The sequence below is a fragment of the Rhizobium sp. IBUN genome (assembly GCF_000510625.1).
GTDB classification, from domain to species: Bacteria; Pseudomonadota; Alphaproteobacteria; order Rhizobiales; family Rhizobiaceae; genus Rhizobium; species Rhizobium altiplani.
The window spans coordinates 1-55867 of sequence record NZ_AZNV01000036.1 but is presented as its reverse complement, the minus strand read 5'-3'; the positions used below and the strand labels follow the sequence as shown (position 1 = coordinate 55867).

The window sequence follows — 55867 nt, the reverse complement described above, 5'->3', positions numbered from 1 at the left end:
TTGAAATACTCACCGCAATTGACGTCGACCGCTTTAGCGTTGACCAACGCCGGCAGCCCAACGCGACCGACGCGCGGCGCAACGCCGAGCCTCTTCGCGTTGGATACGGCAAGGACGGAATCGAAAGGATTGGAGTAGTTGGTGAGCCGCATGATCCGGCGGAACATCGGCTGATTCCAGTCGCTCGCAAGCGACAGGCTATCCGTGGACACATCGCCGCCGATGAACGACACCTGGCCGACGCGCCAGTCCGCCTTGAAGAGATCGCCCTGCTTGTCCGACTGCGCAAAGGCATCCATGATCACATAGCAGCCTGTAGAATGACCAAGCAGGTGCACATTGGTTTCGCAGCCGGCCTGCTGGCTCTGCTTCAGAAGTCGAATACCCTTCGTCACGAGTTCGCTTGCAACAGCCGCCGCATCCGAGCGATCCTCGAGATAGTTGAGCGTCTGGTTGTCGCTCGGCCAGTCGAAGGCAACGATCTCACCACGCCAACCCTCTGCTCGCATGTCCGCACGCAACTGCCTGATGCGCTTTAGAACGGTCGGAATGTCATTGTTGTAGCCATGCACAAAAATAAGCACATCGCCCCGCGGACCGATCGAATTCGGATTCTCGTCGCCATCCGCAAGCCCCTGCACCTCGGCGACCCAATCCTTCGCACTGGATACTGCCTGGCGCGCATCGTAGCTGTCGAGCACATCAGGCACCTTCAGGAACTTGATCGGCCCGGGTTCCGCGATCAATGCATCACCCGTTCGCTTTCTGGCACTGATGATGTAGTTGTCGCCCATCTTCCCCTCCTGCGCCAACAAGCCCTACGCCCAAGACGATCGCATCAGCTTACAGATTCAACCCAAAGACGCCAATGCAGCGCCGATGCGGGCAATATCTCGGCCGGCGTTCTTCCTGACGGCGATAGAGCCAACAACGACGCCTCAGCCCATTGGAGCCTGTACCAACGGTCGAATCACGCTTTGCGATCCCGAGGGAACGGCGAAATATGCATCATTTTTTGCGCGATCGAGAGAATTGCCAGTCAGTCCTTCAGAGGCGTTCTCAGCGAACCGTCCACCTCAAAGTCAATATTGCTCAGGTTTGCGGTCGTAACGGAGCGCCTCCGGGTAGCGATACGAATTTTATGGAAATCAGCGGTGGCGATCTGCTATAACCACAACAGTTAGGATTGTTACACGGTTCCGAAGTTCCCCTTCGGGACCTGTTTTCTTTTGTGTCTGCGGCTAAGCGGACACGGGGAGTGAAGGACAGAAAAATGGTTGATAAGGTACCGATGACGCAGGGTGGTTTCGTCAAGCTGCAGGAAGAACTGCGCTGGCGTCAGCAGGAGGAGCGCCCCCGCATCATCGAGGCAATCGCCGAGGCCCGTGCCCATGGTGACCTCTCGGAAAACGCCGAATACCATGCGGCCAAGGAAGCGCAGAGCCACAACGAAGGCCGCATCAGCGAGCTTGAAGACCTGACCGCACGCGCGGAGGTCATCGACCTGTCGAAGATGTCCGGTGACAAGATCAAGTTCGGCGCGAAGGTGAAGCTCGTCGACGAAGACACTGAAGAAGAAAAGACCTATCAGATCGTCGGCGATCAGGAAGCCGATGTTAAGGCCGGCCGGATCTCCATCTCGTCGCCGATCGCTCGCGCGCTGATCGGCAAGGAAGTCGGCGACTCGATCGAAGTCAACGCACCCGGCGGCTCCAAGGCCTACGAAGTCCTTTCCATTTCCTGGGGCTGATTGATCCGTGGAAAGTCGCGGCCAACCGGCTATCGTCAATGTCAGTGACGTCGAGATTATTGCGCCGAACTTCAAAAAACGGCTCTCCGGCGTCACCTCCACCATCATTCAGCTGATCCCGGTCCAGCGCGTACTCGGCGAGAAGATTGCGACCCTCGGACCGGGCCTTCCAGCATCTCTGCCGCACATTCGCTTTCGCGACCTGCCGAAGCTTTGGCGCGCGCCGCGCAGTCAGCCCTTCCGCATATGGCACGCCCGCCGCAACATCGAGATGCTGCCGGCCATTCTCATGCGCGATGTCCTGCGCATGCCCCTGAAGATTGTCTTCACGTCGGCCTCTCAGCGCCGCCACACCGGCTGGACGAAATGGCTTATCTCCAGAATGGACGCCGTGATCGCGACGAGCGGCAAGACGGCAAACTATCTGGAAGTGCCGAACACCGTTGTTCTGCACGGAATAGACACGGCCCGCTTCTCTCCGGCGGAAGACAAGGCAACAGCCAAACAGCTGCTTGGTCTTGACGCCACGAAGAGGATCGCCGGCTGTTTCGGTCGCGTTCGTCACCAGAAGGGCACGGATCTTTTTGTCGACAGCATGATCCGCCTGCTGCCGACCCGACCGGACTGGATCGCCGTTATTGCCGGACGCGCAACATCCCAGCACGTCGAGTTCGAGAAGGAGCTGAAGGCGCGCGCTGCAGCCGCGGGCCTGGCCGATCGCATTCTATTCGTCGGCGAGCACACCAATATCAATGACTGGTATCGGACGCTCGACCTCTTCATTGCTCCACAACGCTGGGAAGGCTTTGGTCTGACACCGCTCGAAGCGATGGCAACGGCGGTACCCGTGGTCGCTACCGACGTCGGTGCGTTTCCTGAACTGCTGGTAACGGGCGCCAACGAAACCGGCCTCATCGTCCCGCGCGACGATCTCGGTACAATGGTTCAAGCGTCCAGTCTCTTCATGGATGACGAAAGCCGCCGACAGCAGGCATCGGCCCGCTCCCGAACTCATGCGATGAATACCTTCAGTATCGAAGGCGAAGCACGGAAGCTTGGCGCCATTTATCGGTCGCTTTAAGCGACGACATCAAGGCTTGCGCTTGAAAAGCTCGAGATAGGCGTTGGCAACTGCGTCTTCGGAGAACTGCTTCATCAGCGTCTCCCGCCCCCCCGCAGCAACCTTCGCGGCCAGTACCGGATCGTTGATCAGCCGTTCGATGGCGTGCGAGAAACCATCGGCATCGCCGATGTCAACCAGTAGCCCATTGTCACAGTCACGCATGAACCACGAGGGTCCCTCGGAGCGGCTGGAGACAACAGGCTTGCCCTGCGCCCAGGCCTCTAGAATGACATTGCCAAGCGGCTCGTGCTTTGACGGCATCACGAAAATATCGGCAGCGGCGACGAACGGCCGCGTATCCTTCTGCCAACCGAGAAAACGTACGCGGTCCGTAACGCCAAGGTCGGCTGCGACCTTCTTGACGTTCTCCAATTCTTCGCCTTCGCCCGCAAGCCACAAATAGACATCAGGCAGCTTCGCCACCGCCGCCGTCAGCAAGGCAAATTCCTTGCGTGGTACGAAACGGCCCATCGACATCACGACGGGCGCATCAACCGGCGTGTTCAGCGACGCGCGATCGACGGGCGCCACTTGTTCAGTATTCGTGAAGTTCGAGATCACCTCGACGCCGCGTGTCCAGCCCAGCTTATTACGCACATGCTCGCCGATACCAGGCGTATTGCAAACGAGAATGTCGGAGTTTTTAAAGTAGCTGAGGTTTGTCGGGTAATCCCCAAGACGGGAGAGCTTGATACATCCCTTATAGTTCGGCATCAGTCGGCTGCCACGGGTCGCCCAAGAAAACAGCGCATCGGGCTTCTCCATACGCGCCATGTGTTTGACCCGCAAAGGCAATAGGATCCTGTCGGGTGAGAGATTTCGAAACTTGCTTTCGATGATGCGCGACGACTGCTCGATGTCCTTCCGCCATAGCCGGTTCGGACGGATGACCGCGGTTTGCTCGACGCCCCGGCGTGCCAGGGCGTTGACCAGATGAACAAAGAAACGCTCAGCACCGCCATCCTTGCCGAAATGATAATGCATCACTTTCATGATTGAACCTTTGGACCTTAGTGCCTTCCCGCATCATCAAAATTCGGATGCCGCTCGGCTGCCTTACGCTGATACAACTTCGCCTGCGTCAGAAAGGCGTACACAGCACCTGTCATAGCTTCTATGAAGCCCGACGGCCCGCAACGCCATAGACCGTTATGAAAATAAAGGCGCCAGAAATAGAGCACCGGGCTGAAAATCAGTCTGAGGAAGGTCGTCCCCTCGCCTAAGGCGAAGTGCTGATCGGCCTTCAGGGTCGAATACTTGTTTTCCTTGAGGATCTGATCATCGATGATCAGTGGCCGGTAATGAAGAAGGCTGCCGGACTTTGCGTCCTCGACACGCCCCGTCGGCACTATGCCTTCATGAACAGCTTGCGTGAGATCATATGCGCCCCTGCCCTTGCGGATCAGCCGCAGGTTCCTGCGCTCGTGCACGTGCACAGGGGTGTAGCCGTAACCGACCAGATAGGGGCGACGCGCCAGCCGCCACCCGACAATATCCTCGGGAGCGGCAATGAGCTCCGGCAAAAGCTTCCGCAGGGGTGCATCGAGCCGTTCATCGGAATCGATATTCAAGCGCCAAGGCTGCGTACACTGATCGAGTGCGAATTGCTTCTGCCCTGCGTAACCGCGCCAATTCTCGTGAAACACCCGGATCGGCCAGCCATTCTCGATATAGGACTCCAGCAGAGCAATCGTCCCGTCCGTCGAACCGGAGTCAACGACCACAATCTCCGCGCACTTATCCAGGCTCTCGATGCAATTGCCGAGATACGCTTCTTCGTTCAAGCAAATAATGAACGCGGAAATGGGCAATTTGGTCATTGGAATGATCTTCGTGTCTTTGTCCGCGGCAGAGCTAGCAAAGCGCCTTCACTACGGCATAAGCCGTTTCATTCATAGAGCATTGCTGCTTCTCTTTGCCGCTCAGACTTCGACCAGGCCCACCCGCTTGACCTGTCGGATCGTCAGCATCGTCCGCACGGTATCCACATGCTCATTCGCCGTCAGTACCTCGATAACGAAATCCTGGAAGCGCGTCAGGTTCTCTGCAACACAGTGCAGAAGGAAATCGCTATCCCCGGAAACCATCCAGGCCTGCCGCACGAGAGGCCACTGCGCAGTGGCGGCGGCAAAAGCCTTGAGGTTGGCTTCCGACTGATGCTTGAGGCCGACCATGCAGAAGGCGACAAGGTCGAAGCCGAGCTTCGGGCTGTTCAACATCGCGTGATAGCCTTCGATGACGCCAGTCTCTTCGAGCTTCCGCACGCGACGCAGGCACGGGGGCGCCGAAATCCCGACGCGGTCGGCGAGCTCGACATTGGTCATACGTCCGTCTGCCTGCAGCTCACGCAGTATCTTTATATCGATGGCATCGAGTTCGGCGCGAAGCACAATCCTGCCCTTCCTTTAATTCCTGATCGCCAGCTTCTATATAAAGCGACGGAATTCGCAAGAAAGTTTCAACACGGCGATGGATTGTTGCACAGCGCGCCGAGAAAGCCTTGTTGGTAACGCAGGGCTGCCCTTGAATAAAAGCACTGGACGTTCATAAATGGCGAATGGATCGCGAAACGGCCTCATTCGCCTCTTAGCCGCCGCTCTCCCGACAGTCGAAAGGAAATGCCCATGTCCGCCCGCCACACCAAGGTGCTCATTATCGGCTCCGGCCCTGCCGGCTACACGGCTGCCGTCTATGCAGCCCGTGCAATGCTGAAGCCAGTGCTGATCGCCGGCATGGAGCAAGGCGGACAGCTGATGATCACCACGGATGTGGAGAATTATCCGGGCTTTGCCGATCCCATCCAGGGACCTTGGCTGATGGATCAGATGCTGCAGCAGGCAAAGCATGTCGGCGCCGAAATCGTCAACGACATCGTCACCGAAGTCGAGATGAACCAGCGCCCGTTCGTGGCCCGCACCGACAGCGGCCAAGTCTGGACCGCCGATACCCTGATCATCGCGACCGGCGCCAAGGCAAAGTGGCTGGGCATCGAGAGCGAGCAGCATTTCCAGGGCTTCGGCGTCTCGGCCTGCGCGACCTGCGACGGTTTCTTCTACCGAAACAAGGACGTCATCGTCGTCGGCGGCGGCAACAGTGCCGTGGAGGAAGCGCTATACCTCTCCAACATCGCGAAGTCGGTGACGGTCGTTCACCGCCGCGACAGCTTCCGTTCGGAGAAAATCCTCCAGGAACGGCTGTTCTCGAAGGAGAACATCAAGGTCCTCTGGAACACCGAGGTCGCTGAAATCACCGGCACGCCGGCCAAGCCGCCGATGCCGCCGTCCGTTACGGGCGCTCGCCTGCGCGACACGCGCACGGGTGCGATCACCGAGGTTGCGGTCGACGGCGTCTTTGTTGCTATTGGCCACGCCCCGGCAACCGAGCTCTTCAAGGGCAAGCTGAAGCTGAAGGATAATGGCTATCTCTGGACCGCACCGGATTCGACGGCGACCAGCCTCGAAGGCGTTTATGCCGCCGGTGACGTGACCGACGACACGTTCCGCCAGGCGATCACCGCCGCCGGCTTGGGATGCATGGCAGCTCTCGAAGCCGAACGATATCTGACGGGCCATATGCCCGTCGCCGTGGCCGCAGAGTAGGACCGGCTATGAGGGGTGGGGGAATGCCATTGGATTGGGACAAGCTGCGTATCTTTCACGCAGCTGCCGAAGCGGGTTCGTTCACGCATGCGGCGGATAAACTGCATCTGTCCCAGTCCGCGATCAGCCGTCAGGTCAGCGCACTCGAGCAGGATGTCGGCACAAAGCTCTTTCACCGCCACGCGCGCGGTCTGATTCTGACGGAACAGGGCGAACTGCTTTATCGCACCGCCCACGACGTGCTCCTGAAGCTCGAAACCGTGAAGATGCAGCTAACCGAGACGACGGAAACGCCGACCGGAAAGCTGCGCGTAACGACGACGGTCGGCCTTGGCCAGGGTTGGCTGACCGACAAGATCCAGGAGTTCATGCAGCTCTACCCGGATGTCCAGATCCAGTTGATCCTCGACAACGAGGAAGTGGATGTGAACATGCGCTACGCGGATTGCGCCATCCGCCTGCGCCAGCCGGTGCAATCCGACTTGATCCAGCGCAAGCTGTTCACCGTTCACATGCACGTCTATGCGGCCCCCTCCTACATCAACCGCCATGGCGAGCCGCAGACGGTCGAGGACCTCGACAACCATCGCATCATTACCTTTGGCGAGCCCGCGCCGAGCTACCTGCTCGATGTCAACTGGCTTGAGGTCGCCGGACGCTCGTCCGACAACAAGCGCATCCCGCATCTGCAGATCAACAGCCAGACCTCGATCAAGCGCGCGTGCCTGCTCGGCATGGGCGTTGCCTGTATGCCCGACTACATCGTCGGACGAGATCCTGGCCTCATCCAGCTGCCGATTAACGCTGACGTTCCGTCGTTTGATACGTACTTCTGCTATCCTGACGAAATGAAAAATGCCGCCAAGCTGAAGGCTTTCCGCGACTTCATCGTCAGCAAGGCACGCAACTGGAACTTCTAGTTGCTCACCCTAGAAATACAAGCTGTGCAATATGCGCATGTCTGGCATGCATAAACTGGGGTTGCCGTTTGCTCATTAAAGCACCATATCGCACATAGCTGATGCACACGGTGGCTTTTCCTCCCAGTTCCACCGCATTAGCTGTTCCCCTCTGGAGGTTTTGACCTTCACACCTATAAGGGCCCCGATCTTTCGGCGGCCCTCTTTTTTTGCCCGATTTTTTCGCATTGCAGCAGAAAATTGTGCAGCGCATAGCAGGCATGCGCAAACATGCATTGCAATCTGCCTCTTGAAGCAGCATATCCCACTCAGCTGATGCATTTCGTGGCTTCTCTCCCAGTGCCACCGCGTTAGCTGTTCCCCTCTGGAGGTTTATTGACCTTCACACCTTTAAAGGGCCCCGATTTTTCGGCGGCCCTCTTTTTTTGCCCAGAATTTAGACAGATCCGAAAGAGCGGCAAATCACGCCGTCGTGTCTTGCATATCGAATGTTGCCGATCCATATATCGTCTACGGACGATTTATAATTCGAAGAACGACGATGGAAAAAGACGAGATCCTGAAGGCGATCGCTCATCCGACCCGGATGGAAATTCTGAACTGGCTGAAGAAACCTGAAGAGCATTTCTCCGCACAGGAACATCCGTTTGAGATGGGCGTCTGCGCCAGCCAGTTTGAGCGCTGCGGCCTGTCTCAGTCGACCGTATCAGCGCATCTCGCGACCCTGAACAGAGCAGGGCTTGTGACGACGAGACGCGTTGGCCAGTGGATCTTCTACAAGCGCAATGAGGAGACCATCGCGGCTTTCCTCAAGCAACTTTCGAAGGATCTGTAGCGTATGCGGCTGCGGCCCTAATTGGGCTCGCATCGTAACCTCCTCCCCCATCTTCGGCCTCGGCCGAGTGATCCTCCTGCACCAAGAAAGGACTCTCATGAGCAAGCTTTTCGAACCGACAAAGGTTGGCGACATTGCCATCAAGAACCATATCGTGATGGCGCCGCTGACGCGCAACCGCTCGCCGGGTGCCGTTCCGAACGACCTGAACGTCGAATACTACCGCCAGCGTGCGACGGCCGGCCTCATCATCACCGAGGCAACGGCCATCACACATCAGGGTCAGGGTTACGCGGACGTTCCCGGGCTTTACAAGAAGGAAGCGCTCGACGGCTGGAAGCGAGTGACGGATGCCGTCCACGCAGCAGGAGGCAAGATCGTCGTGCAGATGTGGCATGTCGGCCGTATCTCGCATACGACGCTGCAGCCAAACGGCGGAAAGCCCGTCTCTTCGACGAACCGCATCGCCAAGGCCAAGACGTACCTCGTCAATGACGATGGCACTGGCGCCTTTGCCGATACTTCCGAGCCGCGCGCCCTTCAAACCTCGGAAATCCCGGGCATCATCGAGGATTACCGCAAAGCCGCGCGCGCCGCGATCGACGCTGGCTTTGACGGTGTGGAAATTCACGGTGCAAATGGCTACCTGCTCGACCAGTTCCTGCGCGACGGCGTCAACGACCGCACCGATCAGTATGGTGGCTCGATCGAAAACCGGGCCCGCTTCACTTTCGAAGTGGTAGACGCCGTGACCAAGGAAATCGGCGCAGGCCGTACAGCCATTCGCATTTCGCCTGTCACGCCTTCGGGCGAGAGCTACGACTCCAACCCGCAAGCGCTCTTCACCCATGTCATCGAAGGCCTGGCGAAATATGATCTTGCCTATATTCACGTCATCGAAGGCCAGACCGGCGGCGACCGCGACTTCAAGCAGGGCACCAACGCCGCCTTCGACTATAAGGCTCTGCGCCAGGCCTATGAAAAGGCTGGCGGCAAGGCGAAGTGGATGGTCAACAACGGCTACGACCGGGACCTGGCGATTGATGCCGTCGAGAGCGGCCGCGCCGATCTCGTCGCTTTCGGAAAGCCATTCATCGCCAATCCGGATCTCGTGGGACGTCTGGAAAAGAACCTGCCACTGAATACGCCCGTGCAGGCCACCTTCTACGGCGGCGGACCAAAGGGTTACATCGACTATCCCGTGATCGAAAAGGCCGCCTGAACCATCAAGTGCCAACGGAATCCCGCCATTCGGCGGGATTTTCTTCTTCTAGCGCCTAGCTAACATGGCGCCATGTTCGAGTCGTACATCAAGCGCTGGCGACTGACCGTCGACGGCGAACCGATCATCACTCATTCCAGCCACCTCCTGCCCGTTCTCCGGGACGGCAAACCCGCCATGTTGAAAATCTCCAAGGACGAGGCCGAGCGGGCTGGCGGCGCTTTGATGCAATGGTGGGGCGGCATCGGGGCAGCGAAAGTCTACGCCCACGACAACGAGGCAGTTCTGCTCGAGCGTGCAATGGGCCATCGCTCGCTGTTGGGAATGGCAATGGACGGCGCGGACGATACGGCGACCCGCATCATGTGCCGCACCGTCGCAGAACTTCACGCCCCACGCGAACAGCCTTTGCCGGACCTCATTCCACTGGCCCGCTGGTTTCGTGACCTGGAACCGGCAGCACGTGCCCATGACGGCATTCTGGCCGAGTGCAACCACATCGCTGGAACACTGCTTGGAAATATCAGCGATCCCGTGGTCCTGCACGGCGACATTCACCACAGCAACATCCTCGATTTCGGCGAGGACGGCTGGCTGGCAATCGACCCCAAAGGCCTCATCGGCGAGCGTGGCTTCGACTACGCCAACATCTTCGCCAACCCAGATCTTCCGACAGTCGCTTCCCCGGGCCGTCTGCAGAGGCAACTCCGGATCGTCGCGACCGAAACTGGCCTAGAGCCGAAACGGCTGCTGCAATGGATAGTCGCCTATTCCGGCTTGTCGGCGGCCTGGTTTCTGGGCGGCGGATCGACGGAACTGGCCCAAAGCCCCTCGCAGTCGCGCGCATTGCGCTTGCCGAACTACAGCAGGGATAGGCACGCCGTAGGAGCCTCGCCGAGGCAGGCAAAAACAACACTAATACACCGCCTGCGCGGACGCGCGAGCCTCGAGTTCGTTCGGCTCAGCCGCCAGACACCCGAGTGCGACCAGGGAGCTACGAACAGCGTCGTCGATCGGGGTATGAGGCTCGCTGCCGAGTTCGGCAACCAATCGTTCGTTCGACATCCGCAGCGGCTCGCGCCAAAGGTACCGCATTTCCTTCAACTCGCGCATGAAGGTGACGAACGGGGCGGCCAGAGGCACGATCCACCACGGGAAGGCCCGCGTCTTTATCCTACTGCCGACAACCCGCTTGATTGCAGCGGCCATCTGGCTGCCATCGGCATCCCAGAAGCCATCCATGTGATACACGGCGAAGGGCGGAAGGCGATCACCACGCTCGACCAGACGGATCATCGTCTCAGCAACATCGGGCAGGTACGCCCACTGGTGTCCGACACCCGGCCAGGCCGGGTTCTTGACGGCCTCGACCGACTTTCCCGGCGTGACCATGCCTTGCGAAAACCAGCTGTTGGCAGCCCCCGGCCCGAAGTAGTCGCCGGCCCGAACGATGATGACGCGCGCGCCACTGCGCGAGGCAATCTCCAGTCGCCGTTCCATTTCGGCGCGGATCGCTCCCTTCATCGTCACGGGCTGCTGTGGACTATCCTCCCGAAGAACCGGAAAGGCATCCGGTCCGAAATTATAGACCGTGCCAGGCAGAACGATGCGCGCACCAACCGAATGTGCAGCGGCGATGGTGTTGTCGAGCATCGGGAGAACGAGCTTTTCCCAATCGCGGTAGCCCGGCGGATTGACAGCATGAATGATAAGGCTGACGCCGCGCGCCCCGGTCACGAGATCCTCGGCGTTCATCGCGTCGCCTTGGACCCACTCGAAGTCGGGCGCTTTCGCGCGAGCCTTCGCTGCATCGCGGTTCAGCGCCCTCACATGCCAACCGCACGCGGCGAGCTTCCGAGCGACCTCCCCTCCGATCCCGCCTGTTGCACCCAGTACCAGAGCAACCTGTCCGTTCTGCCCAGTCATGATGATCTCCGTCAATTTGAACTGAGCCAATCATGCGGGCATTTTCAGATAAACGAAATTGACGAATCTCGTGTCGCAGATATACACAAATGCATGAGGAGAGAACCGGACTGGCATTTCTACCGGACGCTATTGGCTGTGCTGGAACACGGGTCGCTTTCTGCGGCGGCACGTGACCTCGGCCTGACGCAGCCGACCGTCGGACGGCACATCGATGCGCTCGAGAATTCAATCGGCTCGCAACTCTTCGTCCGCTCGCCGAACGGTCTCTTGCCAACCGATGCAGCCCTTGAACTGAAACCCTATGCCCAAACGCTCGCAGCGACATCCGCCGCCCTGCTGCGAACGGCCTCGGGACATCGAGATCAGGTTGCCGGCACCGTCCGGATAAGCGCCAGCGAGGTCATCGGCGTCGAGGTACTGCCTCCCATCCTTGCACCGCTGATGGCTGCCCATCCCGATCTCAACATCGAGCTTTCGGCGTCCGACGCGATCGAGGACCTTCTCAATCGGGAGGCGGATATTGCCGTCCGGATGGCAGAGCCGACCCAGGATCAACTTGTCGGCCGCCGCATCGGAGAGATACCGCTCGGCTTTCACGCCCACCGGCGCTACCTGGCGCAACACGGCGCACCACTGGGGATGGCCGACCTCGCACGACATCGCCTCGTCGGCTTCGACCGGCAGACAGCCTATATCAGGACCATGATGGCGCGCTTTCCATTGCCAGACAATCTCGTCTTTGCGTTCAAGAGCGACAACCCGCTCGCGCAAATCTCGGCCATTCGTGCGGGTCTGGGGATTGGAATCTGCCAGATGGGCATCGCCGCGCAGGACCCAGATCTGTTGCCGGTTCTGCCCGAACTTTTCCGGATACCCCTCGACACGTGGGTCGTCATGCACGAAGGGATCAAAACGGCACGCCGCTACCGCGTCACGTTCGACGCGCTGGTAGACGGCCTGTTGAATTACACCAAGGGAGCTGTGCATAAACGCCGGGGTTGATCATCACATGGATGATGACCCCTGTGCTCATGCGCGCGGCGAGGCTTCGCTGGAATGGCTTTTCCAGGTGCCGTCGACAACCTCAGTCTCCGGCCGGTCTCCGCCTTCGGCATACTCCTCATGCCATTTACCTTTGTCATCCTGCCAGCTGATCTCGGCGGAATCACCGCCAACCTGCTGTTCAGCTGCAACGATACGGGCTGCCTCAAGCGCTTCGGAGTGTGTCGGGAATGCTTCGGAGTAGACACCGCCCAACCGGTAGGCCCAGCCTCCGTCGTGAGGAACGACCTCGTAGACCACCTTGACCATGCCTCTCACTCCTCTTCTTCTTGTTTCGCGCTCGAATACTGACCGGATGGCATCCAGTGCGCGGGCCGCGTTGGAGGAAACGAGAGGGCGCCGCGATATGCTTCCGGCTGACCGATGCGTTAGTATTCCATTAAATTCTCAAGACTGCAAACTTACTCCCTCCGCTCACTAGCTTGCCATGCAAAATCATCGTTTTAGACTTGTCGGATGAATCAAACTCGGAGCTTTCCGTGAAAATCGCGTCGCGGCTGAAAGACGAAACGTTCCTGGTGTTGGCGATAGGCGTCGCGGCTATCGCCTATGTGTCGGAACATGCATTTCTTGAAATGGGGCGTGAGATATCGCTGATCGCCGCTGCCGGGCTCGTCGCCACCATCGTCCTTGCCTCAATCCGTGTCGCCCACCATGCGGAGATTCTCGCGATCAAGGTCGGCGACCCCTACGGCACGATGATCCTGACGCTGTCGGCAGTTGCAGTGGAAGTGATCATCCTCGCGATCATGATGACCGGCGAAAGCTCTCCGACGCTCGTGCGCGACACGATCTATTCAGCCCTGATGCTCGACATCAACGGCATACTCGGCCTCGCCGCGCTGCTCGGCGGCTTGAAGCACGGCGAGCAGCCGTACAACGACAATTCGGGCAAGACCTACGGCGTGATGATCCTGACCGCCATGGGTATCTCGATGATCGTTCCGGAATTCGTGCCGGCGGAAAAGTGGCACTACTACTCCGCCTTCACCATCCTGGCGATGATCGCCCTCTACGCACTCTTCCTGCGCATGCAGGTCGGTCAGCACAGTTACTTCTTCAGCTACGCCTATCCTCGCAGCGAGCGGAAAGGCGATCCGGATGAGCACTCGATCGAAGACTCCACGACCGCGTCGATCACAACCATCCTGGTTGGGGTCGTCATCATCGGCCTGCTCGCGGAATTCATGTCGACCTTCATGACGGAAGGCCTGCGGGATTCTGGCGCTCCCGTTGTCCTGACCGCCATCGTTGTCGCAGCGATCTCGGCGTCGCCCGAGATCTTGACGGCCCTTCGCGCGGCGCTGCGAAACCGCATGCAAGCGACCGTGAACATCGCCATGGGCGCGTCGCTATCGACCGTCATCCTCACGGTTCCGGTCATGGAGGCCATTGCCCTTTACACCGGCCAACCGTTCATCATGGCGATGACGCCGGTGCAGACCGTGATGGTGGCGATTACGCTGATTGCGGCGGCCATCAACCTCAACGACGGTGAGACCAACGCCATCGAAGGCATGACGCACTTCATCCTTTTTGCAACGTTCCTGATGCTGTCGGCGCTGGATCTCTGACACCGCCAACTCCAATCCTGCAAACAAAAAACCCGCCGTCTCCGGCGGGCTTTTGTTTCGACGATAGTTCTGACTATTTGCAAGCGCCGCAGAAGCGCTGGATGCGCTTGCAGGCTTCCTCGAGCAACGCTTCCGACGTCGCGTAGGAGATGCGGAAGTTCGGGCCGAGGCCGAATGCCGAGCCATGAACGACGGCAACGCCTTCGCTCTCCAACAGTTCAGAAACGAAGTCTTCGTCGGTCTCGATCACCTTGCCCGACGGCGCGGTCTTGCCGATCAGGCCGGCGCAGGACGGATAGACGTAGAAGGCGCCTTCCGGCGACGGGCACGTGATGCCCTTTGCCTGGTTCAGCATCGACACGACGAGGTCGCGGCGGCCTTCGAAGATCTTCTTGTTCGCGGGAATGAAATCCTGCGTACCGTTCAGCGCTTCCACGGCAGCCCACTGGGCGATCGAGGTCGCACCTGAGGTCTGTTGGCCCTGAATCATATCCATGGCCTTGATCAGCTGGATCGGGCCTGCTGCATAGCCGATACGCCAGCCGGTCATCGCGTAGGCCTTCGAAACACCGTTCATGGTCAGCGTGCGGTCGTAGAGCTTCGGCTCGACTTCGACAGGCGTGACGAACTTGAAGTCGCCATAGGTCAGGTGCTCGTACATGTCGTCTGTCAGCACCCAGACATGCGGATGCTTCAGCAGCACGTCCGTCAGGGCCTTCAGTTCGTCATGCGTATAGGCAGCACCCGACGGGTTGGACGGCGAGTTGAAGATGAACCACTTCGTCTTCGGCGTGATCGCCTTGTCGAGGTCGGCGGCCTGGAGCTTGAAGTTGTTTTCCTGCGTCGCCGAAACGATGACGGGCGTACCGCCGCACAGCGAGACCATTTCCGGATAGGATACCCAGTACGGCGCCGGGATGACGACTTCATCACCCGGGTTCAGCGTCGCCATGAAGGCGTTGAAAAGGATCTGCTTGCCGCCGGTGCCGACGATCGTCTGCTCCCACGAATATTCCAGGCCGTTCTCGCGCTTGAACTTCGCGGCGATCGCCTTGCGGAGTTCAGGGATACCGGAGACCGGCGTGTACTTCGTCTCGCCGCGGTTGATCGCGTCGATGGCAGCCTTCTTGATATTATCAGGCGTATCGAAATCCGGCTCGCCGGCGCCGAGGCCGATCACATCGCGTCCTTTTGCTTTCAGCTCGCGCGCTTTCTGGGAAACGGCGATGGTGGCTGAAGGCTTCACACGGGAAAGAGCATCGGCAAGAAAGGCCATGATATCGGTCCTATACGGTTGATTTGGGCAGAAAAGCCGGGACCGGAATTCTGCGCTAAGCTCTATGTCCAATGTAGGCAGGCATTTCAAGCGCAAAGGCGTGATGGTGCCAATGATTCTTCGTGATCAATCGCCTGACCCAGCGTCCTGATTCGCGAGCTCGCGCGTTTGGATGGCTGAATCATTTTGCGAAGTGCTTGAATCAGTTTCTGAAGAGAGCGCGATTTACGCCCGGAAATCAAAATCCTCGGCACTTTTGCCCCTTGCCACGAATTGGTCGCAACAAATGCCGCGGCCTGCCGCAATTCGGTCGCGAGCACGCCGAGATCGAAGCCCCATTTTGTTGCATCCGGCATTGGTTATTGAGGGCATACCCATGTTTCTGGAAGACGAGTTTGTCATCAGGCGCCTTCGCGCCCGTCGCGTATCCATCTCACTACTGGTTGCAGTTGTGGCTTTCGCCGCGTCGATCCTTATGACCTTCGGGCTGGTAACGACGGTCTACGCCGAAGAAAGCCAGCAGGTGTCCGCACAGTCAGCCACATCGCACATGGCAGCCGCGCCAACGGTAAAGGCAGTGGGGTTGGGCGCACAGAATTCCGTGTCGGTAAAGCTGCCGCAAAGGGCGACAGGCGCTGACGAACGGATCACCCGCGGCAGCCTTATGCTTCTAGCCGCACTGGTCGCGACATGCGGGCTGGCCATCTGGCGCCGGCGACTACACGGCGTCTTTGCCGGAGCCAGCCAATGACGCCCGTGAATTCGGGACCCAGAGTTCGAAACCACGAGGCGGATGAATTCGGCCCGCTTCCGACCTATATCGAGCTCGCCATGGCGACGGCGGCGGCAACCGCTTACGACGCGAATACAGCGCAGGAAAACCGTATGCGCCTGCCCCGTCTCTCCGTCATCGAGAAGGCAATTGTCGTTAGCATCGCCGCTCTTGCGCTTTACGGAACGGTGCTGATCGCCGGCGGGCTCTATATCAAGGCCAAGGCCGAACTGTCGCAAATTCTCTCGCAGCACTCCTTTGCCGCCGAACTTCGTGGCGAAGACACCAGGCCTTGACCGTGGGCGGATCTCGCCACCGAAGCAGAGGTCCCCACTCGTCTACCCGCGACCGATCGTCGCCTCGCCATCGGCAAACACAAAGCCGTTATCCCACGCGAATGAGGTTGAAGCCGGTGGACGACGCTCCACGTTGACCAGACGATAGGCATTGGGACAGACCATGACGACACTTGCACGGCTTCCATTCGGCTTCTTTCTCGCAACCGCGGTATTGGCCGCCTCCCCAAGCTTTTCTGCCGACATCGTCAAGACGAAGACGGTCGAGGTTCAAGTCGACACCATTGCAACAGGCCTCGAGCACCCCTGGGCCGTGGAGGTGCTCCCTGATGGTTCCTATCTCGTTACCGAACGACCGGGACGGCTGCGCATCATACGCGACGGCAAGCTCTCTGCCCCCATCGCCGGCGTCCCTGAAGTCAGCGCCCGGGGGCAAGGTGGTCTGATGGACGTTGCGCTCGCGCCTGATTTTGCAACAAGCCGCCAGATATTCCTCACGGCCGCGACCAGGGCCAGGGGCGGCTCCGGCACCGAGGTACTCAGCGCCACGCTGTCAAATGACGGAACAAGGCTGAACGACGTCAAATCCATCTTCACGATGAAGCGCTTCACCGGCGGCAACATCCAGTACGGCTCCCGAATAGCGTTCGGCAAGGACGGCTCGCTGTTCATCAGTGTCGGTGACCGTGGTGACAGGGATCGTGCCCAGGATTGGAAGGACGATGCCGGCTCCATCATCCACATCAACGCCGATGGCAGCATTCCCACCGACAATCCCTTCAAGGACGGCGGCAAGGCGCTTCCGGAGGTCTGGTCGAAGGGCCATCGCAATCCGCAGGGCATCGCCTTCGATGCCGCCGACGGCAAGCTCTACACGGTGGAGCACGGCGCCCGCGGCGGTGACGAAATCAACTACATCGAGCCTGGCAAAAACTACGGCTGGCCGATCATAACCTACGGACGCGACTATTCGGGCGCCGAGATCGGCGAAGGCACAGCCAAGGAAGGGCTTGAGCAACCGCTTTATTATTGGGACCCGTCGATCGCGCCGGGAGCATTGGCCATTTATCGCGGCAAGATGTTTCCCGAATGGGACGGCAACTTTCTCGTTGCTGCGCTGAAGTTCCAGCTGCTGTCGCGAATGCAGCGCGATGAAGGCGGAGCTTTCGTCGCCGAGGAGCGGATTTTCGACGGCTCCTATGGCCGCATGCGTGATGTGATCGTCGCACCCGACGGCGCCCTGCTGCTCCTCACGGATGAAGACGATGGTGCCTTGCTAAGAGTGTCGCGGGCGCCGGTAAACAATGGTTGACACTAAGCCTAGAGGCCGGCGCGCAGTTCCTTTCGAAACATAAACTTCAGGGCGGACCATGTCTCATCGACAGCGCAGACTTTGACGTCAACCAGCCCCAAAGGCACGAAAATCGATCGCAGAACGTCTTCGGTGACTGTCGTCGGCACCCGCGCCGCCTTCTTGGGCCAGGAAATCCAAAGCATCCCGTCGGGCTTGAGAGCGCCCGATACAGCCTGGGCAATACCTTCCAGGACTACCCGGCGGGCTTCGAAAACATGCACGTAGTCGAAGCGACGCTCAATCATTGATGGCAAAGTTTTCGTAACGGAGGAGAAATGCTCAAAGGATTGTATTTCGGCGATCTCGGGTACACCGATCAGCAGCGCCGCCTGCCCTTCCCTCAGGCCGAGCTTTCGCGTGAGCGAGTTGCCGCAATACCCCGCTGGCGCATCATGGCGCTGTTGTCGCGGCGCAGCCTTTTCGTCCGCCGATGAAACCGTTTTCGTTGCCATCCGTTTGCTCTCAGGCGCTTACCCAGTGGCGACATTCTTCACCCTTGCCCAAACCAAAGGCAACTGCTAACGCTCGCCCATACTCTCCCGCACCGAGGACGACATGACGCGCATTCAGGCGAACCTCCTTCTATTGCTTGCAGCTGCCATCTGGGGCGGCGGCTTTGTCGCGCAGTCGACGGCAATGAAGGCAATCGGTCCGTTCTGGTTCATTGGCCTGCGCTTCGTGATTGCCGCAGTCGCGGTCCTGCCGTTCATGCTTTTCGAAGCCCGCAAGGCGCGGGTAAAGACCGCGCCGCGCCATCTCAAGCTCTATCTGCTGACGGGTCTTGCGCTATTCGGTGGCGCCGCCACCCAGCAGATCGGCCTGCAGACGACGACCGTGACGAATTCGAGCTTCATCACCGGCCTCTACGTCGTGATCGTCCCCCTGATCGCTGTCGTCTTCCTGCGCCGCTCCCCGCACTGGATCATCTGGCCCGGCGCGATCATGGCCGTTTCCGGCATCTACATGTTGTCCGGTGGCCAACTCTCGGCACTGACGACCGGTGATCTGCTCACGGTCGTCTGCGCGGTCTTCTGGGCCGGGCAGATCACCCTGGCCGGCATCACAGTGTCCGAAACCGGGCGCCCGCTTACCCTTTCGACCGCCCAGTTTGCGGTGACCGGGGCCTGCGCGCTCGTCGTTGCCATCGTCGCGGAACCGATCAGTTGGGCAGCGGTCTGGGCGGCAGCCCCCGAGATCCTCTACGTCGGGATATTCTCGTCCGGTGTCGCCTTCTCGCTGCAGGTCATCGGCCAGCGCTACACGACGTCGTCGCAGGCAGCGATCTTCCTGTCATCTGAAGCACTCTTCGGCGCCTCGCTCGGCGCTCTGCTGCTGGGCGAAACCATGCCGCCGCTCGGCTACGCCGGCTGCGCGCTAATGTTCACCGCCATGCTTCTGGTTGAGGTGGTGCCCGAAATTACGCGCCGTCGAGCTTCGGAGAGGTTGAAACCGAGCCCAAACTTGGGTTGAACGCCCGGAAAAGAAAAAAACTTTAGCCTTTGCGTAGTCGCGTTAGCGTTGCATTTTTGGCAAAATCTGCTCCCAAACTATATTGCCAACGATATAAAGCGTTGCTCGGCGGCGGCTAACGACCAAAATTTTGCTCTGAGCGTACAAAAATGCCTCCTATAGGTGCCTTTCAGCACAGACGCGTTAAAAAACTTTTGCTTGCCAAAATTTAATAATCGCAGCACTCTCACCGTGTTCGGGCATTTTGCGAGCATGGGAAGTCCTTGAGAATGTGCGCGCCGGAGACGCTAAAATTCCGGTCAACCAGTTCCGAGAAAGCGGGCGTCAGTCCCGTGGTGAGTTTGGTTGTGCTAGAGGGGACCTTTTTCTCACATTTCAATAATTGCCTGCTAACGTCTCCGTGAGGAGGCAATATCAGTGATGCTGCCCGTGTGGATGGCGGGCAGAGATAAAAGGACCTGACGCATGGCCGAGACTGGCACAGTAAAATTCTTCAACACCGACAAAGGTTTTGGCTTTATCAAGCCGGACAAGGGCGGCGCGGACATCTTTGTACACATTTCTGCCGTTCAGGCTTCTGGCTTGGCCGGACTGACGGAGAATCAGAAGGTTAGCTTCGACACGGAGCCGGACCGCCGCGGCAAGGGCCCCAAGGCTGTCAACCTGCAGATCGCAGGCTGAGCCTCTAGCCAACGCTGTCAATTCGAGTTGAAGCCCGGCAGCGATGCCGGGTTTTGTCATTCAGCCTGCATTCAGATCGCGGCCCTTACCTTGCCATCATCAAGGTGCAGAACCGGTATCGGTTAAAACAGGGAAATACAAATGAACAGGCTTGCGAAGACGCTCCTTATGACGGCAACCGCTGCTGCCCTCACAGTATCATCGATCGGGGTCGCGTCGGCTGGTGACTGGCACCGTCACCACCATGGCGATGATGCGCTTGTCGGTGGCGCCGTCGGCCTTGCAACGGGTCTGATTGTGGGTTCAGCCATTGCCAGCGCGCCGCGTTATGATGAGCCGCGCTACATCGACCCGCCCTACGACCCGGAATACGAAGCCGTTCCGGTCTATCGCGCTCCCCCGCCCCGCTACTATCGTCCGGTTGCCGCCGACATCGAGCCCTGGACTCCGCAGTGGGAACGCTACTGCTCCTATCGCTACCGGTCGTTTGACCCGCGCAGCGGCACATTTATCGGCAACGATGGCCGCAGCCACTTCTGCAACGCCGGCTAATCGCCTGAACGCGCAGTCAAACACGAAGCGCCGCCTCTCAGCGGCGCTTTTGTTTTGGGTGCTCAGATCCCTTGCAGGAAGGGATTGCTCCGTCGCTCGTCGCCGATCCGGCTGCCCGGCCCGTGTCCGCAAATGAAGCCGACGTCATCGCCCAGCGGCAAGACCTTGTCGCGGATCGAATCGAGCAGTTGCTGGTGATTGCCCCCGGGTAGATCCGTCCGACCGATCGAGCCGTTGAAAAGCACGTCGCCCAGATGGGCAAAATTCTGTGCGCGATTGAAGTAGATGACATGGCCGGGCGCGTGGCCTGGTGTGTGGTACACCTCGAACTCGTGCGTGCCAAACGAGACCTTGTCGCCATCCTTCAGCCAACGATCCGGAACGACATTCTGCATGCCCGACGGGATGCCATACTTTTGCGCCTGGGTCTCGATCCGCTGCAGCAAGGGAAGATCGTCCTCGTGCGGACCGACGATATCGATGTTCAGGGCTTCCTTGAGCTCCCTAGCTCCACCTGCGTGGTCGAGATGGCCATGTGTCAGCCAGATTTCCTTGATGTCGAACCCGTTCGCCGTGATTGCCTCGAGGATCGCCGGGACATCGCCGCCGGGATCGACAACGACGCCTTCCTTGGTCTCCGGGTCGAAGAGGATCGTGCAGTTCTGCTGAAATGGTGTCACCGGAATAATGCCGGCCTGGAGCATGCCCATGAGTGCCTCGCTTGTCTTTGTCCCGGGTTCCTATAGTCCGAAATCACACCGTGCGCAGCCCGCGATTTAGTGAACACAGTCTGGCTTCAGGGTTCGATCACCAGCCACGTTCGAATTTAACACGTCGATACAATCGTTTACCGGCGAAAGCGAAGGCGGCGGAACATCGTCTGCACCCCAAACGTTACTTGCCTGTATTAAGACAAGGAGAAACGAGATGACCTTGAAGCGAAATCTGTTCCTGGCTGGCGCGATCGTCGTGGGAAGCGCCGGTCTTGCCCAGGCGGACATGGTTGCCACGGCCATCAACGATCTGAACGTTCGCGCAGGCCCCGGTCCGCAATATCCCTCAATCGGAATCGCGACGCGCGGCTCGCAGGCAATGCTGGATGGTTGCATCCAGGGAAGCCGCTGGTGCCGTGTTGACGTCAACGGCGTGCGTGGCTGGGTCTATGCTCAGTATCTGCAGGTCGAACAGGGTGGCAGCCCCGTCGTCGTCGAGCAGCACCAGTCCGATCTAGGCGTTCCCGTCGTGACCTATGAGACGACGGCAAGCGTCGCTCCTGAGCCGGCACCGGGCGACGAGTTGCTTGGACCGGTTGGCTCCGTCGACGCCGTTACCCCACCTGAAACCGTCACGACCTATGTCCAGACCAATCCGGCACAGACCGTGCGCCTCGGTGGCGATGTCGTCGTGGGTGCTTCCGTGCCGGCTGATGTGACGTTCCAGGAAATTCCGGACTATCAGTATCGGTATGTCCGAATCAACGATCGACCGGTCCTTGTGGACCCCGGCACCCGCCGCATCGTTTACGTCTACAACTGATTGTAACGCACAACACGGAAAAGGCGCCCCGCGGGCGCCTTTTTTACGCAGACAGCGTGGAAAACTTTCACGCGTGGGTTGCTCTCCATTCCACTAAATATTCAATTATGATAAAATACTGAAATTCAGACGATATCCCCTGCTCCCGGTCGGAGGTCGGATCGCCTGTAGGGCTGGCTATCCTTTCGGATCGCGCAGCCGGCAGTGGCGTTTGAGGAAACGCGAAGGAGGGAAATCGTGGAAGCCTTATTGCCCATCATCACACAGGTAATAGCGGGTGCAGTCGGCGGCAACGTCGCAAGCGGCGCGTTGAAGCAGGTTGCAATCAATACCGTCGCCCGGACGATCGCCGGCGCGATCGGTGGCATCGGCGGTGGCATGCTGCTCGGCATGGTCGGCGGCGAAGCTGCAATGACCGGTTTGATTGCCGACGGTATCGGCGGCCTGATCGGCGGCGGCATCCTGTCGACGATCGTAGGAGCGGTAGCCGCCCGCGCACGATAGATAGCCCATCGAGAAGCGGCCGAGGCTCCCTGGGAACCCGGTCGCTGTCCTTTGCTGGAGGATAGTCGGCGGCAGCGGCCACGCGATCTATCTCTCTTACATAGTCGCTCATCAGTGTTTCGCTGATCGTCGCCGGCATAAACCGGTGTGGCCCGATTTCCGTCACCGCCCAGCCGTGTTCTCCCATGAACACCAGGTTGCGGAGTGAAACCCATAGGTCGACACGTGGATCTTTGCGTTTTTCCACTGAACGAACGCACCGCAGCCGTTCGCTCTCCTCCGGCGCCCGTACGCCATTGTTGTTGATTGTTATCCCCGATACGTTTTATCCACTGACACAGGGGAAAATTACGCATTGTGGTGAAGTTTGCGAAGTGGGGCCAAATTTCCGGTGGAAACGGCATCCCCTTCCGGCTTCGCGACGCGTGGGGGAAGCAAGCAACGGCGCAAAGATACGTCAAATGCTGGCATATTTTTATCTGAGCTTCCCGCGAGGTGCGCAACAAGAAAGGAAATGCCAAATTGGCACGCCAGACGAGCCCAAAGGCGGGCAAGCCCGAACTGCTGAAAATGCCGATGGAAAACACAGAAACCATCGATTTTGAGATCATCGAGCTTCTGTTCTTCTCCTATCGTGACTTCGTTTCGGATCCTGACGCCATCCTGGCAGAGATCGGCTTCGGGCGCGCGCACCACCGTGTCGTTCACTTTGTTAACCGCAACCCGGGCATGACGGTTGCCGATCTGCTGGATACGTTGAAGATAACCAAGCAGAGTCTTGCAAGAGTGCTCAAACAACTCATTGATTCGGGGTATATTCGACAGATTGCGGGGCCTGAAGACAGGCGGCAGCGCAAGCTCTATCCTACCAAGATGGGGCGCGAGCTTGCTCTTGCTCTGGCGGAGCCGCAATCGCGCCGTATTGAGAGAGCATTCGACGGGGCTTCTCCGGAGGTACGGGAAGGCATAAAGGCCTTCCTCAGAGGTATGCGGAATAGACCAAACTCGAGAGCGGATTGAATGGCGACAAAGACAGTGATTTCGGACGACGCTGCGCACTTGCTTGTTGTGGATGACGACACGCGTATCCGCGCCCTGCTCAACCGCTATTTGACCGAGAACGGCTTCCGGGTGACCGTGGCCGCGGATGGCGCGGAAGCTCAACGCAAGCTTGCCGGCTTGGATTTCGACCTCATCATCATGGACGTCATGATGCCGGGTGAGTCCGGGATCGAAGTGACCAGGGGTCTGCGCACGATCAAGAACGTGCCAATCATCATGCTCACGGCGCTGGCGGAGTCAGGCAGCCGCATTGAGGGCCTCGAGGCAGGCGCCGACGATTATCTGGCCAAGCCCTTCGACCCACGCGAGCTCGTGCTGCGCGTCAACAACATCCTGCGCCGCAATGTCTCGAACGATGCGCCGAAAATCGAACAGGTGATGTTCGGACCATATACCTTCTCGCTCACACGCAAGGAGCTGAAGAAGGCGTCCGAAGTCGTCCGGCTGACGGATCGCGAGCAGGAAATCATGCTGCTGTTCGCCAAACGCGCCGGCGATACCATTCCGCGACACGAGCTTATCGGCAACGATGTCGATGTCGGTGAGCGCACCATCGATGTGCAGATCAATCGCCTGAGACGCAAGATCGAGGACGATCCCGCAAATCCGGTCTGGCTGCAGACGGTTCGTGGTATAGGATACCGATTGAGCATCGATTGACAGTCGCAACCCCAGGACCAGCGGCCAAATGGTGACATTCGACTCTCTTCGGCGCGACGACCGCTCGCCCGCCCGCGGCTGGCGGTGGATGCTGCGCAGATTTCGGCTCTATCTGCCGACGGGCCTGTACGTCCGCTCGCTGCTGATCATCATTATCCCCATGGTGCTCCTGCAGTCTGTTGTCGCCGCCGTATTCATGGAGCGCCACTGGCAGATGGTGACCCAACGCCTTTCAGCTGCCGTCACGCGCGACATAGCGGCCATCATCCAGATCATCGAGACTTATCCGCAAGATACGGACTTTAGCGAAGTCACCCGTATCGCACGCGATCAGATGAACTTGCAGATCTCGATCGAACCGGACGGCGATCTGCCATCGCCACGCACAAAGCCCTTCTTCTCCATCCTGGACGGTATCCTGAGCGACGAGATCAGCGATCAGATCAAGCGCCCCTTCTGGATCGACACGCTCGGCGACTCCAGCCTCGTCGAGATCCGCATCAAGCTCGAAGACAAGATCCTTCGCGTATTGGCACGGCGTAGCTCGACCTATGCCTCCAACACTCACATCTTCATTGTGTGGATGGTTGGCGCCTCGCTGGTCCTGATTGGCATATCGATCCTCTTCCTGCGCGGGCAGATCCGCCCGATCCTAGCGCTGGCCAACGCCGCCGAAAACTTCGGCAAGGGGCAGAAGGCCGACAACTTCCACCCGCGTGGGGCAGATGAGGTTCGTCGTGCGGGCCTTGCCTTCATTCTGATGCGCGAGCGCATCGAGCGACAGATCGAGCAACGCACGGCGATGCTGACCGGAGTGAGCCACGATCTGCGCACGATCCTGACCCGCTTCAAGCTGCAGCTGGCACTGGCCGGCGAAAATCCGGAGCTTCACGGCCTGAACGACGACGTCAACGATATGCAGTCGATGCTCGAGGCCTACATGGCGTTTGCCCGAAGCGAGGTCGAAGAGGACGTTGGCGACCTGAAGCTCAGCGAGCTCTTCGCACGAGTGGCGGCAGACTTCGAACTTCACGACGGCAAGAGGCTTACATACTCGATCGACGGAGACGACGAGATCTTGGTGCGTCCGAACGCCTTCACGCGCCTTGTGACCAACCTCGCCTCAAATGCCCGCCGCTACGCCAACACGCTCGACATCAACGCCAGGCACAGCGCCAAGTGGCTGACGATCACCTTTGACGATGACGGCCCGGGAATTCCAGAAAGGAACCGCGAGGACGTCTTCAAGCCGTTCTTCCGGCTCGACGAAGCCCGAAATCTCGATGCCTCGGGCACCGGCCTGGGCCTCGCAATCGCGCGCGACATCGCACGAAGCCACGGCGGCAACGTCACGCTTGGCGACAGCCCTCTGGGTGGCCTTCGGGCGACCGTTCGCCTGCCCGCGTGAGGAAAAGATGACGATGGACACGAGCTCAATGACATGGCTGAACCCGCCGCCTCGCTTCGAGATGCGCGGCGGGGATTTGCATGTCTGGTCGGGACCCAAGACCGATTTCTGGCAGGGGACCTATTACGGCTTCCACCGCGACGACGGACATTTCCTGCACCGGTCGCGACAAGGCGACTTCACCGCCGAGGTTTCCTTCTCGGGACGCTACCAGGAACTCTACGATCAGGCTGGCCTCATGGTACGGGCTGATGCCACGCATTGGATGAAATGCGGGATCGAATATACCGATGGCGCCATGCATTTCAGCGTCGTCGTGACCAACGGCAATTCCGATTGGTCAGCCTTTCGGCTCGACCACACATTCGAGCGCATGGGCGTGCGGGTGACACGCAATGGCGATGCGCTGTTCATTCAATACAGAACGGACCGCATGGAAGATTGGCGCATGGCACGCCTTGCGTGGATCGATCCGGCGTATGCAGAGGTTGCCGTCGGGCCGGTATTCTGCTCGCCGCAACGCGCCGGCTTCGAAGCCGTATTCCACGATTTCTCGCTGACCGATCCGCTGTCGCGCGAGATCCACTGATCACATCAGCTTCTTGCCGTTCGGTACGGGCTTGTCGGTTCTTGCAAGAACGATCGCTCCCGCCTCATCCTCGAAGCCCAAGGTCAGGACTTCCGAGCGGACCGGGCCGATCTGCCGTGGCGGAAAGTTCACCACGCCGAGAACCTGCCGACCGACAAGGCTCTCGGGCGTATAGTGAACCGTAATCTGGGCCGACGACTTCTTGAGACCGATCTCTGGCCCGAAGTCGATCAGCAGCTTGAAGGCCGGCTTTCGCGCCTCCGGAAACGGACTTGCCTCGACGATCGTACCGACACGAATGTCGACACGCTCGAAGTCGGCATATGTGATTTCGTCAGCCATACAGGTTGTCCTCAGCCGGCAAGCTCTTCGGCGCGCTTGCGCGCTGCCGCGAGGGCCTTGTCGAAAAGAGGCTGCATCGCGTCCTCGGCCATCAGGACCGAAAGCGCGGCGGCGGTCGTGCCGCCCGGCGATGTCACGTTCTGCCGCAGCCGCGAGGCGTCGTCGGGGGACTGGTGCAAAAGCTCACCAGCCCCCGCGACCGTTTCCCGTGCAAGACGCATGGCAAGGTCCGCCTGCAAGCCAAGTTTACGGCCTGCCTCTGCCATACACTCGACGAGATAAAACACATAAGCCGGTCCGCTTCCCGACAGCGCCGTAACGGCATCGATGTCGGCTTCGGTTGGAACCCATTCTACCGGACCGGATACACGCAAGAGAGAATGGACGTGCTCACGCTGCGCATCGGTGACGCGGGCATTGGCAAACGCACCCGTAACACCACGACCGACCATGGCCGGGGTGTTCGGCATAGCGCGCACCATCGCAGCCTCACCGAGATGCTTTTCAAGAAACAACAGCGTCTTTCCGGCGGCGACCGACACAACGACGGTTTCTGATCCCACCGTTCCCTTGACCGGAGGCAGCACGGCATCCATCACCTGTGGCTTGACCGCCAGAAAGAGAACGCCTGCCGTCAGCCCGGCATGAGCCGAGGTAACGTGCGTTACGCCGGCATCGTTGATTGTTTTCATCATCTGTTCGGACGGACCGGGATCGATGACGACGATGGAAGAACCGGCCACTCCGCTCTTCAGCCAGCCAGAGAGCATTGCGCCCCCCATATTGCCGGCACCGATAAGAACGATAGGACCTGAAGATGCGGATGACATTTACGCCTCGCCGACGGTTTCGAAGAGAACCGCTTCCATGGCGCGGTTCGCCTCCATGCCCGACCAGATCACGAACTGGAACGCTTGATAGTACGCCTCACAGGTATCGAGCGCACTAGCGAGCAAAACCTCGACCTGTCGATTGGTCGGCTCCGCACCGCCGGCAAGCAGCAGCGACTGACGGAAGATGATGACATCTTCCTGGCGCCAAAGATCGAAGTGTCCCATCAGGACCTGGCCGTTGATCGCGGCCAAGAGCTTGGTGACCTCGTTAACGCGCTGTTCGGGAACCTTGACGTCGAAGGCGCAGCCAAGGTGCAGCGCCTCGAACTCTTCCATCCAGGAAAAGGAAACGTGGTAGTCGGCCCACTTCCCTTCAACCGTCATCGCAATTTCGTCGTCACCCGACCGCTCGAAAGACCAGTCGTTATTGGCGGCGACGTACTCGATCATATCGACCGGGTTCGACTGACGCTCGACTTCCAATTCCATGAGGCTCATGCAGCACCTTCTTGACCGGAGTGAATGCGAACCAACTTCGTCAACGAGACACAAGGAGAACACACGCAACAGCCGGAACCACCAACCGTGATGACCGTTGAACCACTACCAGACTTAACGCAGTCAAACCTGCCTGGAGCTTACCAACCGCTTCGAATCATCATTTAAAATCAGTGTATAACGGGCTCGGCGACACGCCAGCCCCTGAAGGCCGTTTTAGGGAACGGCACTGTGGAAAGCTTTTCGGGTTTAGATTCAGAAGGAGGTTTAAATGACTCTGCCCATTGATCTTTTTGGCAGTGTCCACAGGTGGATAACCGCACCTGGTTTTTAGGCCGCAGCCGCGGTGTGTCTCATAAAGGTCACACCACGGCCTGTCTCACAACGGGAATTACTTGCCCTTGGCCGCAAGCTTCTCTTCAAGGGCGGCGATCCGCGCAAGCAGCGCATCATTTTCATCGCGCGCCTTGATCGCCATTTCGCGTACGACCTCGAATTCCTCGCGCTTCACGATGTCGAGCGTATTGAGCCAGCGCTCCGCCTGCGCATTGAAGGCTGTCTCGATTTCCTTGCGCACACCCTGGGCAGCGCCAGCCGCATCCGTCATCAGCTTGGCGAACTCGTCCATGATGCGGTTTGCTCCAGTCGTCATGGCGATTTTCTCCCTTTGCTATAGACCAGTTAGGGCCACTTCGGCCCCTCAAGAATGAGGTAGGGCTTCGCCGCGGAGGATGCAAGCGGTTTGCTCTGGATAAGCCAGCCGGCGGCCTCTGATCGCCAACAATCGACTTGACCGCTCTTGATCGCAGCGCCATCTTCCGCCCACATCAAGCTCGGCGCGCCTTCAGAAAGTCGCAAAGGACGCCTTGAACTGAACCGCGTCAGACGCCCGATTCCATATTCCGGGCTTTGCGCCACCGAATGGGACAACCTTGCCGACAGCAGCCAATTACATGGCGATCATGCCGTTCCCCGAGATCGACCCGATCGCCTTTTCGCTCGGCCCCCTCTCAATTCACTGGTACGGACTTGCCTATGTCGCCGGCATCATGCTCGGCTGGTACTATGCGCGTCAGATCGCCGGGAACAACAAGCTGTGGCCGGGCGACGTGTCCCCGATCACCAAGGTGCAACTGGACGATTTCATCATCTGGGTCGCGCTCGGCATCGTCCTCGGCGGCCGCATCGGCTACATCCTCTTCTACGACATGCCTGCTGTCATCGAGAGCCCGATCCGGGCGATACAGATATGGAATGGCGGCATGTCCTTCCACGGCGGCCTGACGGGCACCACCATCGCGATGATCGTCTTCGCGCGGCGCAACAGCATACCGATCTGGAGCCTGTTCGATATTGTCGCAGCAGTCGTCCCGATCGGCCTGTTCTGCGGCCGCGTCGCCAACTTCATCAATGGAGAGCTTTGGGGGCGCTTGACCGATGTGCCTTGGGGCATGGTTTTCTGTAACCAATATATCGAGCGGGCCGACGGTTACTGCCCCGGCGGCGACTTTGTTCGCCACCCCAGCCAGCTCTACGAGGCAGGTCTGGAGGGCATCGTGCTCCTCCTGGTTCTCGCCATGCTGATCTACGGCTTCCGCGCACTGAAGACCCCTGGCTTCGTCACCGGCGTTTTCGTCTGCGGCTACGCGCTTTCCCGCATTTTCGTCGAATTCTTCCGCGAACCGGATGCCCAGCTGGGCTACCTGCTGGGCACCAATTGGCTCACCATGGGCATGGTGCTTTCCACGCCGATGGTATTGCTGGGAATCTGGGCCATGCTTCGCGCTCGCCGTCAGGCTGCCCTGCAGCACTGATCGCAGCCGGACAGGAGGGGCATTCATGAGCACCGCGCTCGGTGAGAAGATCAAGGCTATCATTCAGGCGAACGGCCCGATCAGCGTCACGGACTTTTTTTCGCTGTGCCTCGCCGACCCCGAACATGGCTACTACAGGACCCGCGAGCCTTTTGGCCGCACAGGTGACTTCGTGACTGCACCCGAGGTAAGCCAGCTTTTTGGCGAGATGATCGGCGTCTTCATCGTCCATGCCTGGCAGCGACACGGGACGCCCAAAGGTGTCCGTCTCGTCGAAATCGGTCCCGGTCGCGGCACGATGATGTCGGATATGCTGCGCGTCATTTCCCGTATCGCGCCGCCGCTTTTCGGAGACATGACCGTGCACCTCGTCGAGACAAGCGAGCGGCTGCGCGACATCCAGCAGGAGACGCTGGCGTCCCACGGCGACAAGGTCAGCTGGCATCAGGGCTTCGATGAAGTCCCGCCGGGATTCTCGCTCGTCGCGGCAAATGAGTTGTTCGATGCGATTCCGATCCGTCAGTTCGTGCGGACGCCGGCGGGCTTCCGCGAGCGGATGGTGGGCGTCGACGCAGCAGGCGAACTGACATTCGGCGCCGGCGTGGCCGGGATCGATTCAAGCCTCCTCCCCTGGCCGGAAGAGGACGTACTCCCGGGAACAATCTTCGAAGTCTCGCCGGCGCGCCAGTCGGTGATGCTATCGATCTGCGATCGCCTGAAAGAACATGGCGGGACGCTTGTCGCCATTGACTATGGGCACGTTGTGAGTGGCTACGGCGACACGCTACAGGCGGTGCGCATGCATGAGTATGATCCGCCGCTGGCGCATCCCGGTGAAGCGGACCTGACGAGCCACGTCGATTTCCAGGCATTGGCACAGACCGCCACTGCGGCCGGGGTCCAGGTCAACGGCATGCTTCACCAGGGCGATTTTCTCGTCGGCCTCGGCATTCTCGATCGCGCTGCCGCGCTTGGCCGGGATCGAGCACCACATACGCAGCAAATCATCCAGACCGCAGTCGACCGACTGGCCGGCGAAGGTGAAGGGCGTATGGGCGAACTCTTCAAGGTGCTGGCGGTCTCGCACCCGACGGTGGATTTGATGCCCTTCCGTTCGGTGGATTGACAGCGCGAGCGCCGCTGGGCCAACATCCGAGGCAATCGACCAGGCATTGCCATCCAGTAAGGCGCACAAGCATTCAAGCAATTTTGGAAGTTCTAATGACGCAAGCAGCATCTCCGGCACCGATCCAAAGCGCGCTGCTGAAAGAGGCAACCGGTGACGCAATTCTCCATGGCTACTTCACCCGGCAAGGCGGCGTTTCGGACGGCATTTATCGCGGCCTGAATGTCGGCCTCGGCTCGCACGATGAGCGCGAGAAGGTTCAGGAGAATCGCCGCCGCGTGGCTAGCTGGTTTGAATTGCCTGTCGAGCGTCTCGCTACTGTCCACCAGGTACACTCTCCCGATGTGGTCGTCGTCGACAGGAACTTTAACGGCTCCCGCCCCTCAGCGGATGCGTTGGTAACGGCAACTCCGGGCATAGCGCTCGGGGTGCTGGCTGCCGATTGTGGGCCAATCCTCTTCGCCGATTCGGAAAACGGTGTCATTGGCGCCGCTCATGCAGGTTGGAAGGGTGCCCTTACCGGTGTTTTGGAAAACGCGATCGACACGATGGTCCAGCTTGGCGCGAAGCGCGAAGCCATCGTTGCCTGCCTCGGCCCATCGATCAGCCAGGCGAGCTACGAGGTTGGGCCGGAATTTGTGGAACGCTTTGTCGCTCAGGATCCATCTTACGAGCGCTATTTCGTGCCATCAGGAAAGCCTGAACACGCGATGTTCGACCTCCCTGCCCTGACGATCGACCGGCTGCGCGCCGCCGGCATCCGCGCAGAAAGCCTTGGGCTCTGCACCTATCCCGATGCCGAGCGTTTCTTCTCGTACCGCCGGACCACACATAACAAAGAGCCGGACTACGGTCGGCAGATTTCTGCAATCGCAATCAGGGAGATTTGAGCGGTATGGCCTTGCACTTCGACCGACCCGAATTCGCCGTCCGCCTCGCGCGTCTGACAGACAAGATGCGCGAAGAGAAGCTGGATGCCCTGCTGCTGTTTGCGCAGGAAAGCATGTACTGGCTGACCGGCTACGACACCTTCGGCTACTGCTTCTTCCAAACGCTTGTCGTCAAGGCCGACGGGACGATGGCGCTGATCACGCGCTCTGCCGACCTGCGTCAGGCGAAACACACCTCCATTCTGGAAAACGTGCAAGTCTGGGTCGACCGCGTAAATGCCGATCCGACCGTCGACCTTCGGAACCTGCTGGTCGAGATGGATCTGCTCGGAGCCAGGATCGGCGTCGAATACGACACCCATGGCATGACGGGCCGCGTAGCCCGGATGCTCGACGCGCAGTTGACGTCGTTCGGCCAGATCGTCGACGCGTCCTATCTCGTCAGCCGCCTGAGACTGATCAAGAGCCCAGCCGAAGTCGCCTATGTTGAACGCGCTGCTGTATTGGCCGACGATGCGCTTGATGCGGCACTCGCGCTGACCAATCCCGGCGCAGACGAAGCGGATATTCTGGCCGCGATGCAGGGCGCCGTTTTTGCCGGTGGTGGCGACTATTCCGCGAACGAATTCATCATCGGCTCTGCCGAGGACGCCCTGCTTTGCCGCTACAAGGCCGGCCGCCGCAAGCTCGATACCAACGACCAGTTGACGCTCGAATGGGCAGGCGCCTACGCGCACTACCATGCGGGAATGATGCGTACCGTCGTCATCGGCGAACCGAGCTATCGCCATCGCGAACTCTTCAACGCCTGCTTCGAAACCATCCAGGCAATCGAAACGGTATTGAGGCCGGGCCACAGCTTCGGCGACGTCTTCGATATGCATGCGAAAATCATGGACGAGCGCGGCCTGTCGCGCCATCGCCTCAATGCCTGCGGCTACTCGCTGGGCGCCCGTTTCTCGCCATCCTGGATGGAGCATCAGATGTTCCATGTCGGTAATCCGCAAGCAATCGAACCGAACATGTCGCTCTTCGTGCACATGATCATCATGGATTCCGACACGGGAACTGCGATGACCCTCGGGCAGACTTATCTCACGACGGACAACACACCCCGCGCGCTTTCCCGCCACTCTCTGGATTTCATCAACGTCTGAGACAAGAATCCGGAATTGACACAGACCGGCACCGGCCTTCATAAAGTGCATGGGGCCGGCACTGGGAAGGATGTAACGAGGGATGACGCGAGTCGCGACTGCGCCAGTGCTCCTTGCCTGCTTTGCCCTAACCGCCTGCAACACCACCGACGCCTTGGTCCCGCTGGTCGACATCGGCGATTCCTCACCAAACATGCGCTCATCGCCGGTAACGCAGGGCGACGTGGAACGCATGGCAGGAACCCAGCCCCGCCAGCAGGCCTTTGCCGCCCAGCAGCGGTCGAACGGATATCATCCCGCCTACAGCCAGGCGAGCTATCGCCAAGGTTCAGGCGCACCGCCTACCACGATGGAAGCCCAGGCGATGGCCTTGGAAAGCGATATGCGCTCGCCGGCATCCTCCGTGCCAATCAAGGCGCAGACCCTGCCGGAGCCAATATCCAACGCCCAGGCCGAGGAAGAAGACATGGTGGAAGCGCCCGCTCGCGAACCGCCTAGACAGCAAACCCAGACTGCCATGCTGAATACGAGTTCGTCCTCGGCAGGTGGGACGACCGTCCGCTTCCTTCCGATCATCGGGGCACCGGTTCAGGCGGTTACACCGCTTTCGCGCCAACTCGGAGCGGAGGCCCGCTCGCACGGCCTTTCCATCAAGAGCTCGAACGACAGCTCAAGCGCCTACATTCTGAAGGGATACCTCTCCGCCTTTTCCGACAGCGGCAAGGTCACCGTGGTCTATGTCTGGGATATTCTCGATGGCAGCGGCGCGCGCCTGCACCGCATCCAGGGACAGGAAAGCGTACCCTCGGAGGCGCAGGATCCCTGGGCCGGCGTTCCCGCCTCGGTTATGCAGCAAATCGCCTCGAAAACCATCACCGACTTCTCAACGTGGCGCGATGCTCGCGGCGGTTAAGCCACAAGGTTTTTAGAAATATGAGCGCAGATGACGCCTTAGCCCTTGCATTCAGGAGCAAGCTGGCTAAAAAGCGCGGCTATCAGCAGGAAATAGGCGGACCAAGATGAAGGTTTTCGCAGGCAATTCGAACCGGCATCTCGCCGAAGCGATCTGCAGCTATCTCAATGTGCCTTTGGGCAAAGCCAGCGTCAGAAGATTTGCCGATCAGGAAATCTTCGTGGAAATTCAGGAAAACGTTCGCGGTGAAGACGTGTTCGTCGTCCAGTCCACGTCTTTTCCGACGAACGACCATCTCATGGAACTGCTCATCATGATCGATGCGATGCGCCGCTCGTCCGCGCGCCGCATAACTGCGGTTCTTCCCTATTTCGGCTATGCCCGCCAGGATCGCCGTGCCTCGGGGCGCACGCCGATCTCCGCCAAGCTCGTCGCCAACCTCATAACGGAAGCCGGCGCCGATCGCGTGCTAACCCTCGATCTGCATGCAGGCCAGATCCAGGGCTTCTTCGATATTCCGACGGACAATCTCTACGCCATCCCGGTCCTGACCCGTGATATCAAGGCCAACTACGACATCAGCAACGTCATGGTGGTTTCGCCTGATGTCGGCGGCGTTGTTCGTGCCCGCGCGCTCGCCAAACGTCTCGACTGTCTCCTGGCGATCGTGGACAAGCGCCGCGACCGCCCGGGTGAATCCGAAGTCATGAACATCATCGGCGAAGTTGAAGGCAAGGACTGCCTGCTGATCGACGACATCGTCGATTCCGGCGGCACGCTCTGCAACGCAGCCGATGCGTTGCTTGCCAAAGGGGCGGCAAGCGTCACCGCCTATATTACCCACGGCGTTCTCTCGGGGGGCGCGGTCACCCGCATCACCTCGTCGAAGCTTCGCGAGCTCGTCATCACCGATTCGATCCAGCCGACGACGGCTGTCCAGTCAGCTCACAACATCCGCGTTGTGAGCACGGCGAGCTTGATCGGTGAAGCGATCAACCGCACCAGCCAGGAAGAGTCGGTTTCCAGCCTGTTCGACTGAAGCGTTTCAAAACTTTCAACACCGCAGACGTTTGATCTTCCCCGAAAATGCAACTTGAGCTAGGATTTGAAAAGAAATCTAGCTGCAGGGGAAGAGTCATGACGCTCGCCGGTTTCCTGTTGCCTCGGAAGATCGCCCTGTTTGGGCTCATTTCGCTTCTGTCTGCCTGCACTGCCGACGTAGGACCCAATTATTGGCGCCCGCCACCTCGCGCGCCCAGTCCGCAGATATGCACTCTGGAATACAATCCCGTCTGTGGCCAACGCGGCGGACGTGTCCAGACCTTCGCCAGTGCATGCCAGGCGCGTGCCAATAACTTTACAATCATCAGCCGTGGCCAGTGCCGCCGGCCGCCTCCGATGACATCGCGTCCGACACCTCTTCCGTCGAGGCCGCAGGTGTGTACCATGGAGTACGCTCCGGTCTGCGGCCAACGCAGCGGACGTGTTCAGACCTTCTCTAACGCGTGCCAAGCTCAAGCAGCCAACTTTACGGTCATCAGCCGCGGCCAGTGCCGCCGCCAGCCCGGCATAACAGTGCGCCCTCAGCGTCCGCCACCGCCGCGGCCCGGTGGCATATGCACGCGTGAGTACCGCCCAGTCTGCGGCCAACGAGGTTCACAACTGCGCACCTTCTCGAATACCTGTGAAGCTAACAACAGCGGCTTCCGCATCATACGCCAGGGCGCATGCAGGTAATGAAGTGGCGACCCTGACAAGTCGGCTTCCGCTTATGCGGGAGCCGAACTCCGTTTTTCGAAACGAGTAAAAGCGCGACAAGCGGATCTGACTGACCGCAGTCGCTTAGGCAGCAATGTTTGACGCGGCCGACATGACCTCCTCGGGAGCAGGTACGCCGAACATACGTCGGCCATCGTCGGCCACCTCGGTAAAGCACCATCTGACGACGCCGTCGCGGTCAAGAAGGAACTCGCCGACCAGTTGGCCCTCACCCGTCGCAATCATCCGCTTGTCGTCGTCCGTGAACTCGTAACCATCGGCATTGTCGAGGTATTCAACAGCCGCCAGCGGGGCCATCGGCTCAGGCAGGTCAGGCATATCGACGCGCATCGACGTTAGCGTGTCGAGGCTAACCTTGTAGGGCCACGCTGTTTCCGATTGCGTGAACTCGATGTTGGGAAGCCCGAAGGCGCGATGCGATACCCTGTCGGGATCGGAGGCCGCCAGCAGATTGGGCAAGGGATGATACCGGAAATAGAGGCGTGCCCGATCGATAGGCGTATTGACCACCGTCAGACTTTCGATGCCCTTTTGCTGGAGGTCGCCCGCCAGGCTCGCCATCGCGGCGATTTGCCGCCTGCAGAATGGACAGTGGAGCCCGCGAAACAGGCCGACCAAAACCGGCTTCTGTCCTCGGAAGTCATCGATCGATATCTTGCCCTGACGCGTGATCGCATCGAGAATGACGTTCGGCGCGCGGTCACCGGGCTGCAGCGGTCTCTCGCTTTGATTTTCGGGCATGGCACCCTCCTTCATTTGCGCGTCGGCGAGCAAGCCGAGCAGAAGAAAAAATAGCGAAAACTCAGCACCTTACCTGCCGGCATTGATTCAATCCAGGAAGGGCAGCACGACCAGCGCGTCGGGATCCAGCCCATGCCTGACGCAAACATCCTGCGCGAGCGAAAAGTAGCGCTCCGCCTCGGCCATATCGTCCTTTTCCAGGTTCAACGTCGCAAGCCCATCATAGCATGGAAAGAGAAGCTGTGGCTCGCCGATTTCACGCGCGAGCTGAAGCGCTTCCTCGTAGTAGTTCCGAGCCAAGTCTGGTTCCCCGTGACACTGATGGATCTGTCCGAGCACGATGAGGGGCACCGCCAGGTGATCGCGCTGATCCAGCGCCCGGTCGATCTCGATCGCTCTTTCAGCCGCCGGCACTCCCTCCTTGGCACAGTTGTCGGTGAAGGTGCAGCAGGCGACCGCGAGGTTGGCGAAAAGCCGGGCTTGAAAACCGAGGTCGGAGATGCGCTTGGCAACATCGAGGCCCTGGCGACACACATCGATGGCACGCCGCGGATCGACGATCGTATAGAGAACGCCGAGATTGGAATAGGCGCGACAGGCCGCGCCGAGAAGCCCCGCCGTTTCGGCAACCTCCAGACTTCGCTCGACTTCGCGCACCGCCTCGCGGTGCCGCCCCAGCCGCGCCAGCGCCACCCCCTTTGTATTCAGCGCCTCCGCTCGCACCTGCGCAGCTTCCGAGGCCACGGAGCCTTCCCCATCCAATGTTGCAGTGTTGAGGCAGGACAGTGCATCATCGGCCCAACGCGCGGCAGCGTTCTGATCGCCCTTGCGGAAGGCCAGATGCCCACGCTCCTGAAGCAGATGGGCGAGTTCGATGGGTGCATTGCTCTCGCTCAACAGCGAGGCGGCCTGCGCATAGTCGGCGTCCGCAAGATCACTTCTGCCCGCAGCAAGATTGAGGCGGCCGAGCTTGCGCAGGATCCGCGCCGCACCCGGCTGATCACCAGCTTCCTTTAAGGTCGTCAGTGCGCGGCCATAGTGTTCGCGGGCCGTTTCCCGCTCTCCCGCCGGCCCGCAGAGATCAGCGAACCGTTCATGAAGAGCAAGCAACTCCGAACCGGCTTGCGGGTTATCCGAAATTGCCGCAAGCGCCTCGCGGTAGAGGCGCATCGCATCGTCGTTTGCGTAGGTCTTGCGGGCCAAATCGCCCGCGGCCATGAGGTATCGGACGCCCTTGCTCACCTCGTCGGCCCGGCAGTAGTGACGGCCGAGTTGTGCGATATCCTCGAGTCGAGCGGGTATGCCGTAATGTATTCTCTCGATCGCGGCCCCGATACGGGCATGCAGCTCCTTGCGGCGCTGTAGCAAGAGATTGCCATAGATGGCATCGTGCAATAGCTGCTGCGGGAAGCAATAAGAGATCGCCTTTGCCGAAGCAGCACCAGGCGTTTCCTCAACGACCTCGGCCTCGCAGAGATAATCCAGCCCACGCTCGACACGCTCTGCATCCGATGCGACGGCGCGAAGCAATGCCAGATCGAAGCGTGGACCTATAACGGCAGCTTCCTGCGCCAAACGCTTGACGTCGGGCGGCAGGCGGTCGACGCGCGCCAGCAGCATCGCCTGCAGGTTCATCGGCACCTCGGTTCCCATTTCGCCACCCGCCATGCGCCAGCATCCGTTCTCGAAATGAAGTGCCTCGGTCTCGATCAGCGCCCGTACGATCTCCTCGATAAACAGCGGATTGCCGCCCGCTCGCGCGAGAATTCGTGAGCGCGTCTTCGCAGGCACGGAACTGTCCACGCCAAAGAATTGCGTCAGCAGAGCCTCGCCATCCTTACTCGAAAGCGGCGCGAGCCGCATGACGGTGCGGTTGATCCGGCTTGACTCCAGGCCTTCGCCCTCGGCAACCGACCGCCCTGTCGTCAGCATCATCAGGCGCGTACGTTCGAGCCGGTCCAGGACGAAGCGTAGCGCCTCGATCGAAGCGGCATCCGCCCAATGGAGATCCTCTACCACCAGCAGCAGTGGGCTTAGCGACAGCCGCCGTTCAAAAATCGTACGCGTGGCGTAAAAGATCTGCCGCCGCAACTGCTCTGGCTCGACATACCGCAGCGCTCCATCCGGATCGCCGAGGCCCAAGACATGAGAAAGGAGCGGCGTCAGACCCGCGACCTCGCTCTCGCTAAAACCAAGGTCGACCAATCCCGCCGCCAGCAGTTCGGCCGTCCGGGCTGCGGTTTCCCGCTCAGCTATCCCGTAGGCGCTGCGCAGAACCGATGCTAGCGTCCCATAGGATTGCTCCCCGAGGGGTGAGCAGACGGCACGCCGTACCACCACCTGCCTGAACCGCTCGGCTTCGGCGACGTTCTGCAGAAACTCCTTGACCAATCTTGACTTGCCGATGCCAGCCTCACCGACGAGCTGGACGAGTTGCGCATTGCCGCCACTGGCGCGATCCAGGCAATTGGACATCCGCGACAGTTCCGAGTCACGCCCGATGAGTTCGGCGTGCAGGCCTAGGCTTTCCAAACCGCGCGCGGCGTGAGGCGTCTCCATCCGTCCGAGGAGACGATGTACCTGTACATTTCCCGTCTTCCCGCGAAGGGCAAGCGAACCGAGATTGTCGAACGCGAACGCGTGCCGCGTCAGACGGTAGGTTACCGGGCCTACCAGTATCTCGCCTGGACCCGCCATCGTTTGCAATCGTTGGGCCGTATTCACTGTATCGCCGGTCACCGAGTAGGATCGCGCAGCCGCCGCTCCGAAACCACCGCTGACCACCGGCCCTGTGTTGATGCCGACATGCAGCTGCAGCGGATCTCCACCGGCCAGATCCAGCCATTTGGCGCCAAGGCGGTCAGCACCCGCAATCATGTCGAGTGCTGCGCAAAGGGCACGATCGGGATCGTCCTCATGTGCTGTCGGGGCCCCGAACAGCGCAAGCAACGCGTCACCGACAAACTTGTCAACATAGCCGCCATAAGCCTCTACGGCCCGCGTCAACTCCTCGAACAGTTCGTTCTGCAGCGAGCGCATCAGTTCCGGGTCAGTTCTCTCGCTGAGCGCAGTAAAGCCGCAGAGATCGGCAAACAGAACGGTCAGCGGACGCCGGTCGGCGGCATCGTCAGGCATCGATGTAGGCGGGACTGTACGCGGCGGCGGTTCGGCAGGAACTGCACGACCTTCGGCCGGGCCAAGAGGTGTTCCACATTTTGGGCAAAACGCAAAATCGGGCTGGCATGTCTCGCCACATGAGGCGCAGACGATCGGTTGTCTTGCGCCGCACTTCGGGCAGAACGCAAAACTACTTTCGATCGCAAAACCACAGGCGGCACAATTCATCGGCCTGCCTCTCTGAGCGCACCGGCCTCACCTAGAGAGCCGACACTGGCAGCACAGCATGGACCTGCCGGGGGCGCCCCGCAAGGCCCCTCGCCTTGAGCTGCAAGGCTAACGTAGCAGGCTCAATCCGCGCCCTTGATGACCTGGCCGTTGATCGTGACGGAGCCGTTTTGCGCAACGCTGATATCCCAGCGTTGACGCCCGTCGGGATCAGTCTTCGCAAAGCCCTTGGCCATCATCAGGCCGAACGACACCTGATTGAGCTCGGCGTTGGTCTTCGCAAGCTCCTGAACGGCGGCAATCGTCTTGTCGAGATCACGCGCCAGAACCGTCGCTTCCATGGAATAATCCTTGGAAGTATCGACCCGTCCGCGGACCTTTGCGGAAATCTCGGCATCGTAAACGCTCGAGACCGCGGTGATCTTCGGGAACTCCATGACCAATTCGCCGCCCTTGAAGAGCCGCTCGACCGCCTTCTTGCCGCTGTCTTCTGACGATGCGCCGCTGAAATCGACCTTGAGAAACTCATCGCCGAACGCCGCAAAATCCATGTTGGGTATCGCCAACTGCAGCTGCAATTGCCGGGGCACGAAGTCTGAATAGGCCGCAGGAACGATCGCGCTCGCGAAACTTATTTGATCCGCCGTCACACCCACTCCAAAGCGCGTCGCGTCGGTCGCGCCGTCGAGTGCAACCTCATAATTGAGGTTCTTGGCGCCACCGTTACCCGCGGCACTCGACACTGTGAGATTGTTGAAGTCGATCGTTTCGTTGAAGCTCGTCAGCAACGGAAACGCGTCACGAAGCATTTCCTTCAACTTCTCGCCGTCCGCCACAGCAAGTTTCTTCTCGTCGGCGTGGTCGGCCACGAACATGATGATGTCGCGAACCTTGTTCACGGGCAGGCCGTTCACCGCCGCTGCGAAATCGATTGTGTCAGCGCGGATTTCGACCGGAGGCACTTCGCGACTGCTGATCTTCTCTAGGAATCCCGCGGCCGAGCCGCTGGTGGCAAAATTCGTCGTGCCGGCCGCAGCACCCTCCGACGACGTCAGTTTGTATTTCATGCTATCAAAGCCGGCGCTTACTTCCTCGGCTTCGGTCTTGGATGAGAAATTCACGGCCTTCGTAGAGAAGTCGCCCGAGCGGAGATAGCCGATCGCCGGGTCGAAAACGCCACTGAAAATGAAGGTCTCGATGATGTAGGCAAATTCCGTCTTTGGCTGTCCCGACGCCTTGAAGCTGCCAGACACATTGAGGGAATTGTTCCCCTCCACGCTCCACAGACCGGTATCCAATCGCGTTGCGAACATCGACCAGGGCGTCAAGCCGGTGACTGTAAAGCTGCCCGGATCGATGCTCTTCAGAAGCTTCGCAAAATCATAGATGATCTCGTAGCGTGTCCCAGCCGGATTGACGGTCACGAAACCGTCTTTCGCCACTCTCTTCGGCAGCAGTCTCGTCAGGCTTTCTTGAACCTGCTTGGCCCCAGCCTGGTTGATGTCAGCGGCATAGGCCGCAGATGCCAAGGCGAGCGCGATCGTACTCGTTGCCGCAATAAGATTGAGCCGCATATCCGAACTCCTCCGCCGCTTGTGTTTTGCGAGCATGTGAGGTTTCCACGCGGCGGATGTCAAGCCGTGTTGCAGTGCGGTGGTCAGTCCGCCGCATCGGCCCTCGAAGCAACGACCTGGCGATCTGTCGCGCCTGTTCCATCGCCATTGACGAGGGCCTCGATGTCTGGACGTGGCATCGGCTTTCCGAAGAGGAAGCCCTGCACCTGAAGGCAACCTTCGCGGCGAAGGAAATCGACGTGCTCTTCGCGTTCTACGCCTTCGGCGAGAACCGGAATATCAAGGCTCTGTGCAAGAATGAGCGTTGAGCGAACGATCGCTGCCGACTGCTTGTTGGTGACGACGCCATCGACAAAAGCACGGTCGATCTTGATCTTGTCGAACGGGAAGCTCTGAAGCGTGGAGAGAGACGAATAGCCGGTGCCGTAGTCGTCCATTGCCACCTTGACGCCGAGCTCCTTCAGCCGGCGGATGGCGTTCAACGCGTGCCCGTGGTCGGCAATGATGCCGGTCTCCGTAATCTCGAGTTCGAGGCGTGGCGGCACCAGACCCGTTTCGGCGAGAATCTGCTGTACAATCTGCGGCAGGCGGCTGTCTGCGAGCTGTTGGGCCGCGACATTAACCGCTATGCTCAAGGGGTTCTTCCAGCTGGCCGCTTCCACGCAGGCGTTACGCAACACCCATTCGCCGAGCTCCATGATGAAACCCGTTTTCTCGGCGATCGGGATGAATTCGACCGGCGAGATGTAGCCGCGCGTCGGGTGTTTCCAGCGCAGCAACACCTCGAAACCCAACACCGCACGTGTCATGGTATCGTTCTGCTGCTGATAAAAGAGTTCGAATTCGCCCCTCTTCAGCCCTTCGCGCATCTCGATCGCCAGCGCACTTCGTTCCCGCGCTGCTTCGTCCATCGAGGGATCGTAAAAGCAGATACTGCTCCCTGCCGTCGTCTTGGCACGATACATGGCAACGTCAGCCTGCGAAAGCAGGTCATCGACGGTGCGCGCCTTATCCGGAAAGCTGGAGATGCCGATGCTGGACCCGACGCTAAGCGACTGGCCGTTCCACTCGACCGGTCGCTCGATCTCGTCGAGCAGGCGCTGCGCAACACTTCTGGCCTCGGAGCGGCCAACGTGATCGCGCATGACGACCACAAATTCATCGCCGCCGATCCGGGCCACGAACTGTCCCTTTTGCATGACCTTCACCAGCCGCTCGCCGATCGCCCGCAGCACGGCGTCGCCAGCCGCGTGACCATGCACATCGTTGATCTCCTTGAAACGATCGAGGTCGAAGCAGAGAGCGGCGACATTCCAGCCGATTTCATGGGTCCGTTTGGTCACGGTGGCGAGATGTTCGTTCAACGCCGCGCGGTTTGCGAGGTTCGTCAGTGGATCGTGAAGCGAGAGATGACGATAGCGAGCGACGGCCGCTTCCGTCGACTGCATGTCGATAATGTAGGTGGATGCTCCGAGGAGCAGGATGATGACCATGACGGTACCGACCAAGCTGGTCATCACGCCCACCGAGAGAATTTCTCGAGGAACTGCGACCGTCACATCCGGGACGATCGTCATGCCCGCCATGCCGAGGAAATGCGTGGAAACGATCGCAAGGATCAGCGGCAAGGCCGCCCCAACCGGGCTGAAGCGCGCCGTCGGCCGTACAACCCGGCGCGCCATGAGCGCGCCAAAACCGGCCGCCGCAATCAGCGAAGTAACGACATAGGCAGTATTCCATTGGACCTCGCCGGCCACCTTGTAGCCGGCAATACCGACGTAATGCATCGCTGCGACACCAAGGCCGACGATTGCGCCCCCGGCCTCGACAAGCGCGTCCTGGCTTCGCATCGAGGCGACCGAAAAGCCGATCATGGCGGAGGCGATGCCGGTGAAAAGCGACAGCAGCGTCAGATCCGACTCATAACCGCTGAGCGTCGGCGCGCGGAAGCCAAGCATGGCGATGAAATGGGTCGTCCAAATTGTCGCGCCGCCGACGAACCCTGACAGGAACAGCCAATTGAATTTCTGGAACCCATGGGTGCGCCGAACCCGCGAAAAAAGCCTTACCGTGAGTAGCGAGCCAAGCAGGCAGATCACGGTTGCAAAGATCAGGTGCGGCCAGCTGTGTTCGGCTGCAATGCAGGTAAAGAGACGTGGCATCGGAGAGACCAGGTTGCGTTTTGGCCTTCATAACCGCGCCGACATTTTGTATTACTTAATCTCTGGGGGAAATCCGGCCGTATAGTTAAGCCTTCGCGATCCGCTTCAACTTCTGCAACCGTTGCCTGGTACCACTCGCCAAGTGCTTGTCCCGCACCATGATCCGCGCCACCAGTAAGGCACCAGCTTGCGTTTCCGTCACATCTATACTATAGCGCACGCGTCCGCGCAGACACCCTTGGAGGCAACGCGGATGAGGATGGGGTAACCCGCCTCCAGTTCCGCGGCAAGCATAGGCCTCCGCGGGGCTCTCCAAATAACCTCGGAAGGAAAAGTCATGAGCCACGAAAGCTACGAGCTCAAGGCCGAGGCGCGCGAACGGGTTGGTAAGGGGTCCGCCCGTGAACTTCGCCGCAACGGTTTGATTCCCGCTGTCATCTATGGTGACAAGCAGGCCCCCATTTCTATCGCTCTCAACACCAATGAGGTGACGAAGCGCATTCATGCCGGTGGTTTCATGACCACGATCGCGACCATCGAGGTCGACGGCAAGAAGTACAAGGTTCTGCCGAAGGACTACCAGCTGGATCCCGTCCGTGACTTCACGATGCACGTGGACTTCCTGCGCGTTTCCGGCAACACCCAGGTCACGGTTGAAATCCCGGTTCACTTCATCAACGAAGAGAAGTCCCAGGGTCTCAAGGCTGGCGGCGTCCTGAACATCGTTCGTCACGAAATCGAAGTTCACTGCCCGGCTGATGCGATCCCGGAATTCTTCAACGTTGACCTGAACGGCAAGAAGATCGGCGACAGCATCCACATTTCCGACCTTACCCTGCCGAAGGGTGTAACGCCGACCATTTCCGATCGCGACTTCACGATTGCGACGGTCATCGCCCCGGCTGGCGGCGTTGACGAAACGGTTGCAGAAGAAGGCGAAGCAGAAGCCTGATCGCTTCCATAATTTGTAAAGCATAGGGCCCGCTTTCTCTCGAAGGCGGGCCCTTTTCATTGGTTGCAAGGAGCCTGTTTCAGCAACATTTAATACATTTCATGGAAGCATGCCGGTACGTTTTTGAAAGACCCACGGGCGTCGAAAACCGTGAATGCAAAGTGCGGATGGGAGCAAAACGGAACAATGCACAATTCCGTTGAAAATCGTTTTTTGGCAATCATTTGCGGAGCTTTGCTGCTCTTCGTTGCTCCACTGTTCGTCCTTTTTCTTTTTCTTTCTTCCGAGCGCGCAGACAAGGAAATACGCGACCACATCTCGGTTCTTCTTGTCGCCAATTCTCAGGCCCTCGCCAAGCCGCTCTGGGACCTTGATGATGACAGCGTGACGCAGATCAGCGCGACGATCGTTTCGCAGGGCGCGATCGTCAAGGTCCAGGTTCGCGACCAGTCCGGCCAGCTGGACGTCACGCAGTCGACCATACCGAAGTCGTTCAACGGCAACCTCGTCCAGGTGTCGCGCGCGATCATATACAACACGATCGACGGCCCGAAGAACCTGGGCACGATCTCCGTGTTCTATCCAGCGCTCGGTCTCTTCTCCGGCCTCAAGCACGAAGAGATCGTCTTCATGTCGATCTTCATCTTCGCGGTGCTGGCCGTCTTCAGCGCCGCCTTGATCGGCAATCGAATCTTCATCATCCGGCCACTGATGCGCCTGACGGCAGCCGTCGAGGCAACCCGCCAGCTGGGCTCGCGTCATCACGTCAACTGGCAATCGAACGACGAGATGGGACGCCTCGCCAGCGGCTTCAATGAGATGCAGTCGAAGCTCGAAAGCGAGGAGCGCGAATTGAAGCTCGCGCATCGCCGTGCCGTCGACATTTACGACCTGACGCCGGCGATGCTGTTCTCGCTCGACGAGGATGACCGCATAACCGCGGTCAGCGACTATTGGCTCGTCGCGACCGGCTATGAGCGGCCGCAGGTGGTCGGCCGCAGGTTTGCAGACCTCGTTACACCAGATACGCGTGAGGCCTTCCTCGGGCGCAAGAATGACCTCGATGGCAGCGCCGCATTCGACGTGACGGTCAAGTTCATATGCGCCAGCGGCAGCATCATGGATGTGCTCATCCTCGAATCGACAGCAGCCACCGCGGGTCATGACCGGCTCTCGCTGTCGGTAATGACCGATGTCACCGAGCTGAAAGCTTCCGAGGCACGCAATCACGAGCAAGCAATCCGCGACCATCTGACCGGCCTGCTGAACCGTCAGGGTTTCGAGTCCGTGCTCGATACCAAAATTCAGCAGGCGGACGCGCTCGGTCAGGAACTTGCCTGCCTGTTCGTCGACCTCGACCGTTTCAAATGGATCAACGACAATCTCGGCCATGCCGAGGGTGACAGGGCTCTTCGGGAGTTTGTCGACCGATTGAGGATGCATCTGGCGCCATCGGACCAGGCGGCACGCCTGGGCGGCGACGAATTCGCAATCCTTCTGCCGGCAAAAGATGCCGCGCGGCGGGCGGGCGCGATGGCCGATCAGATCGCCTCCATCTTTGTCGAGCCGTTCGGTCCGGACCTGCACTTGAGCGCCAGCGTCGGCATTGCCATCTACCCGCGTCATGCCGCGAACGCTGCCGAGCTGTTGCAGAAGTCTGACATGGCCATGTACGCGAAGAAGCGCGACGGCAAGAACGGTGCGCAGCTCTTCGACAACCGCATGATGGACCATACTAGGGCTCGCGCCGAAATCGAGACCTACATCGAGGCAGGCCTCGCGGAGGATTGGTTCGACGCCTATTTGCAGCCGATTGTCAGCCTCAACGGCCGCGGAGTCGCCGGTTTTGAGGCGCTGATGCGCCTGAACCATCCGCAAAAGGGTTTGATGGCGCCGGCCGAGATCATCAATGTCGCGGAGGAGACGGGCAAGATCATTCGCGTCGGAAATGTCATTATGGAGAAGGCGATCGCCCACCTTGCAGCCATTTCCAGGCTGCCGGGCATGCAGGACAGCTATCTCGCCATCAACTTCTCTCCTTTGCAGTTCGAAGCCGCCCTGCCCGCGCGCCTTGCCGCATTGCTTGGCCGCCATGGCATCCTCCCGCAGCGCATCGTCGTCGAAATCACGGAGGCAGTGTTGATGCATAACAATCCGCTGATCCGCACTATCGTTACCGAGATGCGCCGCTTCGGCTGCCGGATTGCCCTCGACGACTTCGGCACGGGCTATTCGTCGCTGAGCTATCTCAATCGCTTCCCGGTCGACATCATCAAGATCGACCAGTCGTTCACCCGGTCAATAAACGACGCCAACGACGACGTTCGCCAGAAGAGCCGCACGCTGGTGGAGAGCATAACGACGCTGTCCCACAGGATGGGCTGCACCGTTATCGCCGAGGGTATCGAGACCGAGGACGAATGCCACACGCTGCGCGATATGGGCCTCGACTTCGGTCAGGGATACCTATTCCATCGTCCGCAGCATGCCGCCGCTCTGATCGAGCGCCTGTCAGCGTCGGGCCAGCTCATCGCACGAGCTTCGTGAACCGGGGAAGAAGAGCAACACGATGAAGAGACTGCTGCTTTCTATTCTGTTGAGCCTCGGTGCCTCGACACATGCCATTGCCGCCGGCGTCACACTCGCCACGGAGGAATACCCTCCCTTCAGCTACCGCGACGGAAAGACCGTAAAAGGCGCGTCGGTCGAGCAGGTCGAAAAAGTGATGAAGGACGCCGGGATCGACTACACGATCGAGATGATGCCTTGGGCCAGGGCCTACAATCTTGCCCAGACCACCCCTATGAGCTGCGTCTTTACGACCGCTCACAATGCGAAGCGCGACCCGATGTTCAAATGGGTCGAACCCTTGCTGGTCGATCGCAACATCCTCATCACCAGAACGGGCTCCGGCGTGGCAGCCAAGGATCTAGAGGAAGCCAAGAAGTATACGGTCGGTACCCAGCGCGAAGACTATACGGAGATGACACTGAAGGAGAGCGGCTTCACGAAGCTCGACGTCACCACTGACTTCAATTCGACGCTGCGCAAGCTGCTCAATGGCCGCATCGACATGATGCCTATCACCGAAATCTACTTCGAGAAGCTCAAGGCAGAACAACCCTTGGAGAAGGTCACGGTGCTTTCCACGCAACAAATGGGGATCGCCTGCGAAAAGGACTTCCCTGGCGACCTGCTGGCCAAGATGCAGGCGGCGCTGGACAAGCTGATTGCCGACGGCACGCAGAAGTCCATCTTCATCACGTATGGCCTGAGCCCCGCAGACTGATTTTTCAGCGTTTGCGGTCTCGCCGTCTTGACTTTGACGCCGTTTCGCGGTGGTGAACGCATAAAGCACATTGCAAGGAATGAACGAGCCATGCTTGTTATCGCGGGTCTCGGCAATCCCGGTGGCAAATACGCCGGAAACCGCCACAACATCGGCTTCATGGCCGTCGATGCCATCTACCGCCGCCATAGTTTTTCGCCCTGGTCGAAGAAGTTCAAGGCCGAGATCGCCGAAGGCGAAATTGCAGGCGAGAAGGTGCTGCTCATCAAGCCGCAGACCTATATGAACCTCTCGGGCGAAGCCGTCGGCGAGGCCATGCGCTTCTACAAGCTGCAGCCGGCCGACCTCGTCGCAATCTACGATGAACTCGACCTGCCGTCAGGCAAGGCACGCCTCAAGACGGGCGGCGGCCATGGCGGTCACAACGGCATCAAATCGCTCGACGCTCATTGTGGCAAGGAATATCGCCGCCTGCGGCTCGGCATCGGCCACCCTGGTGTCAAGGAATTGGTGCAGCATCACGTGCTCGGCGACTTCGCCAAGGCCGATCAGGCTTGGCTCGAGCCGTTGCTGGATGCACTTGCCGATAACGCCGACATGCTGGTTCGCAAGGAAGACTCCCAGCTGATGAACAAGCTGGCACTTGCACTCGGCGGCAAGGCCGAAGAAGAAACGCCGAAGCCAGAGAAAAAGCCGGTGGCGAAGTCTCATATCCGCGCGGCCCGCAACAACAACCAGCCGAAGTTGCCCACAACAGGACCAATGGCCGAAATGCTGAAGAAGATGTTCGGCAACAAGGGTGATTGAGTATGTCAATCGACGAACTCGTCATTCGTTCCGCCGAGGCCGCCGACCTTCCGAGCCTGCTTGCTCTCTACCATGACCTAAACCCTGCTGATCCGGTCATCGACCGCGAGCGTGCCGAAGAGCGGTTCGAAGCGATCCTCGCGCAACCGGGAATGACTGTCTTAGTCGGCATCGCGGGTCAGGCCGCCGCTTCGTCCGTGACGCTGATCGTCGTCCCCAACCTGACCAGGAATGGTGCATCCTATGCGCTGATCGAAAACGTCGTCACGGAGGCCCGCTACAGGCAGCGGGGCTACGGACGGGTGCTTCTCCAGCACGCCATCGAAACCGCATGGAAAGCAGGCTGTTACAAGGTGATGCTGCTAACCGGCTCGAAGGATCCTGCGACGCTGCGCTTCTACGAGAACTGCGGCTTCACGCAGGACAAGACAGGCTATCAGGTCCGGCGCGCCGACAACTACTCCTCCGGCTCCGCCGTCAACATCAGCGGAAAACCGGCCTCCTTGGCATAATCCATCGCCTCCTTGACCTTCGTCTCGGCGATATCCTTCGTGCAGACCACAACAACGCTTGATCCCATCTTGTGCGCCGTCATCATCACACGGTAGCCGGTCTCCTCACTCATGCGGAAGACGACCTTGAGGATCATCACCACGAATTCGCGCGGCGTGTAATCGTCATTGAAAAGGATCACCTTATAGAGCTTCGGCCGGTCCAGCTTCGGCTTCGACTTTGTCTTCGGTTTAAGGGCAATATCGTTGTCACTCATCGGAAACCCACCCGTTGATGACATGGAGAGGCGAGAACGTTCGCCGATGTCTATATTGCGCTGCAAGGGCGGGCGTTCAACCCCTCAGAATGCAAGAGACTTGCGCTAAAAGCTTGACCGCAAGGCGCGTTTTATCCCATAGCCAGCACCAACGAATTCAAGAACAGCAGGTTTTCAGGCCATGGGCTTCAAATGCGGTATCGTCGGTCTGCCGAATGTCGGCAAATCGACACTCTTCAACGCGCTCACCAAAACGGCAGCAGCGCAAGCGGCAAACTATCCCTTCTGCACGATCGAGCCGAACACCGGCGAAGTCGCCGTTCCAGATCCCCGCATGCAGAAGCTGGCGGCAATCGCCGGCTCCAAGGAAATCATCCCGACCCGCATCTCCTTCGTCGACATCGCCGGCTTGGTGCGCGGCGCGTCGAAGGGTGAAGGTCTCGGCAACAAGTTCCTCGCCAACATCCGGGAAGTCGATGCCGTCGTGCATGTGCTGCGCTGCTTCGAGGACGACGACATCACCCACGTCGAGGGCCGCATCAACCCGGTCGGCGATGCCGACACGATCGAGACCGAGCTGATGCTCGCCGACCTCGAAAGCCTTGAGCGCCGCGTCGAGCAGACCCGCAAGCGCGCCACCGGCAAAGACAAGGACTCGATGGCACAGCTGCCGGTCATGGAAGCCGTGATCAAGCTGCTGAACGAAGGCAAGCCCGCACGCCTGCTCTTGAAGACGCTGGCGGCCGAGGAGATCGAGATCCTCAAGGGCCTCAACCTCCTGACGTCGCATCCGGTCCTTTATGTCTGCAACGTCGCGGAAGCCGACGCTTCGACCGGCAACGAACACACAAAGGCAGTCGCCGCCATGGCCGAGAAGCAGGGCGCCGAATGCGTCATCATCTCGGCCGCGATCGAGTCCGAAGTGGCCCAGCTTCCCGAAGAAGAAGCAACCGAGTTCCTATCGGCGCTCGGCCTCGAGGAAGCCGGGCTGGACCGGCTGATCCGTGCCGGTTACCATCTGCTCGACCTGATCACCTATTTCACCGTCGGCCCCAAGGAAACCCGCGCCTGGACGATCGTTCGCGGCACCAAGGCGCCACAGGCTGCCGGCGTCATCCACACCGACTTCGAACGCGGCTTCATCCGCGCCTTCACCATCTCCTACGACGACTACATCAACTTCAAGGGTGAAGTCGGCGCCAAGGAAGCAGGCAAGGGCCGTGACGAAGGCAAGGAATATGTCGTCCAGGACGGCGACGTGATCCACTTCCGCTTCAACACCTAAAGCGGAACCGAGGCGACTGCCGCCTATGCCGGCGGCAGTTTCTCCTGGATCGCAACCGGCAGCCGGCGCATCACGAACCGCCGAAGCGGCATCCATCCGGTCCCAATGACGAGCACGATCACGCCAACGGTCAGAAGCGTGATGTAAATATAGGTATCGACGCGCGCGTCCCCCTGGCGGAAGATGCCGTAGACAGCAAAGCCCAGCGATACCAATCCCGATGTTACAAAGGCACGCCGGTCGATGACAAGCCCGATCAGCATGAGCGCGATGACGGTCGCGATGACCACCGGCGTGCGAAACGACACGGTCTGCAACGCGGCAAGCGTACCGCCGCTGAGCCCCGCAAGCGAAATGACGCTATAGAGCAAAGCCGGCGCGGCACCCAAATGAAGCCAGAAGGCAACGTCGGAATTGACTGTACGACGCAGCGGGTCCCGCAGGTCGAATGTCATGGCCAAGGCAAAAAGACCGACCGCACACGCGATCGCGATGATCGACAACACGTGCGGATGATTGACCTCGAACAGAGGATCGCCGGTCAGCCAGCCAAGCGCGCGCAGGACCAACTGCAGAAAGACCACAGCCGCCCCCATGATCGTCAGGGCAAGCGCGAGCGGTACGCGATAAAGCAGATAGAAGAGCCCCAGCACGACTGGAAAGGCAAGGGTGTACTGCAGCGCAACGTTGCCACCTATCGCAACGAAGGAAAGTGAGTCGTCCAGCCACTGCGCGGCCGAACTTGCCGTCCAGACGGCAAGTGCGATCGTTAGCGCAACGGCCGGCAACGCCAGCCTTTGACGCCGAACAAGGATCTCGGCAAGGACAACGATTGCCGGCAGCACGGCATAGATCGAAGCGATGCCCCAAAGGCCGGCCAAAGCTACGATGATGCCGATGGTTATCAGGACGTCGTGAAAGCCGCGCACGAAGCTCGGCGTTTCGGTATCCGAAAAAGGCGCCAACGGTCTGTGCAATTCGGGCGAAGGCTGATCGACCTTGACGCCGCGCGCAATCAGGAACGGCAGTAGCCGGTCAGCAGCCTGGCGCGCAATGATGCCTTCACGCTCAGCCTCATCGAGGATCAACTTCAGTTCTGGCATGTTCAAAATCTCGTGGGAATCGTTGAGTCGCGTCGAATGCTATTGTAGTCGTTCTGAAACTCCTACGAGGTGAAGAAGAATTTGTCCGATCAGAAACTCGCCTTTGAAGATTTTCAGCCGGGTCGGCGTTTTGCGCTCGGCCCGAGAGCAGTAACGGCAGAGGAGATCATCGAGTTCGCGCGCGAATTCGACCCGCAGCCGATGCATGTCGACGAGGCAGCGGGCCGCGCCAGCATTCTCGGTGGACTGGCGGCATCCGGCTGGCACACGTCCGCGCTGTTCATGCGCATGATGGCGGAGAGCTTTCTCGTCAATTCGTTCTCCCAAGGTGCGCCCGGTGTCGATTTCATGGAATGGCGAAAGCCTGTCCTTGCCGGCGATACGCTCTCCGGCCATTCGACGGTCATCGAGTCGCGCGCGCTGCGCTCGAGACCGGGCATCGGTATGGTGAAATTTCGCCACGAGGTCGAAAACCAGAAGGGCGAACTCGTCTGCCTCTCAGAGAACTCGATCATGTTCGCCCTGCGTGACATGCTGGAGAAGACCGCATGATCATGGCTGAACGCTACGCCAGTGGCGAAAAGACAGAAATCGGCAGCTACCTGTTCACGGCCGAGCGCATCGTACACTTCGCGGAGCGCTTCGACCCGCAGCGGTTCCATTTGGATGCCGAGGCAGCGAAGTCTTCGCTCTTTGGCGGCCTTTGCGCGTCGGGATGGCACACCTGCGCGGCATGGATGAAAACCTTCGTTGCCTACTGGAGCGCGGAATGCGTGCGACTGGCAAGCGAGGGTATCAAGCCGCCCAAGCTTGGCCCCTCTCCCGGCTTCACGAAACTTCAATGGCTCCGGCCGGTCTTCGCCGACGAGGAAGTGACCTATTCCGTCACGCTGCTTTCGAGCCGCCCGCTGGTGTCCCGCCCGGGGCGTCGCTTGAACACCATTTTTTGCGAGGGGGTGCTCGCTGACGGCACGCCGGTGGTCCGGTTCGAAAGCACCGTCATCGAATTTGAATAGTCGCGGGCCTCAGTGGCCCGCGAATTCCACCAGCGTGCGAACGTCCACGCCAAGCTCTTCCAGTTTTCGGCGACCGCCAAGGTCCGGCAGGTCGATGACGAAGCAGGCAGAAACAACCTCCGCCCCCATCTGCCGTAGAAGCTGCGTGGCGGCGACGGCCGTTCCTCCGGTCGCAATCAGGTCGTCGACGAGGATAACCTTCTCGCCCGGCTGAACAGCATCCAGGTGCATTTCCATCTCGTCCACGCCATATTCAAGGCTGTAAGCAACGCGCACCGTATCGCGTGGCAGTTTGCCTTTCTTCCGGATCGGCACAAACCCGGCGGAGAGCTGGTGTGCGACGGCTCCGCCCAGGATGAAGCCCCGCGCTTCGGTTCCGGCAATCTTGTCGATCTTCAGGCCCGCATAGGGTTGGACCAGTTCATCAACGGCGCGGCGGAAGGCACGCGGATTGCCGAGAAGCGTGGTAATGTCGCGAAAAATGATACCGGGCTTGGGGTAGTCCGGGATGGAGCGGATGCTGGCTGCTAGCTCCGAAATCGTATCACTCATGGAATGTCCGTATTCTGCAGGGCTTCAATTCGGCTGCACCCTATCAACTGCCAGTGCCGGAACCAACAAAAAAGGCGGCCCGAAGGCCGCCTTTCCCTAAACTCTGGGGCAAATCCCTCAGTGTTCCTTGTTTGCGTAGACGGAGCGCTTGGTCAGGTAGATCAGTCCGGAGAAGATGACCAGGAAGACCATGACCATGAAGCCGGTGCGCTTGCGCTCCTCGAGATGCGGCTCGGCGGCCCACATCAGGAAGGAAGCGACGTCCTTGGCGTACTGGTCGACCGTCGCCGGCGATCCGTCGTCATAGGTGACCTGGCCGTCGGAGAGCGGCTTTGGCATGGCGAGAGCGGCAGCACCGGCGAAGTACGGGTTGTAGTGCGTGCCCTCGGCCACCTGGACGCCGGCCGGCGGCTGCTGGTCGTAGCCGGTCAGCAGCGAGTAGATGTAGTCCGGACCGCCTTCCTGATAGCCGCCGACGAACGGGATCATGTCGATCAGGAACTGCGGGAAGCCGCGCTCGATGCCGCGCGCCTTGGCGATCAGCGAGAAGTCCGGCGGCGCCGCACCATTGTTGGCGGCAGCCGCCGCCTCGTGGTTCGGGAACGGCGACGGGAAATGGTCCGACGGAATGGCCTTGCGGGTGAACATGTCACCGCTGGCATTCGGGCCATCCTGAACCTCGTAGTTGGCGGCCAAGGCCTTCACCTGCGCGTCCGAGTAGCCGAGAGCTCCGAGCGTGCGGAACGGCACGAGGCTCATCGAGTGACAGGCGGCGCAGACTTCCGTGTAGACCTTCAGGCCGCGCTGCAGCTGGCCCTTGTCGTAATGGCCGAGCGGGCCGGCAAAGGTCCAGTGCTCATGCTTCGGATGCATGAGCGGATAGTGCGGCGTTGCGCCTTCGGCATGCTCTGCCGGCGCNGCNCCGTTCGGGGTGGNTTCCTNNGCNAGTGCCGCGCCGCTCAAACCAGCGACGACGGCCAGCGACAGGAGGCTGGTAACAAGCTTGTTCATGTGTCTCTTCCCTTCCTGTCGCACGCTCAGGCCTTGACCGGCTCGGCGGCCGCCACCTTGTTGCGCTTTTCCAGAANCAGGATCGACATCCAGGCGGCATGAGACGAGAGGCCGGCACGTCCGATCGCACCGACAGCCTCGGCATCGGTTTGAAGATCGTCAGACGGATAGCCGAATTGCACAGGGGCTCGTTTCGCCAGTCCACCTCGAAGCTGGGGCATGTCTCCGAGATAAGTTTCGCCGATCAACACCCGAAACTCGTTCCCTCCATCACGAGTTCGGACCAACTTGACAGGCCTCGGCTTCACAGCGAGAAAATCAATAAAACGTAGACTTTGGAGCCTGTCGTGTCCCTGAACATCAAAAACCCGGCCACCGTCGCGCTTGCCGACGAGCTTGCCCGCCGCCAGGGTATCAGCAAGACCGCCGCCATTCATCAGACCCTCAGCGAACGCCTGCATCGCCTGGGCTACGGCGATGGCACCCAGCAACGTCTCCTTAACGAACTGCGCCGGATCCGCGAAAGAGTGGCGCAATTGCCGGAATTGGACAATCGCAGCGACGAGGAGATCGTCGGCTTTGACGAGCACGGAATTCCGGGCTGATAATGATCGACACGTCTGCCATCGTCCATCCTGTGCAATGAGCCCGACGCCATCCGGCTTGGGTAGGCGCTGGTTTTCCATCCCGTTCGCCTGGTTCCCGACCTGTGTCCTCGAGGCGCGCGCATGGTGCGCTCGGCTGCGAGCAGCGCGTCGCCTACGAAGTGTTGCGAATAACCCTGCACACGATGCGTGACAAGCTTTCGGTGGATGACAATGCCAAGGTTGGCAACGTGCTGCTTCGAGGCGCCTCTACTTCGAAACATGGGACCCGATGAACACCCACGGGCCTGATGACCTTCGCGATCTGGCGACCTTGCCACTTACCGCTGCGTCGACGGAGACGTGTTCGCGAAGATCTTGACATTGTTCGAAACCCGACGCGGTCACAAGAAATCGACCAAGCTCGCCCTTGCGCTAAAGCTTTGCGCCACGTCTACCCTAAACAGTGATCCCCCTGCGCTGTTCGTCTGGGCACGCCAATTTGTCGCGACACTCCTGAAGGGAAATCGGCGTGGGCATGTTGGCCATTGAAGCGCCAATCGCTGCCGGGATCTCCGCCGGAAGGTCTATTCGTCCTTTTCGTCCTCGACGCCTTTCTTGAAGGCGCGAATACCCTGCGCCACGTCTCCCATTAGTTCCGGGATCTTTCCACGGCCAAATAGAAGTAGCACGATTGCAAGTACGATTAGCCAATGCCACGCGCTGAACGAACCCATTATTGAACTCCTGCCGCCGCACTGTTGATCGGGAGGCTTCCGCGCGGCTTCGAAAGCTGCATCACTCTATCGACTGCCCCTGGCACATCGTTGGCCTTAAGCAAAGAGAACCGTTTTGGAACGATGCTGCCAAATCCCTCAGTGTTCCTTGTTTGCGTAGACGGAGCGCTTGGTCAGGTAGATCAGTCCGGAGAAGATGACGAGGAAGACCATGACCATGAAGCCGGTGCGCTTGCGCTCCTCGAGATGCGGCTCGGCGGCCCACATCAGGAAGGAGGCGACGTCCTTGGCGTACTGGTCGACCGTCGCCGGCGATCCATCGTCATAGGTGACCTGGCCGTCGGAGAGCGGCTTTGGCATGGCGAGAGCGGCAGCACCGGCGAAGTACGGGTTGTAGTGCGTGCCCTCGGCCAC

The 55867-nt window shown here is 59.7% G+C and carries 59 protein-coding genes and 2 pseudogenes (1 of these 61 cut by a window edge); 37 read left to right on the top strand and 24 right to left on the bottom strand.

Annotated elements, in window-relative coordinates; genetic code table 11:
- A protein-coding gene (locus RHIBUN_RS0125530; protein ID WP_025661740.1) for an alpha/beta fold hydrolase crosses the window boundary here: on the bottom strand, positions 1-794 show its 5' portion. Its footprint begins 238 nt before the window's first position; only the first 794 of its 1032 coding nucleotides appear in the window; its start codon is at positions 792-794; the stop codon falls past the left edge of the window.
- 479 nt (positions 795-1273) lie between these two features.
- On the opposite strand from RHIBUN_RS0125530, the gene greA reads away from it, so the two are divergent.
- Together greA and RHIBUN_RS0125520 are read left to right on the top strand one after the other, a co-directional pair.
- Entirely contained in the window at positions 1274-1750 is a 477-nt protein-coding gene (greA, locus tag RHIBUN_RS0125525) for a transcription elongation factor GreA (RefSeq protein ID WP_018857193.1), read from the top strand.
- A 31-nt stretch (positions 1751-1781) separates the two neighbouring features.
- Complete coding sequence (locus RHIBUN_RS0125520; RefSeq protein WP_025661739.1) at positions 1782-2831, top strand: glycosyltransferase family 4 protein; 1050 nt, start codon at positions 1782-1784, stop codon at positions 2829-2831.
- A 9-nt stretch (positions 2832-2840) separates the two neighbouring features.
- Here the strand turns inward: RHIBUN_RS0125520 and RHIBUN_RS0125515 are convergent, their stop codons facing one another.
- The 3 genes from RHIBUN_RS0125515 to RHIBUN_RS0125505 all read right to left on the bottom strand — a co-directional run bounded on the left by RHIBUN_RS0125515 (position 2841) and on the right by RHIBUN_RS0125505 (position 5263).
- Complete coding sequence (locus tag RHIBUN_RS0125515; protein ID WP_025661738.1) at positions 2841-3866, bottom strand: glycosyltransferase; 1026 nt, start codon at positions 3864-3866, stop codon at positions 2841-2843.
- 17 nt (positions 3867-3883) lie between these two features.
- Positions 3884-4693: a glycosyltransferase family 2 protein gene (locus tag RHIBUN_RS0125510; protein ID WP_025661737.1), complete on the bottom strand. Its 810-nt coding sequence runs from the start codon at positions 4691-4693 to the stop codon at positions 3884-3886.
- Positions 4694-4795: 102 nt separating this feature from the next.
- Complete coding sequence (locus RHIBUN_RS0125505) at positions 4796-5263, bottom strand: Lrp/AsnC family transcriptional regulator (RefSeq protein WP_007534169.1); 468 nt, start codon at positions 5261-5263, stop codon at positions 4796-4798.
- A 234-nt stretch (positions 5264-5497) separates the two neighbouring features.
- Here RHIBUN_RS0125505 and trxB point away from each other — a divergent pair, with 234 nt between their 5' ends.
- The 5 genes and pseudogenes from trxB to RHIBUN_RS35700 all read left to right on the top strand — a co-directional run bounded on the left by trxB (position 5498) and on the right by RHIBUN_RS35700 (position 10324).
- The gene (trxB, locus tag RHIBUN_RS0125500; protein WP_025661736.1) at positions 5498-6472 is read left to right on the top strand and encodes a thioredoxin-disulfide reductase; all 975 of its coding nucleotides are present in this window, start codon (positions 5498-5500) and stop codon (positions 6470-6472) included.
- 23 nt (positions 6473-6495) lie between these two features.
- Positions 6496-7392: a LysR family transcriptional regulator VtlR gene (locus RHIBUN_RS0125495; protein WP_018857199.1), complete on the top strand. Its 897-nt coding sequence runs from the start codon at positions 6496-6498 to the stop codon at positions 7390-7392.
- Between the two features lie 541 nt (positions 7393-7933).
- Positions 7934-8227 carry a metalloregulator ArsR/SmtB family transcription factor gene (locus RHIBUN_RS0125490; RefSeq protein ID WP_025661735.1) on the top strand — a complete coding sequence of 98 codons (294 nt, stop codon included), beginning with the start codon at positions 7934-7936 and terminating at the stop codon, positions 8225-8227.
- Between the two features lie 97 nt (positions 8228-8324).
- Positions 8325-9449 (top strand): alkene reductase, encoded by a 1125-nt coding sequence (locus RHIBUN_RS0125485; RefSeq protein WP_018857201.1) that lies wholly within the window; start codon positions 8325-8327, stop codon positions 9447-9449.
- 72 nt (positions 9450-9521) lie between these two features.
- Positions 9522-10324: pseudogene (locus RHIBUN_RS35700) on the top strand (aminoglycoside phosphotransferase family protein).
- Positions 10325-10364: 40 nt separating this feature from the next.
- Here the strand turns inward: RHIBUN_RS35700 and RHIBUN_RS0125475 are convergent.
- Positions 10365-11375, bottom strand: a complete 1011-nt coding sequence (locus tag RHIBUN_RS0125475) for an NAD(P)H-binding protein (protein WP_025661733.1) — start codon at positions 11373-11375, stop codon at positions 10365-10367.
- 93 nt (positions 11376-11468) lie between these two features.
- On the opposite strand from RHIBUN_RS0125475, the gene RHIBUN_RS0125470 reads away from it, so the two are divergent.
- Positions 11469-12380: a LysR family transcriptional regulator gene (locus tag RHIBUN_RS0125470; protein WP_025661732.1), complete on the top strand. Its 912-nt coding sequence runs from the start codon at positions 11469-11471 to the stop codon at positions 12378-12380.
- Between the two features lie 27 nt (positions 12381-12407).
- Here RHIBUN_RS0125470 and RHIBUN_RS0125465 read toward each other — a convergent pair whose 3' ends face one another.
- The gene (locus RHIBUN_RS0125465) at positions 12408-12689 is read right to left on the bottom strand and encodes a DUF2188 domain-containing protein (protein ID WP_007534149.1); all 282 of its coding nucleotides are present in this window, start codon (positions 12687-12689) and stop codon (positions 12408-12410) included.
- A 230-nt stretch (positions 12690-12919) separates the two neighbouring features.
- Between RHIBUN_RS0125465 and RHIBUN_RS0125460 the strand changes: the two genes are divergently transcribed.
- Positions 12920-14014 carry a calcium:proton antiporter gene (locus RHIBUN_RS0125460; RefSeq protein WP_025661731.1) on the top strand — a complete coding sequence of 365 codons (1095 nt, stop codon included), beginning with the start codon at positions 12920-12922 and terminating at the stop codon, positions 14012-14014.
- Positions 14015-14087: 73 nt separating this feature from the next.
- Here the strand turns inward: RHIBUN_RS0125460 and RHIBUN_RS0125455 are convergent, their stop codons facing one another.
- Together RHIBUN_RS0125455 and RHIBUN_RS36525 are read right to left on the bottom strand one after the other, a co-directional pair.
- The gene (locus RHIBUN_RS0125455; protein WP_025661730.1) at positions 14088-15290 is read right to left on the bottom strand and encodes a pyridoxal phosphate-dependent aminotransferase; all 1203 of its coding nucleotides are present in this window, start codon (positions 15288-15290) and stop codon (positions 14088-14090) included.
- A gap of 86 nt (positions 15291-15376) precedes the next feature.
- Positions 15377-15646 carry a hypothetical protein gene (locus RHIBUN_RS36525; RefSeq protein WP_062372818.1) on the bottom strand — a complete coding sequence of 90 codons (270 nt, stop codon included), beginning with the start codon at positions 15644-15646 and terminating at the stop codon, positions 15377-15379.
- 20 nt (positions 15647-15666) lie between these two features.
- Here RHIBUN_RS36525 and RHIBUN_RS0125450 point away from each other — a divergent pair, with 20 nt between their 5' ends.
- The 3 genes and pseudogenes from RHIBUN_RS0125450 (at position 15667) to RHIBUN_RS0125440 (ending at position 17670) form a co-directional block, all read left to right on the top strand.
- Positions 15667-16041 (top strand): hypothetical protein, encoded by a 375-nt coding sequence (locus RHIBUN_RS0125450; RefSeq protein ID WP_025661729.1) that lies wholly within the window; start codon positions 15667-15669, stop codon positions 16039-16041.
- A pseudogene (locus tag RHIBUN_RS33930) lies at positions 16038-16355 on the top strand (class GN sortase); the annotation flags it as partial. The gene RHIBUN_RS0125450 and the pseudogene RHIBUN_RS33930, both read left to right, overlap by 4 nt.
- 166 nt (positions 16356-16521) lie before the next feature.
- Entirely contained in the window at positions 16522-17670 is a 1149-nt protein-coding gene (locus RHIBUN_RS0125440; protein WP_025661728.1) for a PQQ-dependent sugar dehydrogenase, read from the top strand.
- An 8-nt stretch (positions 17671-17678) separates the two neighbouring features.
- Here the strand turns inward: RHIBUN_RS0125440 and RHIBUN_RS0125435 are convergent, their stop codons facing one another.
- The gene (locus RHIBUN_RS0125435; protein ID WP_025661727.1) at positions 17679-18164 is read right to left on the bottom strand and encodes a hypothetical protein; all 486 of its coding nucleotides are present in this window, start codon (positions 18162-18164) and stop codon (positions 17679-17681) included.
- Between the two features lie 103 nt (positions 18165-18267).
- On the opposite strand from RHIBUN_RS0125435, the gene RHIBUN_RS0125430 reads away from it, so the two are divergent.
- From RHIBUN_RS0125430 to RHIBUN_RS0125420, 3 genes are all read left to right on the top strand, one after another.
- Complete coding sequence (locus tag RHIBUN_RS0125430; RefSeq protein ID WP_018857210.1) at positions 18268-19182, top strand: DMT family transporter; 915 nt, start codon at positions 18268-18270, stop codon at positions 19180-19182.
- A gap of 465 nt (positions 19183-19647) precedes the next feature.
- The gene (locus tag RHIBUN_RS0125425) at positions 19648-19863 is read left to right on the top strand and encodes a cold-shock protein (RefSeq protein ID WP_007534130.1); all 216 of its coding nucleotides are present in this window, start codon (positions 19648-19650) and stop codon (positions 19861-19863) included.
- 141 nt (positions 19864-20004) lie between these two features.
- The gene (locus RHIBUN_RS0125420; RefSeq protein ID WP_025661726.1) at positions 20005-20415 is read left to right on the top strand and encodes a BA14K family protein; all 411 of its coding nucleotides are present in this window, start codon (positions 20005-20007) and stop codon (positions 20413-20415) included.
- Between the two features lie 62 nt (positions 20416-20477).
- On the opposite strand, the gene RHIBUN_RS0125415 is transcribed toward RHIBUN_RS0125420, so the two are convergent.
- On the bottom strand, positions 20478-21125 hold the full coding sequence (locus RHIBUN_RS0125415) for an MBL fold metallo-hydrolase (RefSeq protein WP_018857212.1): 648 nt from the start codon (positions 21123-21125) through the stop codon (positions 20478-20480).
- Between the two features lie 217 nt (positions 21126-21342).
- Between RHIBUN_RS0125415 and RHIBUN_RS0125410 the strand changes: the two genes are divergently transcribed.
- The 6 genes from RHIBUN_RS0125410 (at position 21343) to RHIBUN_RS0125385 (ending at position 26174) form a co-directional block, all read left to right on the top strand.
- Positions 21343-21951, top strand: a complete 609-nt coding sequence (locus tag RHIBUN_RS0125410) for a DUF1236 domain-containing protein (RefSeq protein WP_025661725.1) — start codon at positions 21343-21345, stop codon at positions 21949-21951.
- 237 nt (positions 21952-22188) lie between these two features.
- Complete coding sequence (locus tag RHIBUN_RS0125405) at positions 22189-22455, top strand: hypothetical protein (protein ID WP_025661724.1); 267 nt, start codon at positions 22189-22191, stop codon at positions 22453-22455.
- A 522-nt stretch (positions 22456-22977) separates the two neighbouring features.
- Positions 22978-23475: a MarR family transcriptional regulator gene (locus tag RHIBUN_RS0125400; RefSeq protein ID WP_018857215.1), complete on the top strand. Its 498-nt coding sequence runs from the start codon at positions 22978-22980 to the stop codon at positions 23473-23475.
- Positions 23476-24177: a response regulator transcription factor gene (locus tag RHIBUN_RS0125395; RefSeq protein ID WP_018857216.1), complete on the top strand. Its 702-nt coding sequence runs from the start codon at positions 23476-23478 to the stop codon at positions 24175-24177.
- 28 nt (positions 24178-24205) lie between these two features.
- The gene (locus tag RHIBUN_RS0125390) at positions 24206-25585 is read left to right on the top strand and encodes an ATP-binding protein (protein WP_025661723.1); all 1380 of its coding nucleotides are present in this window, start codon (positions 24206-24208) and stop codon (positions 25583-25585) included.
- A gap of 7 nt (positions 25586-25592) precedes the next feature.
- On the top strand, positions 25593-26174 hold the full coding sequence (locus RHIBUN_RS0125385) for a DUF1349 domain-containing protein (RefSeq protein WP_025661722.1): 582 nt from the start codon (positions 25593-25595) through the stop codon (positions 26172-26174).
- On the opposite strand, the gene RHIBUN_RS0125380 is transcribed toward RHIBUN_RS0125385, so the two are convergent.
- The 4 genes from RHIBUN_RS0125380 to RHIBUN_RS0125365 all read right to left on the bottom strand — a co-directional run bounded on the left by RHIBUN_RS0125380 (position 26175) and on the right by RHIBUN_RS0125365 (position 28499).
- Complete coding sequence (locus RHIBUN_RS0125380; protein WP_025661721.1) at positions 26175-26516, bottom strand: tRNA-binding protein; 342 nt, start codon at positions 26514-26516, stop codon at positions 26175-26177.
- 11 nt (positions 26517-26527) lie between these two features.
- A complete protein-coding gene (gene proC / locus RHIBUN_RS0125375) occupies positions 26528-27346 on the bottom strand; it encodes a pyrroline-5-carboxylate reductase (protein ID WP_025661720.1) in 819 nt (272 codons plus the stop codon).
- Complete coding sequence (locus RHIBUN_RS0125370) at positions 27347-27847, bottom strand: YbjN domain-containing protein (protein ID WP_018857221.1); 501 nt, start codon at positions 27845-27847, stop codon at positions 27347-27349.
- Between the two features lie 391 nt (positions 27848-28238).
- Entirely contained in the window at positions 28239-28499 is a 261-nt protein-coding gene (locus RHIBUN_RS0125365) for an accessory factor UbiK family protein (protein ID WP_007534115.1), read from the bottom strand.
- Between the two features lie 280 nt (positions 28500-28779).
- Here RHIBUN_RS0125365 and lgt point away from each other — a divergent pair, with 280 nt between their 5' ends.
- The 7 genes from lgt to RHIBUN_RS35695 all read left to right on the top strand — a co-directional run bounded on the left by lgt (position 28780) and on the right by RHIBUN_RS35695 (position 35484).
- Positions 28780-29661: a prolipoprotein diacylglyceryl transferase gene (lgt, locus tag RHIBUN_RS0125355; RefSeq protein ID WP_025661719.1), complete on the top strand. Its 882-nt coding sequence runs from the start codon at positions 28780-28782 to the stop codon at positions 29659-29661.
- Between the two features lie 25 nt (positions 29662-29686).
- Positions 29687-30787, top strand: a complete 1101-nt coding sequence (locus RHIBUN_RS0125350) for a class I SAM-dependent methyltransferase (RefSeq protein ID WP_025661718.1) — start codon at positions 29687-29689, stop codon at positions 30785-30787.
- Positions 30788-30882: 95 nt separating this feature from the next.
- On the top strand, positions 30883-31677 hold the full coding sequence (pgeF, locus tag RHIBUN_RS0125345; protein ID WP_025661717.1) for a peptidoglycan editing factor PgeF: 795 nt from the start codon (positions 30883-30885) through the stop codon (positions 31675-31677).
- Between the two features lie 5 nt (positions 31678-31682).
- Positions 31683-32834 (top strand): Xaa-Pro peptidase family protein, encoded by a 1152-nt coding sequence (locus RHIBUN_RS0125340; protein WP_025661716.1) that lies wholly within the window; start codon positions 31683-31685, stop codon positions 32832-32834.
- A gap of 82 nt (positions 32835-32916) precedes the next feature.
- Positions 32917-33747, top strand: a complete 831-nt coding sequence (locus RHIBUN_RS0125335) for a hypothetical protein (protein WP_025661715.1) — start codon at positions 32917-32919, stop codon at positions 33745-33747.
- Positions 33748-33853: 106 nt separating this feature from the next.
- Positions 33854-34786 (top strand): ribose-phosphate pyrophosphokinase, encoded by a 933-nt coding sequence (locus tag RHIBUN_RS0125330; protein ID WP_018857228.1) that lies wholly within the window; start codon positions 33854-33856, stop codon positions 34784-34786.
- A 47-nt stretch (positions 34787-34833) separates the two neighbouring features.
- Complete coding sequence (locus RHIBUN_RS35695; protein ID WP_348625998.1) at positions 34834-35484, top strand: Kazal-type serine protease inhibitor domain-containing protein; 651 nt, start codon at positions 34834-34836, stop codon at positions 35482-35484.
- A gap of 105 nt (positions 35485-35589) precedes the next feature.
- Here the strand turns inward: RHIBUN_RS35695 and RHIBUN_RS0125325 are convergent, their stop codons facing one another.
- The 4 genes from RHIBUN_RS0125325 to RHIBUN_RS0125310 form a co-directional block, all read right to left on the bottom strand.
- A complete protein-coding gene (locus RHIBUN_RS0125325; protein ID WP_018857229.1) occupies positions 35590-36267 on the bottom strand; it encodes a peroxiredoxin-like family protein in 678 nt (225 codons plus the stop codon).
- A gap of 87 nt (positions 36268-36354) precedes the next feature.
- Positions 36355-39612 (bottom strand): adenylate/guanylate cyclase domain-containing protein, encoded by a 3258-nt coding sequence (locus RHIBUN_RS0125320; protein ID WP_025661714.1) that lies wholly within the window; start codon positions 39610-39612, stop codon positions 36355-36357.
- Positions 39613-39734: 122 nt separating this feature from the next.
- On the bottom strand, positions 39735-41186 hold the full coding sequence (locus tag RHIBUN_RS0125315; protein ID WP_025661713.1) for a hypothetical protein: 1452 nt from the start codon (positions 41184-41186) through the stop codon (positions 39735-39737).
- Between the two features lie 83 nt (positions 41187-41269).
- Entirely contained in the window at positions 41270-43348 is a 2079-nt protein-coding gene (locus tag RHIBUN_RS0125310) for an EAL domain-containing protein (RefSeq protein WP_025661712.1), read from the bottom strand.
- A 337-nt stretch (positions 43349-43685) separates the two neighbouring features.
- Here RHIBUN_RS0125310 and RHIBUN_RS0125300 point away from each other — a divergent pair, with 337 nt between their 5' ends.
- The 5 genes from RHIBUN_RS0125300 to RHIBUN_RS0125280 all read left to right on the top strand — a co-directional run bounded on the left by RHIBUN_RS0125300 (position 43686) and on the right by RHIBUN_RS0125280 (position 48908).
- On the top strand, positions 43686-44300 hold the full coding sequence (locus RHIBUN_RS0125300) for a 50S ribosomal protein L25/general stress protein Ctc (RefSeq protein WP_018857233.1): 615 nt from the start codon (positions 43686-43688) through the stop codon (positions 44298-44300).
- Between the two features lie 186 nt (positions 44301-44486).
- The gene (locus tag RHIBUN_RS0125295; protein ID WP_025661711.1) at positions 44487-46847 is read left to right on the top strand and encodes an EAL domain-containing protein; all 2361 of its coding nucleotides are present in this window, start codon (positions 44487-44489) and stop codon (positions 46845-46847) included.
- 22 nt (positions 46848-46869) lie between these two features.
- Positions 46870-47589 carry a transporter substrate-binding domain-containing protein gene (locus tag RHIBUN_RS0125290; RefSeq protein ID WP_018857235.1) on the top strand — a complete coding sequence of 240 codons (720 nt, stop codon included), beginning with the start codon at positions 46870-46872 and terminating at the stop codon, positions 47587-47589.
- Between the two features lie 90 nt (positions 47590-47679).
- A complete protein-coding gene (gene pth, locus RHIBUN_RS0125285; protein ID WP_018857236.1) occupies positions 47680-48396 on the top strand; it encodes an aminoacyl-tRNA hydrolase in 717 nt (238 codons plus the stop codon).
- Positions 48397-48398: 2 nt separating this feature from the next.
- Entirely contained in the window at positions 48399-48908 is a 510-nt protein-coding gene (locus RHIBUN_RS0125280) for a GNAT family N-acetyltransferase (RefSeq protein WP_025661710.1), read from the top strand.
- Here the strand turns inward: RHIBUN_RS0125280 and clpS are convergent.
- The gene (gene clpS, locus RHIBUN_RS0125275; protein WP_025661709.1) at positions 48854-49165 is read right to left on the bottom strand and encodes an ATP-dependent Clp protease adapter ClpS; all 312 of its coding nucleotides are present in this window, start codon (positions 49163-49165) and stop codon (positions 48854-48856) included. The genes RHIBUN_RS0125280 and clpS overlap by 55 nt on opposite strands.
- 181 nt (positions 49166-49346) lie before the next feature.
- On the opposite strand from clpS, the gene ychF reads away from it, so the two are divergent.
- Positions 49347-50450 carry a redox-regulated ATPase YchF gene (gene ychF, locus RHIBUN_RS0125270; RefSeq protein WP_018857239.1) on the top strand — a complete coding sequence of 368 codons (1104 nt, stop codon included), beginning with the start codon at positions 49347-49349 and terminating at the stop codon, positions 50448-50450.
- 23 nt (positions 50451-50473) lie between these two features.
- Here the strand turns inward: ychF and RHIBUN_RS0125265 are convergent, their stop codons facing one another.
- Complete coding sequence (locus tag RHIBUN_RS0125265; protein WP_025661708.1) at positions 50474-51553, bottom strand: hypothetical protein; 1080 nt, start codon at positions 51551-51553, stop codon at positions 50474-50476.
- A gap of 81 nt (positions 51554-51634) precedes the next feature.
- On the opposite strand from RHIBUN_RS0125265, the gene RHIBUN_RS0125260 reads away from it, so the two are divergent.
- Positions 51635-52105 (top strand): MaoC family dehydratase, encoded by a 471-nt coding sequence (locus RHIBUN_RS0125260; protein ID WP_025661707.1) that lies wholly within the window; start codon positions 51635-51637, stop codon positions 52103-52105.
- Positions 52102-52569, top strand: coding sequence for a MaoC family dehydratase (locus tag RHIBUN_RS0125255; RefSeq protein WP_025661706.1), 468 nt, complete (start codon positions 52102-52104; stop codon positions 52567-52569). Before RHIBUN_RS0125260 ends, RHIBUN_RS0125255 begins: the two co-directional genes overlap by 4 nt.
- Positions 52570-52578: 9 nt before the next feature.
- Here the strand turns inward: RHIBUN_RS0125255 and RHIBUN_RS0125250 are convergent, their stop codons facing one another.
- Together RHIBUN_RS0125250 and RHIBUN_RS0125245 are read right to left on the bottom strand one after the other, a co-directional pair.
- Complete coding sequence (locus tag RHIBUN_RS0125250; RefSeq protein WP_018857243.1) at positions 52579-53121, bottom strand: adenine phosphoribosyltransferase; 543 nt, start codon at positions 53119-53121, stop codon at positions 52579-52581.
- A 117-nt stretch (positions 53122-53238) separates the two neighbouring features.
- Entirely contained in the window at positions 53239-54132 is an 894-nt protein-coding gene (locus tag RHIBUN_RS0125245; RefSeq protein ID WP_025661705.1) for a cytochrome c1, read from the bottom strand.
- 347 nt (positions 54133-54479) lie between these two features.
- Here RHIBUN_RS0125245 and RHIBUN_RS35685 point away from each other — a divergent pair, with 347 nt between their 5' ends.
- Positions 54480-54737 (top strand): type II toxin-antitoxin system VapB family antitoxin, encoded by a 258-nt coding sequence (locus tag RHIBUN_RS35685; protein WP_084659811.1) that lies wholly within the window; start codon positions 54480-54482, stop codon positions 54735-54737.
- 566 nt (positions 54738-55303) lie between these two features.
- Here the strand turns inward: RHIBUN_RS35685 and RHIBUN_RS0125235 are convergent.
- Both RHIBUN_RS0125235 and RHIBUN_RS33925 read right to left on the bottom strand, forming a co-directional pair.
- On the bottom strand, positions 55304-55453 hold the full coding sequence (locus RHIBUN_RS0125235) for a twin-arginine translocase TatA/TatE family subunit (protein WP_018860191.1): 150 nt from the start codon (positions 55451-55453) through the stop codon (positions 55304-55306).
- Positions 55454-55591: 138 nt separating this feature from the next.
- Positions 55592-55867, bottom strand: a 276-nt coding sequence (locus RHIBUN_RS33925) for a cytochrome c1 (RefSeq protein WP_245271718.1), incomplete at its 5' end; no start/stop codon positions are given.

Coding starts and splice junctions, on each gene's coding strand:
- greA (WP_018857193.1), top strand. CDS start 1,274: ATGGTTGATAAGGTACCGATGACGCAGGGTGGTTTCGTCAAGCTGCAG.
- RHIBUN_RS0125515 (WP_025661738.1), bottom strand. CDS start 3,866: ATGAAAGTGATGCATTATCATTTCGGCAAGGATGGCGGTGCTGAGCGT.
- RHIBUN_RS0125510 (WP_025661737.1), bottom strand. CDS start 4,693: ATGACCAAATTGCCCATTTCCGCGTTCATTATTTGCTTGAACGAAGAA.
- trxB (WP_025661736.1), top strand. CDS start 5,498: ATGTCCGCCCGCCACACCAAGGTGCTCATTATCGGCTCCGGCCCTGCC.
- RHIBUN_RS0125495 (WP_018857199.1), top strand. CDS start 6,496: ATGCCATTGGATTGGGACAAGCTGCGTATCTTTCACGCAGCTGCCGAA.
- RHIBUN_RS0125490 (WP_025661735.1), top strand. CDS start 7,934: ATGGAAAAAGACGAGATCCTGAAGGCGATCGCTCATCCGACCCGGATG.
- RHIBUN_RS0125485 (WP_018857201.1), top strand. CDS start 8,325: ATGAGCAAGCTTTTCGAACCGACAAAGGTTGGCGACATTGCCATCAAG.
- RHIBUN_RS0125475 (WP_025661733.1), bottom strand. CDS start 11,375: ATGACTGGGCAGAACGGACAGGTTGCTCTGGTACTGGGTGCAACAGGC.
- RHIBUN_RS0125470 (WP_025661732.1), top strand. CDS start 11,469: ATGAGGAGAGAACCGGACTGGCATTTCTACCGGACGCTATTGGCTGTG.
- RHIBUN_RS0125465 (WP_007534149.1), bottom strand. CDS start 12,689: ATGGTCAAGGTGGTCTACGAGGTCGTTCCTCACGACGGAGGCTGGGCC.
- RHIBUN_RS0125455 (WP_025661730.1), bottom strand. CDS start 15,290: ATGGCCTTTCTTGCCGATGCTCTTTCCCGTGTGAAGCCTTCAGCCACC.
- RHIBUN_RS36525 (WP_062372818.1), bottom strand. CDS start 15,646: ATGCCGGATGCAACAAAATGGGGCTTCGATCTCGGCGTGCTCGCGACC.
- RHIBUN_RS0125450 (WP_025661729.1), top strand. CDS start 15,667: ATGTTTCTGGAAGACGAGTTTGTCATCAGGCGCCTTCGCGCCCGTCGC.
- RHIBUN_RS0125440 (WP_025661728.1), top strand. CDS start 16,522: ATGACGACACTTGCACGGCTTCCATTCGGCTTCTTTCTCGCAACCGCG.
- RHIBUN_RS0125435 (WP_025661727.1), bottom strand. CDS start 18,164: ATGGCAACGAAAACGGTTTCATCGGCGGACGAAAAGGCTGCGCCGCGA.
- RHIBUN_RS0125430 (WP_018857210.1), top strand. CDS start 18,268: ATGACGCGCATTCAGGCGAACCTCCTTCTATTGCTTGCAGCTGCCATC.
- RHIBUN_RS0125425 (WP_007534130.1), top strand. CDS start 19,648: ATGGCCGAGACTGGCACAGTAAAATTCTTCAACACCGACAAAGGTTTT.
- RHIBUN_RS0125420 (WP_025661726.1), top strand. CDS start 20,005: ATGAACAGGCTTGCGAAGACGCTCCTTATGACGGCAACCGCTGCTGCC.
- RHIBUN_RS0125415 (WP_018857212.1), bottom strand. CDS start 21,125: ATGGGCATGCTCCAGGCCGGCATTATTCCGGTGACACCATTTCAGCAG.
- RHIBUN_RS0125410 (WP_025661725.1), top strand. CDS start 21,343: ATGACCTTGAAGCGAAATCTGTTCCTGGCTGGCGCGATCGTCGTGGGA.
- RHIBUN_RS0125395 (WP_018857216.1), top strand. CDS start 23,476: ATGGCGACAAAGACAGTGATTTCGGACGACGCTGCGCACTTGCTTGTT.
- RHIBUN_RS0125390 (WP_025661723.1), top strand. CDS start 24,206: ATGGTGACATTCGACTCTCTTCGGCGCGACGACCGCTCGCCCGCCCGC.
- RHIBUN_RS0125385 (WP_025661722.1), top strand. CDS start 25,593: ATGACGATGGACACGAGCTCAATGACATGGCTGAACCCGCCGCCTCGC.
- RHIBUN_RS0125380 (WP_025661721.1), bottom strand. CDS start 26,516: ATGGCTGACGAAATCACATATGCCGACTTCGAGCGTGTCGACATTCGT.
- proC (WP_025661720.1), bottom strand. CDS start 27,346: ATGTCATCCGCATCTTCAGGTCCTATCGTTCTTATCGGTGCCGGCAAT.
- RHIBUN_RS0125370 (WP_018857221.1), bottom strand. CDS start 27,847: ATGAGCCTCATGGAATTGGAAGTCGAGCGTCAGTCGAACCCGGTCGAT.
- RHIBUN_RS0125365 (WP_007534115.1), bottom strand. CDS start 28,499: ATGACGACTGGAGCAAACCGCATCATGGACGAGTTCGCCAAGCTGATG.
- RHIBUN_RS0125350 (WP_025661718.1), top strand. CDS start 29,687: ATGAGCACCGCGCTCGGTGAGAAGATCAAGGCTATCATTCAGGCGAAC.
- pgeF (WP_025661717.1), top strand. CDS start 30,883: ATGACGCAAGCAGCATCTCCGGCACCGATCCAAAGCGCGCTGCTGAAA.
- RHIBUN_RS0125340 (WP_025661716.1), top strand. CDS start 31,683: ATGGCCTTGCACTTCGACCGACCCGAATTCGCCGTCCGCCTCGCGCGT.
- RHIBUN_RS0125335 (WP_025661715.1), top strand. CDS start 32,917: ATGACGCGAGTCGCGACTGCGCCAGTGCTCCTTGCCTGCTTTGCCCTA.
- RHIBUN_RS0125330 (WP_018857228.1), top strand. CDS start 33,854: ATGAAGGTTTTCGCAGGCAATTCGAACCGGCATCTCGCCGAAGCGATC.
- RHIBUN_RS35695 (WP_348625998.1), top strand. CDS start 34,834: ATGCAACTTGAGCTAGGATTTGAAAAGAAATCTAGCTGCAGGGGAAGA.
- RHIBUN_RS0125325 (WP_018857229.1), bottom strand. CDS start 36,267: ATGCCCGAAAATCAAAGCGAGAGACCGCTGCAGCCCGGTGACCGCGCG.
- RHIBUN_RS0125320 (WP_025661714.1), bottom strand. CDS start 39,612: ATGAATTGTGCCGCCTGTGGTTTTGCGATCGAAAGTAGTTTTGCGTTC.
- RHIBUN_RS0125315 (WP_025661713.1), bottom strand. CDS start 41,186: ATGCGGCTCAATCTTATTGCGGCAACGAGTACGATCGCGCTCGCCTTG.
- RHIBUN_RS0125310 (WP_025661712.1), bottom strand. CDS start 43,348: ATGCCACGTCTCTTTACCTGCATTGCAGCCGAACACAGCTGGCCGCAC.
- RHIBUN_RS0125300 (WP_018857233.1), top strand. CDS start 43,686: ATGAGCCACGAAAGCTACGAGCTCAAGGCCGAGGCGCGCGAACGGGTT.
- RHIBUN_RS0125295 (WP_025661711.1), top strand. CDS start 44,487: ATGCACAATTCCGTTGAAAATCGTTTTTTGGCAATCATTTGCGGAGCT.
- RHIBUN_RS0125290 (WP_018857235.1), top strand. CDS start 46,870: ATGAAGAGACTGCTGCTTTCTATTCTGTTGAGCCTCGGTGCCTCGACA.
- pth (WP_018857236.1), top strand. CDS start 47,680: ATGCTTGTTATCGCGGGTCTCGGCAATCCCGGTGGCAAATACGCCGGA.
- RHIBUN_RS0125280 (WP_025661710.1), top strand. CDS start 48,399: ATGTCAATCGACGAACTCGTCATTCGTTCCGCCGAGGCCGCCGACCTT.
- clpS (WP_025661709.1), bottom strand. CDS start 49,165: ATGAGTGACAACGATATTGCCCTTAAACCGAAGACAAAGTCGAAGCCG.
- ychF (WP_018857239.1), top strand. CDS start 49,347: ATGGGCTTCAAATGCGGTATCGTCGGTCTGCCGAATGTCGGCAAATCG.
- RHIBUN_RS0125265 (WP_025661708.1), bottom strand. CDS start 51,553: ATGCCAGAACTGAAGTTGATCCTCGATGAGGCTGAGCGTGAAGGCATC.
- RHIBUN_RS0125255 (WP_025661706.1), top strand. CDS start 52,102: ATGATCATGGCTGAACGCTACGCCAGTGGCGAAAAGACAGAAATCGGC.
- RHIBUN_RS0125250 (WP_018857243.1), bottom strand. CDS start 53,121: ATGAGTGATACGATTTCGGAGCTAGCAGCCAGCATCCGCTCCATCCCG.
- RHIBUN_RS0125235 (WP_018860191.1), bottom strand. CDS start 55,453: ATGGGTTCGTTCAGCGCGTGGCATTGGCTAATCGTACTTGCAATCGTG.